Annotated in this window: 51 protein-coding genes; 35 read left to right on the top strand and 16 right to left on the bottom strand. The window is 70.9% G+C overall.

The window, feature by feature from the left end:
- Positions 1-388 precede the first annotated feature (388 nt).
- The 8 genes from EOINJALH_RS29175 to EOINJALH_RS29210 all read left to right on the top strand — a co-directional run bounded on the left by EOINJALH_RS29175 (position 389) and on the right by EOINJALH_RS29210 (position 8,124).
- The gene (locus EOINJALH_RS29175; RefSeq protein ID WP_088286985.1) at positions 389-616 is read left to right on the top strand and encodes a sulfurtransferase TusA family protein; all 228 of its coding nucleotides are present in this window, start codon (positions 389-391) and stop codon (positions 614-616) included.
- Positions 617-625: 9 nt separating this feature from the next.
- Positions 626-1,093: a sulfur carrier protein DsrE2 gene (gene dsrE2 / locus EOINJALH_RS29180; protein ID WP_088286895.1), complete on the top strand. Its 468-nt coding sequence runs from the start codon at positions 626-628 to the stop codon at positions 1,091-1,093.
- A gap of 72 nt (positions 1,094-1,165) precedes the next feature.
- Positions 1,166-2,287 carry a YeeE/YedE family protein gene (locus tag EOINJALH_RS29185; RefSeq protein ID WP_088286896.1) on the top strand — a complete coding sequence of 374 codons (1,122 nt, stop codon included), beginning with the start codon at positions 1,166-1,168 and terminating at the stop codon, positions 2,285-2,287.
- Positions 2,284-2,868, top strand: coding sequence for a DUF3365 domain-containing protein (locus EOINJALH_RS29190; protein ID WP_088286898.1), 585 nt, complete (start codon positions 2,284-2,286; stop codon positions 2,866-2,868). The genes EOINJALH_RS29185 and EOINJALH_RS29190 overlap by 4 nt, the downstream gene beginning before the upstream one ends.
- A gap of 87 nt (positions 2,869-2,955) precedes the next feature.
- Complete coding sequence (locus tag EOINJALH_RS29195) at positions 2,956-3,522, top strand: RNA polymerase sigma factor (RefSeq protein ID WP_158219943.1); 567 nt, start codon at positions 2,956-2,958, stop codon at positions 3,520-3,522.
- 66 nt (positions 3,523-3,588) lie between these two features.
- Complete coding sequence (locus tag EOINJALH_RS29200) at positions 3,589-4,071, top strand: hypothetical protein (RefSeq protein WP_088286902.1); 483 nt, start codon at positions 3,589-3,591, stop codon at positions 4,069-4,071.
- The gene (locus EOINJALH_RS29205; RefSeq protein WP_088286904.1) at positions 4,068-6,758 is read left to right on the top strand and encodes a CHAT domain-containing protein; all 2,691 of its coding nucleotides are present in this window, start codon (positions 4,068-4,070) and stop codon (positions 6,756-6,758) included. The genes EOINJALH_RS29200 and EOINJALH_RS29205 overlap by 4 nt, the downstream gene beginning before the upstream one ends.
- 61 nt (positions 6,759-6,819) lie before the next feature.
- Entirely contained in the window at positions 6,820-8,124 is a 1,305-nt protein-coding gene (locus EOINJALH_RS29210) for a S8 family serine peptidase (RefSeq protein ID WP_144290219.1), read from the top strand.
- Positions 8,125-8,175: 51 nt separating this feature from the next.
- On the opposite strand, the gene EOINJALH_RS29215 is transcribed toward EOINJALH_RS29210, so the two are convergent.
- From EOINJALH_RS29215 to EOINJALH_RS29265, 11 genes are all read right to left on the bottom strand, one after another.
- The gene (locus EOINJALH_RS29215) at positions 8,176-8,718 is read right to left on the bottom strand and encodes a hypothetical protein (protein WP_088286908.1); all 543 of its coding nucleotides are present in this window, start codon (positions 8,716-8,718) and stop codon (positions 8,176-8,178) included.
- Positions 8,719-9,445: 727 nt separating this feature from the next.
- Complete coding sequence (locus EOINJALH_RS29220) at positions 9,446-10,531, bottom strand: Sfum_1244 family protein (RefSeq protein WP_144290220.1); 1,086 nt, start codon at positions 10,529-10,531, stop codon at positions 9,446-9,448.
- Positions 10,532-10,533: 2 nt separating this feature from the next.
- The gene (locus EOINJALH_RS29225) at positions 10,534-10,947 is read right to left on the bottom strand and encodes a hypothetical protein (protein WP_088286912.1); all 414 of its coding nucleotides are present in this window, start codon (positions 10,945-10,947) and stop codon (positions 10,534-10,536) included.
- 62 nt (positions 10,948-11,009) lie between these two features.
- Entirely contained in the window at positions 11,010-11,225 is a 216-nt protein-coding gene (locus EOINJALH_RS29230; protein ID WP_088286914.1) for a hypothetical protein, read from the bottom strand.
- Between the two features lie 11 nt (positions 11,226-11,236).
- Positions 11,237-11,644, bottom strand: a complete 408-nt coding sequence (locus EOINJALH_RS32445) for a S24 family peptidase (protein ID WP_199873508.1) — start codon at positions 11,642-11,644, stop codon at positions 11,237-11,239.
- A complete protein-coding gene (locus tag EOINJALH_RS29240) occupies positions 11,641-13,104 on the bottom strand; it encodes a 2Fe-2S iron-sulfur cluster-binding protein (protein ID WP_088286918.1) in 1,464 nt (487 codons plus the stop codon). The genes EOINJALH_RS32445 and EOINJALH_RS29240 overlap by 4 nt, the downstream gene beginning before the upstream one ends.
- A 36-nt stretch (positions 13,105-13,140) precedes the next feature.
- On the bottom strand, positions 13,141-14,070 hold the full coding sequence (locus EOINJALH_RS29245) for a TauD/TfdA family dioxygenase (RefSeq protein WP_088286920.1): 930 nt from the start codon (positions 14,068-14,070) through the stop codon (positions 13,141-13,143).
- An 18-nt stretch (positions 14,071-14,088) separates the two neighbouring features.
- Positions 14,089-14,718, bottom strand: coding sequence for a hypothetical protein (locus tag EOINJALH_RS29250; RefSeq protein ID WP_088286923.1), 630 nt, complete (start codon positions 14,716-14,718; stop codon positions 14,089-14,091).
- Positions 14,719-14,750: 32 nt separating this feature from the next.
- Positions 14,751-15,080, bottom strand: a complete 330-nt coding sequence (locus EOINJALH_RS29255; protein ID WP_088286925.1) for a TusE/DsrC/DsvC family sulfur relay protein — start codon at positions 15,078-15,080, stop codon at positions 14,751-14,753.
- 37 nt (positions 15,081-15,117) lie between these two features.
- Positions 15,118-15,738 (bottom strand): type I-MYXAN CRISPR-associated protein Cas6/Cmx6, encoded by a 621-nt coding sequence (gene cas6 / locus EOINJALH_RS29260; protein ID WP_158219944.1) that lies wholly within the window; start codon positions 15,736-15,738, stop codon positions 15,118-15,120.
- 5 nt (positions 15,739-15,743) lie between these two features.
- A complete protein-coding gene (locus EOINJALH_RS29265; RefSeq protein ID WP_088286929.1) occupies positions 15,744-15,959 on the bottom strand; it encodes a DUF6967 family protein in 216 nt (71 codons plus the stop codon).
- A 218-nt stretch (positions 15,960-16,177) separates the two neighbouring features.
- On the opposite strand from EOINJALH_RS29265, the gene dsrA reads away from it, so the two are divergent.
- The 16 genes from dsrA (at position 16,178) to cobA (ending at position 30,581) form a co-directional block, all read left to right on the top strand.
- Positions 16,178-17,476: a dissimilatory-type sulfite reductase subunit alpha gene (gene dsrA / locus EOINJALH_RS29270; protein ID WP_088286931.1), complete on the top strand. Its 1,299-nt coding sequence runs from the start codon at positions 16,178-16,180 to the stop codon at positions 17,474-17,476.
- A gap of 15 nt (positions 17,477-17,491) precedes the next feature.
- Positions 17,492-18,559 carry a dissimilatory-type sulfite reductase subunit beta gene (gene dsrB / locus EOINJALH_RS29275; RefSeq protein ID WP_088286932.1) on the top strand — a complete coding sequence of 356 codons (1,068 nt, stop codon included), beginning with the start codon at positions 17,492-17,494 and terminating at the stop codon, positions 18,557-18,559.
- A 15-nt stretch (positions 18,560-18,574) separates the two neighbouring features.
- Positions 18,575-18,934: a sulfurtransferase complex subunit TusD gene (tusD, locus tag EOINJALH_RS29280; RefSeq protein ID WP_088286934.1), complete on the top strand. Its 360-nt coding sequence runs from the start codon at positions 18,575-18,577 to the stop codon at positions 18,932-18,934.
- Between the two features lies 1 nt (position 18,935).
- Positions 18,936-19,298 (top strand): sulfurtransferase complex subunit TusC, encoded by a 363-nt coding sequence (gene tusC / locus EOINJALH_RS29285; protein WP_234414098.1) that lies wholly within the window; start codon positions 18,936-18,938, stop codon positions 19,296-19,298.
- An 8-nt stretch (positions 19,299-19,306) separates the two neighbouring features.
- Positions 19,307-19,606, top strand: a complete 300-nt coding sequence (tusB, locus tag EOINJALH_RS29290) for a sulfurtransferase complex subunit TusB (RefSeq protein ID WP_088286936.1) — start codon at positions 19,307-19,309, stop codon at positions 19,604-19,606.
- Between the two features lie 29 nt (positions 19,607-19,635).
- A complete protein-coding gene (locus EOINJALH_RS29295) occupies positions 19,636-19,968 on the top strand; it encodes a TusE/DsrC/DsvC family sulfur relay protein (protein ID WP_088286938.1) in 333 nt (110 codons plus the stop codon).
- A 70-nt stretch (positions 19,969-20,038) separates the two neighbouring features.
- The gene (locus EOINJALH_RS29300) at positions 20,039-20,767 is read left to right on the top strand and encodes a respiratory nitrate reductase subunit gamma (protein ID WP_088286940.1); all 729 of its coding nucleotides are present in this window, start codon (positions 20,039-20,041) and stop codon (positions 20,765-20,767) included.
- Positions 20,768-20,780: 13 nt separating this feature from the next.
- Positions 20,781-22,277, top strand: coding sequence for a sulfate reduction electron transfer complex DsrMKJOP subunit DsrK (dsrK, locus tag EOINJALH_RS29305; RefSeq protein ID WP_088286942.1), 1,497 nt, complete (start codon positions 20,781-20,783; stop codon positions 22,275-22,277).
- 17 nt (positions 22,278-22,294) lie between these two features.
- Positions 22,295-23,584: an NAD(P)/FAD-dependent oxidoreductase gene (locus tag EOINJALH_RS29310; protein WP_088286944.1), complete on the top strand. Its 1,290-nt coding sequence runs from the start codon at positions 22,295-22,297 to the stop codon at positions 23,582-23,584.
- A gap of 23 nt (positions 23,585-23,607) precedes the next feature.
- Complete coding sequence (locus tag EOINJALH_RS29315) at positions 23,608-25,566, top strand: NAD(P)-binding protein (protein WP_088286946.1); 1,959 nt, start codon at positions 23,608-23,610, stop codon at positions 25,564-25,566.
- Between the two features lie 2 nt (positions 25,567-25,568).
- A complete protein-coding gene (locus EOINJALH_RS29320; RefSeq protein WP_088286948.1) occupies positions 25,569-25,964 on the top strand; it encodes an Hdr-like menaquinol oxidoreductase cytochrome c subunit in 396 nt (131 codons plus the stop codon).
- A complete protein-coding gene (gene dsrO, locus EOINJALH_RS29325) occupies positions 25,961-26,692 on the top strand; it encodes a sulfate reduction electron transfer complex DsrMKJOP subunit DsrO (protein ID WP_234414099.1) in 732 nt (243 codons plus the stop codon). The genes EOINJALH_RS29320 and dsrO overlap by 4 nt, the downstream gene beginning before the upstream one ends.
- Positions 26,693-26,716: 24 nt before the next feature.
- Entirely contained in the window at positions 26,717-27,895 is a 1,179-nt protein-coding gene (gene nrfD, locus EOINJALH_RS29330) for an NrfD/PsrC family molybdoenzyme membrane anchor subunit (RefSeq protein WP_088286950.1), read from the top strand.
- A gap of 12 nt (positions 27,896-27,907) precedes the next feature.
- A complete protein-coding gene (locus EOINJALH_RS29335) occupies positions 27,908-29,332 on the top strand; it encodes a cobyrinate a,c-diamide synthase (protein ID WP_088286952.1) in 1,425 nt (474 codons plus the stop codon).
- Positions 29,333-29,335: 3 nt separating this feature from the next.
- Entirely contained in the window at positions 29,336-29,701 is a 366-nt protein-coding gene (locus tag EOINJALH_RS29340; protein WP_088286954.1) for a TusE/DsrC/DsvC family sulfur relay protein, read from the top strand.
- A 28-nt stretch (positions 29,702-29,729) separates the two neighbouring features.
- On the top strand, positions 29,730-30,581 hold the full coding sequence (gene cobA, locus EOINJALH_RS29345; RefSeq protein ID WP_088286956.1) for a uroporphyrinogen-III C-methyltransferase: 852 nt from the start codon (positions 29,730-29,732) through the stop codon (positions 30,579-30,581).
- Here cobA and EOINJALH_RS29350 read toward each other — a convergent pair.
- Positions 30,571-31,296 (bottom strand): response regulator, encoded by a 726-nt coding sequence (locus EOINJALH_RS29350; protein ID WP_234414100.1) that lies wholly within the window; start codon positions 31,294-31,296, stop codon positions 30,571-30,573. The two genes, cobA and EOINJALH_RS29350, sit on opposite strands and share 11 nt — an antisense overlap.
- Positions 31,293-32,474 carry an ATP-binding protein gene (locus EOINJALH_RS29355; protein WP_158219945.1) on the bottom strand — a complete coding sequence of 394 codons (1,182 nt, stop codon included), beginning with the start codon at positions 32,472-32,474 and terminating at the stop codon, positions 31,293-31,295. Before EOINJALH_RS29355 ends, EOINJALH_RS29350 begins: the two co-directional genes overlap by 4 nt.
- 436 nt (positions 32,475-32,910) lie before the next feature.
- On the opposite strand from EOINJALH_RS29355, the gene EOINJALH_RS29360 reads away from it, so the two are divergent.
- From EOINJALH_RS29360 to EOINJALH_RS29380, 5 genes are read left to right on the top strand one after another with little or no spacing between them, the layout of a single operon-like run.
- Entirely contained in the window at positions 32,911-33,846 is a 936-nt protein-coding gene (locus EOINJALH_RS29360) for a sulfite exporter TauE/SafE family protein (RefSeq protein WP_088286960.1), read from the top strand.
- 10 nt (positions 33,847-33,856) lie between these two features.
- Positions 33,857-34,279: a hypothetical protein gene (locus EOINJALH_RS29365; RefSeq protein ID WP_088286962.1), complete on the top strand. Its 423-nt coding sequence runs from the start codon at positions 33,857-33,859 to the stop codon at positions 34,277-34,279.
- Positions 34,280-34,310: 31 nt separating this feature from the next.
- On the top strand, positions 34,311-35,150 hold the full coding sequence (locus EOINJALH_RS29370) for a universal stress protein (RefSeq protein WP_088286964.1): 840 nt from the start codon (positions 34,311-34,313) through the stop codon (positions 35,148-35,150).
- The gene (locus tag EOINJALH_RS29375; RefSeq protein ID WP_088286966.1) at positions 35,147-35,776 is read left to right on the top strand and encodes a Rieske 2Fe-2S domain-containing protein; all 630 of its coding nucleotides are present in this window, start codon (positions 35,147-35,149) and stop codon (positions 35,774-35,776) included. Before EOINJALH_RS29370 ends, EOINJALH_RS29375 begins: the two co-directional genes overlap by 4 nt.
- Before the next feature lie 40 nt (positions 35,777-35,816).
- The gene (locus EOINJALH_RS29380; RefSeq protein ID WP_088286968.1) at positions 35,817-37,139 is read left to right on the top strand and encodes an OmpP1/FadL family transporter; all 1,323 of its coding nucleotides are present in this window, start codon (positions 35,817-35,819) and stop codon (positions 37,137-37,139) included.
- 91 nt (positions 37,140-37,230) lie between these two features.
- On the opposite strand, the gene EOINJALH_RS29385 is transcribed toward EOINJALH_RS29380, so the two are convergent.
- Positions 37,231-38,157: a LysR substrate-binding domain-containing protein gene (locus tag EOINJALH_RS29385; protein ID WP_088286970.1), complete on the bottom strand. Its 927-nt coding sequence runs from the start codon at positions 38,155-38,157 to the stop codon at positions 37,231-37,233.
- Positions 38,158-38,284: 127 nt separating this feature from the next.
- Here EOINJALH_RS29385 and EOINJALH_RS29390 point away from each other — a divergent pair, with 127 nt between their 5' ends.
- The 4 genes from EOINJALH_RS29390 (at position 38,285) to EOINJALH_RS29405 (ending at position 42,355) form a co-directional block, all read left to right on the top strand.
- Positions 38,285-39,373, top strand: coding sequence for a tartrate dehydrogenase (locus EOINJALH_RS29390; protein WP_088286972.1), 1,089 nt, complete (start codon positions 38,285-38,287; stop codon positions 39,371-39,373).
- A gap of 131 nt (positions 39,374-39,504) precedes the next feature.
- Complete coding sequence (locus tag EOINJALH_RS29395; RefSeq protein ID WP_088286973.1) at positions 39,505-40,491, top strand: tripartite tricarboxylate transporter substrate binding protein; 987 nt, start codon at positions 39,505-39,507, stop codon at positions 40,489-40,491.
- 111 nt (positions 40,492-40,602) lie between these two features.
- On the top strand, positions 40,603-41,799 hold the full coding sequence (locus EOINJALH_RS29400) for a M20 aminoacylase family protein (protein WP_088286975.1): 1,197 nt from the start codon (positions 40,603-40,605) through the stop codon (positions 41,797-41,799).
- 223 nt (positions 41,800-42,022) lie between these two features.
- Positions 42,023-42,355 carry a DUF2834 domain-containing protein gene (locus EOINJALH_RS29405; RefSeq protein WP_088286977.1) on the top strand — a complete coding sequence of 111 codons (333 nt, stop codon included), beginning with the start codon at positions 42,023-42,025 and terminating at the stop codon, positions 42,353-42,355.
- On the opposite strand, the gene EOINJALH_RS29410 is transcribed toward EOINJALH_RS29405, so the two are convergent.
- Positions 42,344-43,186 (bottom strand): helix-turn-helix domain-containing protein, encoded by an 843-nt coding sequence (locus tag EOINJALH_RS29410; RefSeq protein WP_158219946.1) that lies wholly within the window; start codon positions 43,184-43,186, stop codon positions 42,344-42,346. The two genes, EOINJALH_RS29405 and EOINJALH_RS29410, sit on opposite strands and share 12 nt — an antisense overlap.
- A gap of 345 nt (positions 43,187-43,531) precedes the next feature.
- Between EOINJALH_RS29410 and EOINJALH_RS29415 the strand changes: the two genes are divergently transcribed.
- Positions 43,532-44,257 (top strand): GntR family transcriptional regulator, encoded by a 726-nt coding sequence (locus tag EOINJALH_RS29415; RefSeq protein ID WP_088286981.1) that lies wholly within the window; start codon positions 43,532-43,534, stop codon positions 44,255-44,257.
- Between the two features lie 12 nt (positions 44,258-44,269).
- Here the strand turns inward: EOINJALH_RS29415 and EOINJALH_RS29420 are convergent, their stop codons facing one another.
- The gene (locus EOINJALH_RS29420; RefSeq protein WP_199873506.1) at positions 44,270-45,694 is read right to left on the bottom strand and encodes an amidase; all 1,425 of its coding nucleotides are present in this window, start codon (positions 45,692-45,694) and stop codon (positions 44,270-44,272) included.
- A 214-nt stretch (positions 45,695-45,908) separates the two neighbouring features.
- Between EOINJALH_RS29420 and EOINJALH_RS29425 the strand changes: the two genes are divergently transcribed.
- On the top strand, positions 45,909-46,991 hold the full coding sequence (locus EOINJALH_RS29425; protein ID WP_088286983.1) for an ABC transporter ATP-binding protein: 1,083 nt from the start codon (positions 45,909-45,911) through the stop codon (positions 46,989-46,991).
- Positions 46,992-47,015 lie beyond the last annotated feature (24 nt).

Here is a 47,015-nt window from a genome sequence, read left to right on the forward strand (position 1 = left end):
CTGGCGCCCAGCGCCTTGATCGCCTCGGCCATGGTCTTGGCCTCGAAGGCCGGCGCGCTCCACGCGGCCTGCGCCGTGGCAGGCAACAGCCCGAAGCCGCCCATCAGGGCCGCCAGCCCCGCGCTGCGTTCGAGCAGCTGTCGTCTTGTGTGCATGAACCCGGTCTCCTTGTGCAGCAATGGCCAACACCTCACGGCGCGCGCCGTCGGGTCAGCTCAGGTGCCGAACCCCCTGGCCCGACACCGGGCGGAGCGTGACCGAAAAGCGGCCTCGCTCGTACTACCCATATGGGCTATGACTCATCCCCCATCGCGGGAATAGACGCTCCGGCGTGGCAGCGACGCTAATGTGGAGCAAAGATGGCACCATCGCCATCAAGGAGAAGAGCATGAAATTCGACAAGGAGTTCGACGCCTCCGGACTCGCCTGCCCGCTGCCCATCGTCAAGACCAAGAAGTCGCTGGCCGACATGACGCCGGGCCAGGTGCTGCGCGTGGTGGCCACCGACCCCGGCTCGGTGTGCGACATGGCCGCGTTTGCCGAGCAGACCGGGCACGCCCTGCTCGAATCGGGTGAGGAAGGCGGCAAGTACGTCTTCTTCCTGAAGAAGGGCTGAGGACGCGCCATGGCCAAGAAGATGGCGATCATCGCCACGAAGGGCGCACTGGACATGGCCTACCCGCCATTGATCCTGGCGTCCACCGCAGCGGCGCTGGGCTGGGAGGTGCAGATCTTCTTCACCTTCTACGGCCTGCAGTTGCTGCGCAAGGACCTGAGCGGCATCGCCATCAGCCCGATCGGCAACCCAGCCATGCCCATGCCGGTGCCGATGCCGGTGGTGGTGGCGATGCTGCCGGGCATGGAGGCCATGGCCACGTCGATGATGAAGGCCAAGATGAAGAAGAAGGGCGTGGCCTCGCTGACCGAACTGCGCGACCTGTGCCAGGAGGCCGAAGTCAAGTTCATCGCCTGCCAGATGACGGTGGACCTGTTCGACTTCTCGAAGGCCGACTTCATCGACGGCATCGAGTACGGTGGCGCGGCCACCTTCATGAAGTTCGCCGGCGAAACCGACGTCTGCCTCTTCATCTGAGCGGCTGCTCGTCTGAGCAGCTGATCCCCCTCACGGCCCGCCCACGCGGCGCGGCGGACCTGGAGACGACGCATGACTGCAGCCGCACCCGATCTCGCCAGCTGGGTGGTGTGGGGTGGCTTCGCCCTCGCCTTCCTGTTTGGCGCGATCGCCCACCGAAGCAACTTCTGCACGATGGGCGCGCTGTCCGACATCGTCAACATGGACCACTGGGGCCGCATGCGCATGTGGCTGCTGGCCATTGCCGTGGCCGTGGCGGCCAGCGCGGCCTTGTCGCTGACCGGCCAGGTCGACCTGGGCAAGTCGGTTGTCCAGCGGCCGGTGCTGCCCTGGCTGTCGCTGGTCGTCGGCGGGCTCGCCTTCGGCGTCGGCATGACCATGTCCGGCGGCTGTGCCAACAAGAATCTGGTGCGGCTGGGCGGCGGCAGCGTGCGATCTCTGGTGGTGCTGGTGTTCATGGCCATTGCTGCCTACATGACGCTGAAGGGCCTGTTCGGCCAATGGCGGGCCGCGCTGCTCGACCCGGTGGCCATCGACCTGGCCGCCAGCGGATGGAAGGACCAGTCCCTGGGCACGGCTCTGGCCCGCGTGGGCGGCCTGGAGGCCCGCGCGGCACAGATCGGCGTGGCCTCGGCCGTGGTGCTGGCGCTGCTGGCCTTCAGCCTCAAGGACCGGCGCTTCCGCGCCAACCGCGTGCAAGTGGCCAGTGGCATCGCGCTCGGCCTGCTGGTGGCGGCCGGCTGGTACGTCAGCGGCCACCTGGGCTATGGCGAGAACCCCGAGACGCTCGAAACCGTGTTCCACGGCACCAACAGCCGCACGCTCGAATCGCTGAGCTTCGTCGGGCCGACCGCCTACACGCTGGAACTGCTGATGCTGTGGACCGACAAGTCGCTGCACGCGACCATGGGCATCGCCTCGGTGCTGGGCGTGGTGGCCGGCTCGGCGATGGTGGCGCTGGCCACGCGCAGTTTCCGCTGGGAAGGCTTCGCGTCGCTGGCCGACCTGCGCAACCAATTGATCGGCGCCGGGCTGATGGGCTTCGGCGGCGTCACGGCGCTGGGCTGTACGGTGGGCCAGGGCCTGTCGGGGATCTCGACCCTGGCCATCGGTTCGTTCATCGCCTTGGCCGGCATCGTGGCAGGATCGGTGCTCACTCTGAAAGTCATGCTGTGGAAAATGGAACAGGAATGACGCGTCCAGTCTGCTGGGCCGCGACGGTGGCCGCGAGCCTCGCCCTGCTGGGCTGCACTGCGCCAACGCCAGCAGAACCACCCTGGGTCGCGCAGGCCCGCGGTGTCGCGGCCGCGGTGCCGCCCAAGCTCTTGAACGTGCTGCGCGACGAGATCGACCGTGGTGGCCCGGAAGGCGCCATCGAGGTCTGCCGCGAACAGGCTCCGAAGATGGCCAAGGCCGCCTCCGAGCAGTCGGGCTGGTCGGTGCGCCGGGTGAGCCTGCGCAACCGCAACCCGAAGGCCGTGCCCGACGCCTGGGAGCGTGCGGCACTGGAATCCTTCGACCGGCGTGCCGCGGCTCGAGAGCCGGCCACGCAACTCGAGCTGGCCGACACCGTGCAGGAGAACGGCCAACGCGTGCAGCGCTACATCCGCGCGCTGCCGGTGGCCGAGCTGTGCGTCAGTTGCCACGGCCAGCCGCAAGACCTGAAGCCGGCGGTCAGCGCCAAGCTGAAGGCCTTGTACCCCGACGACCACGGCGTGGGTTACCGCGTCGGCGACATCCGCGGCGCGATCACGCTGAGGCGGCCAGTGCCGTAGCGGGGCGCGGCGCATGCGGCCGCTGCGGTCGCGACGCCCCCAAGACCTTGTTCCGATCGTTGCCACCCTGCATGCTAGATTGGTGGCGTGCCGGACCTGGACTGCGACACCTCCGATGCTGACCTGGTGCAGCGCTGCCGCGATGGCGACGAGCGATCCTGGCGAGCGCTGGTCCGCCGCTATGAGCGACTGGTCTACACCGTGCCCCGCCGCGCCGGGCTGAGCCCCGAACAGGCGGCCGACGTCTTCCAGTCCACGTTCTCGCGCCTGTTCGAACACCTCGACGGCGTGCTGGACGGCGCACGCGTCCGGGCCTGGCTGGTCACCACCGCGCGCCGCGAGACCCTGCGACTGCTGGAACGCCTGCCGCCTGCGTCGCGCGCCGACCCCGACGACGCTGCCGTCGAGCGGCTGGTCGACGGGTCGCCGCTGCCCGACGACGTGCTGGACGCGCTGCAGCAGCAGCACCGGGTGCGCCGTGCGGTGGCGCAACTGGACGATCGGTCGCGGCGTTTCGTCGAGCTGGTGTTCCTGCGCGACGAGCCACCGTCCTATGAAGAAATCGCCGCCGAACTCGGCATGCCGATTGGCAGCATCGGACCCACCCGCGCACGCTGCCTGGCCAAACTGCGCGAGCTGCTGGCGAAAGAGTAGGCCAATGTATTTTTTCGTATCAGCGGCGGTCTGTGCCGGCGTGCGCACCCCAGGAAGGCCGAGACCATGAACCCCGACGACGATCTCGAATCCCTGCTGCGCGCCAGCCGTGCGCTGGAGGCGCCGCCCGAGCACGTGGTGCACCAGGCCTTTGCGATCTGGCGGCCGCGCCGCCAGCAGGCACCGTCGCCGCTGCGCCGACTGCTGCTGGCCGCGCTGTCGTTCGACAGCGGCTGGACGCCGCTGGGCGCCGCGGGTGTGCGCGCCACGGGCGGACGCACGCGCCAGATGCTGTTCACCGCCGAGGGCCTGGACATCGACCTGCGCATCGCGCCACAGCCCGACGGCCGCTTCGTGCTGAGCGGCCAGGTGCTGGGGCCCGATGGCGGCGTGGCGCTGTCACTGCATGTCGGCGACACCGAGCAGCGCCTGGCGCTCGACCGGCAGTCCGAGTTCCGTTTCGAGCCGGCGCCTGCGGGCGACTGTCGCCTCGTGCTGCACCTGGCGGACGCCGAGGTCGAGCTGCCGCCGGTGGTTCTGGAGACGTGAGCGCCCTCGAACATGCCTGGGCGCTGAAGGACGCGTGCTATGCCGCCTGGGCGCGAGATCCTGCGGCCGCACGCGCCGCGGCCGACGAACTGGCCACGCTGGCCGCCACGGTGCCGCACGAGCCGGCCGTGCAGGCGCTGGCGGCGTGGACGCGCGGCATCGCCGAGCTGGCCGCCGGCGCACTGGCCGCCGCCCTGGGCAACCTGCAGCGCGCGGCAGGCGCCTTCGCCGCCAGCGGCGACCGCCGCCGCGAAGCCGAGGCCCAGGTGCCGCAGCTGATGGCGCTGGCGCTGCTGGGCCGGCACGACGAGGCGGTGGTCCTGGGAGAGCACACGCGCGCCGTCTTCGCCGCGGAGGGTGACGAGGCTGCGGCGGGCCGGGTGGAGCTGAACCTGGCATCGATGCTGATGCAGCGCGACCGCTATGCCGAGGCCGCTGCGATGTACCGCGCTGCGGCGCTGCGATTTGCGCGCAGTGGCGATCGGCAGCACTCGGTGATGGCCGACGTCGGCCTGGCCGACGCGCTGGCCTGGCAATTCGAGTTCGACGAGGCCGAGCGCATCCACGAACGTGCCGCGCAGCGCGCCGCCGCGCACGGGCTGCTGGCGCTGCGACCACTGATCGACGCCAGCCGCGGCCGCATGGCGCTGCACCGCGGTCAGCACGCGCAGGCCTTGGCGCACCTGGTGGCGGCCCTGTCGGCCACGCAGGCCCAGGGGCAGCGCCAGCTCCAGGGCGAAGCCGAACGCCAGCTTGCCGACGCCTATGCCGCCTTGCACCTGTGGCCCGAGGCTCAGGCCTTGTACGACCGTGCCGTCGACACGGCGCAGGCGCTGGACACGCCGATCGAACGCGCCTGGGCCTTGGTGCAGCGGGCCGATGTGCTGGCAGCCCGCGGCGTGGCCGAGGCGGCCGCGGCCGATCTGGCCGCTGCGCGTGCCCTCTTCGATGGCCAGGGCAACGCGGTGGGCAGCGCCCGCGTCGCGCTGCAGGCGGCCGCGGTGGCGCTGGGCCGCGGAGACGCCATCGCTGCGCTCGCCGATGCCAGCCGTGCCGCAGCCGTCTTCGCCGGCGCCGGCGTGCGCAGCTGGCATGGCGAGGCCGAAGTGCTGGCGGGCGAATCCCTGCAGGCTCTGGCCCGCCCGGCCGAAGCCGCCGCGCGTTTCGTGGCCGCGCTGACGGCCGCCGACGGTGTGCCGGAGATCGAAGCGGCCTGCCACACCGGCCTCGGCCGCAGCGAGGCCGACCCGGCAGCCGCCCGGGCGCGGTTCCAGCAAGCGGTGGCCTGCATCGAGCGGCAGCGCGCGGCACTGGCCGGCGACGAGTTCCGCATCGCCTACGGCAGCGGTCGACGCACGGCGCATGAGGCCCTGGTGCAACTGGCGCTGGACGAAGGTGATCCCGAGGCCTTGTTCGCGGCCATGGAAGGCGCGCGCGCCCAGGCCATGCGCCACAGCGCGGCGGCCGACGAGGCGCCGGCTGCGGCAGCCGAACGAGAGCGCTGGCGCTGGCTGCACGGCCAGTGGCGCCAGGCGCTGGCCGGCAGCCCGGCGGCACGCGCCGCCGACCTGCAGCAACGCATGCAAGCCGCCGAGCACGACTGGCTGGAAGCCGAACGCCGCGCACGCGCCACGGGGCCCGGAGGCACGGCGGCCGCATCGCTGCCGACACTGGACAGGCTGCAGGCCGCGCTGCCGCGCGACGGGGCGCTGGTCGAATACGTGCAAGCCGGCGATCGACTGGCCGCCTGCGTCGTCACGCCCGGTCGGGTCGAGATCGTCGCGCTCGACGGCAGCGGTCTGGCCGAGCAGATCGAACGCCTGCGCCTGCAGCTGGACACCTTGCGCCACGGCACCCACCGCCTGCAGCGCCACGCCGGGCAACTGGCGGTGCGCGCGCGCGCCCACCTGACGGCGCTGCATGCCCGGCTGTGGGCGCCGCTGTTGTCGGCGCTGGGTGCGGCATGGCGCGTCATCGTCGTGCCGCACCGCAACCTGCACTACGTCCCGTTCGCCGCGCTGCACGACGGACGCTCCTACCTCGTGGAGCGCGCTGCACCCAGCCTGGCCCCGAGCGCCGCCCTGTGGTTGGCGGCGCAGCCGCGGCAGGCGATGGCAACAGCATCGCGTGTGCTCGCACTCGGGCACGGCGGCACCGCGCTGCCGCACGTGTACGCCGAGCTGGACGCGGTCGCCGATGCCTTCGGGCCAAGGGCCCGGGTGCTGCGTGACGGCGATGCCACCCTGACGGCGCTGCGCCAGCACCTGCCCGACACCGACGTGCTGCACCTGGCCTGCCATGGCGAGTTCCGCGCCGACAGCCCGTACTTTTCGGCCCTGCACCTGGCCGATGGCCCGTTGACGCTGCGCGATGCCGCCGAGTTGCCACTGGCTGGTACCCGCCTGGTCACGCTGTCGGCCTGCGAAACTGGGCTGAGCCGCATCGCCCCGGGCGACGAACTGCTGGGGCTGGTGCGCGGCTTCCTGCTCGCCGGCGCGTCGGCGGTGCTGGCCTCGCAATGGACCGTGGAGGACGAGGCCACCGCAGACCTCATGGGGGCCTTCTATCGCCGGCTGTGCGCCGGCACCGGGGCCGCCGAGGCGCTGCAGGCGGCTCAATGCGAGATGCTGGCGCGCCACCCGAACCCGTGGCACTGGTCGGCCTTCTCACTGAACGGTCTTCGCTGATCGGGTATTTTCACGGCGGCCGAGCGGGTCTGTGAGGCCCGCAGTGGACTTGGAGTTCCCGATGAAAGCATTCTCTGCCGCCCTGGGCAGCCTCGCGCTGGCCGCCAGCGCCGTCGCACAGACCCCGGCGCCCGACGGCGCACTGCCCGGTGAAATCGTCGTCATGCTGCAGACCGGCGCGTCGGTGCACGACATCGCGCGCCGCCATCGCCTGACGGTGCTGGACCAGTTCGGCCAGCGGCCGATCTGGCGCCTGAAGCAGACGCTGGACAACGACACGACGCGCACGCTGGCCTCGTTGCGGCGCGACTCGCGCATCCGCTTCGCCGAGCCCAACGTCATCGGCCAGACGCCGGAACGTCGCCACCTGCTGGTGTGGGCCATCGGCAGCGGCTCGGGCAGCTGGGCCGCCCAATGGGCGCCGCAGGCGCTGGCGCTGCCCCAGGCGCATCAGCTGAGCACCGGGACCGGCGTGCGCGTGGCTGTGCTGGACAGCGGCGCCGACCTGGCCCACCCGCAACTGGCCGGGCGCTGGGCACGCGACGCTGCCGGGCGCCTGCTGGGCCGCGACTTCGTCGATGCCGATGCCGACCCGTCGGAAGGCGGCAGCGCGGGCGACGCCGGCTGGGGCCACGGCACCCACGTCGCCGGACTGGTGGCGCTGGCCGCACCGGGCGCCACACTGTTGCCCGCGCGCGTGCTCGACGCGTCCGGCCGCGGCAACCTCTGGGTGGTGGCCGAGGCGCTGATGTGGGCGCTGGACCCCGACGGCAATCCGGCCACCGACGACGGTGCCCACGTCGTCAACCTGAGCCTGGGCACGACCCGGCCGACGCGGCTGCTGAACACCGCGATCGAGCTGGCCACCTGCAGCGACGACGACGACAACGAGGACGACGACGACTATTCCGACCCCGGCTTCGACGCCGACCGTGCGCGCTGCGACCTGCGCGGCGGCGCGGTGGTGGTGGCCGCCGCCGGCAATGGCGGCAGCGGCACCGAGCTGCAGTACCCCGCGGCCGAAGGCGCCGAAGGCCAGCTCGCGATCGCCGCCACGCAGGCCGATGGCCGCCTGGCGCCATTTGCCAACCGTGGCACTTGGGTGCAGTTGTCCGCGCCGGGCGACCAGATCGTCAGCACCCTGCCCGGCGGCGGCTGGGCCACCTGGAGCGGCACCTCGATGGCCGCGCCGCTGGCCGCCGGGGTGGCCGCCCTGGTGCGCGCGCGTCAGCCCGACTGGAAGGCCGTCGACGTGACCAAGCGACTGCAGGACCGCAGCGTGGCCGGTTGCGGCACGTCGATCCGCGCGCTGCATGCGCATGGCGCGGTGGCCGACTTCGTGCCGCCCGACCCGGCCTGCCGCTGAACGAGCGAACGGGGCGCCGAAGCGCCCCGTTCGTTCATGTAGCCGCGATGGTCACAGGCGCGCGCACTGGTCTTCCTTGCTCGGCGACACATTGCCCGCACCGGTGGGCGCCGGCATGTTCGCCTTGCACTGCAGGTTGCCGTTCATGCGGTTGCCCTCCAGCCGCACGCCACCGGTGTTATTGAAGGCCTGCAGGTTGCCGCCGACGATGTTGCGGCTGGCGGCGACCGGGGCGCGGTTCTCGTCGAAGTACAGGTCGCCGTTGATGCGTGCGCGGTCGACCGTCGCGCTGCCGCCCTGCACGATCTGCACCGAGCCGCCGATGATCGACGCGCCACCCACGGTGACCGCGTTGGCGCCCTCGGCCTGGATATTGCCGTTGACCGTGACACTGGTGGCCAGCAGCGTGGCACCGGTGCCGACGACGATGCTGCCGGTGAGCCGGGTGCGCTGAAGCAGGCAGGTGGCGCCGTCGGGCACGAAGACGTTGTCGAGCGCCACGGCGCCCACCGTGCCGCGGCAGGTGAACTCTTCGGCCCAGGCAGGGGACGAGACGGCCGCCAGCAAGGTGGCGGTGATGATGGCATTGCGCATGGGAAACTCCTGTCGAAGTCTGTCGGTTGCGGTCCGGGCAAGATGGCCCGACCGTGCGCACAGACCCGCCAGGGGCCTCGGCTGATACCTTCATCGTGAATCGGCCATCGCGATGCCAGAGCGGGCGGCCTTGTGGCCGGGGCCAGCCCGCAGGACCCTGGACCTGCGCTTTGCCCATCTGCCCCGGAGACACCGGACACCCTGCCGCGCTGACCGGGTGAGAACCCAGCATCGGCCCGGCAGGCCCGTGGCTCGACCCGACGCCGACCGGCAGCACCCGGCCCGTTGCGCGAACCACCGGCGCCGGCCCCAAATGCAATGCCCCGCACGGTGGCGGGGCATTGGGTGGAAACCTGATCAGGCTTCCAACGTCACATTGCTGTGGCGCATTCCGGCAGGCTGTGCCGGCGTTGGGTGGAGTGCATGGTGGTCGGTGCGATAGGTCAACCCTCCTCACGAGACTCTGGCCGATTCACCTCTTGAAGTTGCCTTCGCGTCGGTGTCTCAGTGCCTTTAGTAAACGCCATTCCGGGCGCGCCGTCAAGCCCTCTTCGGTGCCCCGGCCGCGGAAACTGCCACGTGGCGCACGGCCGCTTCTGGCGATCGCGCCGGCGCCTTCCGTGGCAGGTCGACTGCGCCGCCTTGCAGGCGACCGCTGCGTCGGCAGGGGCCATCGGCGCCTCGCTGCGCCGCAGGGAACGGTGTGGGCCCGCGCCTCGCAATCGCCTCATCCGCGGCACACGGCCTGCGGCGACGTGAGCAGCGCGTCGATGGCGGCTCCGGCGCGTTCGCAGCCGCGGTCGTGCAGGTCCAGCACCTGCTGCGCCAGCGACCAGAAGTGCGCCTCGCCCGCCACCGCGGCATGGCGCAATGCAACACCGCCATCACCCTGCTGCCACGCATGGTACGCGTGCTTCAAATCCGGGAACAGTGACTCTCGCACGCCATCGAAGCCGGCGAACCAGACATGGATCGAAGGCGACGCGCCACGGTCCAGCAGCGTCGGCAGCGTGACGCCGAGGTCGGCCAGGTGGTCGCGCAGCGCCCGTGCGTGCAGGTCGGCGCGCCGGCCCGGCAGCGACAGGCGCATGTCGGCCCAGCGCGTGCCCAGGCGCTGGCCGGCGCGATGCTCGCCGAGCTCGTGCAGGATCACGGCCTCGCTGAAGTCGTCGAGCCAGCGCGGCAGCGCGGCGTCGAAACCGTCGTCCAGCGCATAGGCCTGCACCACCGCATGGAACGGGCTGCCCGGGCTGCGCCGCAGCGTGAAGGCCTCGAACTTCTCCCAGCACCACCGTGCCAGCGATTCGCGGCGCAGCACGATGGCCGCGCGACCTGCGGCGTTGTCCAGCGCGGCCGGCGGCGCCACCAGGCCGCGCGCCAGTTCGCGCCCGGCCACCTGCACCTCCAGGCCGTCGCGCCACAGCACGGCGTGGCGCTCGGCCAGGAAGAACACCGGCCGCTGTGCTCCGACCAGGCCCGCGCCATAGTGCAGGCCCGCGGGCGCCAGGCGGGCATTGACGGCGGCGACGTCGAACGGGTCCAGCGACAGACCATCCGGCAGGGGCAGCGGCCGAAAGGCCTGCTCCTCCAGCGTCGTCCACAGCGCCTCGCGCTCGGCCAGCCAGGCGCCGACCGCGCCGCGGTCCAGTGCGGCACCGAAGCCCAGGCCGCGCTCCCAGCGGTGGAACTCGCGCATCTGCAGCAGGTAGGTGCACAGCGTCATGTCGGCCGCGTGGCGGGCGTCGGCGATGTGGCAGTTGGTCTGCACCGCCTCGACGAGGTCGGCGCAGCCGGGCGGCACGGTGCCAGCCATCGTCAGCCGGCGCGGCGCGGGCGCGGTCGCCAGGCCACCACCGTGGCCACGATGCCCGGCCACGGCAGATCGGCCAGGCTGCCGTGCCGCTGCTGGGCCAGGCCGACCAGGCGATGGACGTCGGACACCGGTTCGTCCAGCGCCTGCTGCACGCCGGCCAGGCCACCGCAGTGCAGGCGCAGTGCCTGCGCGTGGATCAGCGGCTGCCCGGGCCGGGGCAGCTTGAGCGCGAAGCGCGCGCGCTCGTGCAGCAGCGCGGCCAGCGTGGTGCAGTTGATGCGGGCCACCGGCGACGGGCACTCGACGACGTCGCGCTCGCCGAGCGTCCGGCGCGTGGCCAGCGCGCAGCCGGCCGATCGCGCCAGCAAGGCGCGCGAGAACACGCAGGCGGTGGCGCTGTCGCAGCAGCAATCCATGGCGTCGTGGGCCGGTGGAGTTGGTTCTGGACCAGTGCGCCGATGTCTCGACCGGATGCCGATCAGTCGTCACCGGCCGGGGCCGGGTCGCGGATCTGGCACAGCAGGTCTTCGGCAAGTTGTTCGTTGTTGGCGAACATCACGCGGATGCGGCTGGTCGAGTCGGTCTGCGCCGCGCGCGCCGCCTTGGCGTGCGCCGACGCGTCGCGGAAGGCGGCAAACTCAGCCAGCTTCTCGAGCTGTGCGAACGGCTTCACCTGGTACACGAAATAGGGCATGGCAAACGCTCTCAGACGTAGTGTCGGGTCAGGCGGCGGCGGCCGGGCACGGCGGCCTGGATGACCACACCGTGCACGGCAGAAAGATCGTCCAGCGGCTGGTCGGGCCAGGCCGGGTTCAACGGGTGCAGCCACCAGCGCTCGCCGCGCCGCACCAGCTGGCGGAAGGTCCACTCGCCCTCGGCCTGCGCCAGCACGTAGGCGCCGTCGCGCAGCGCGCCCTCGGGCTCGATCAGCAGGATCTCGCCTTCGCTGAACTCGGGCGCCATGCTGTGGCCGATGACGCGCAGTGCGAAGGCCTCGCCACCGCTGCAGGCGGCCGCAGTGGCGTCGTCGCCGCCGCGGGCCGAGGCCTGCACGTCGTGCGCGCCGCACCCTCCGGCCGCCACGCCGGGCCCCTTGCATGCACAACCGCTCACGACAGCGTCTCCTGGAAGACCTGTGCCGCGGGCACGCCTGCGGCGCGCAGTTCGTCGCGCACCCTGTCGACGAAGGCCTCGGGGCCGGCCAGGTAGAAGTCGCAGTCGATGTCGAAGAGGTCGGCGCGGATGGCCTCGGCCACCTGTCGCGCGCCGGCCGCGGCGTCGGCCTCGCTGAACAGCGTGTACTCGAACAGGTCCAGCGCCTCCGACCAGGCCCGGCATTGGTTGGCCATGAAGTGCCCGTCGGCGCGCGTGGCCAGCCAGTACAGCGACAGCGATGGCGCCGCGTCCAGCGACAGCGCATGCTCGATCAGGCTCTTCACCGGTGCGAAGCCGGTGTCGCAGGCCACGAACACCAGCGGCCGCTGGCCATCGGCCAGCACGAACTCGCCCACCGGGCCCCACAGCGTGACGGCGTCGCCGGGCCGCAGCGCGCCCGAGAACACCTGGGCGGCAAAGGCATCGTCGGGCTCGCGGGGCACGAAGAAGTGCAGGTTGCGGTCGTCGCAGGGGCAGCTGGCGATGGGCAGCGTGCGGCGCACGCCCGCGCCCAGCGCCAGGCCCAGCGTGACCGATTGGCCAGCCAGGAAGCGCAGCCGCTGGCTGCGCGGCGTCTGCAGGTGCAGCAGGCGGGTGTCGGGCGCCAGCTCGCGCACCGCGCGCACCTGGGTGACGAGCTGCTGCACCGGGATGTCGGCCGGACCGGCGGCCTCGAGCGACTCGAGCGTCAGCGTGCCGCTGGCGGCAGTGTGCGCACAGGCGAGCACGTAGCCCTGCGCCTTCTCGGGCTCGGACAACGGGTAGTCGGTGGCCATGGTGCGCGTGACCTGCCCGTCGATCACCCTCACCTTGCACATGCCGCAGGTGCCGTTGCCGCAACCGTAGTTGAGCTTGAGCCCGGCGCGCATGCCGGCCTGCAGCAGCGTGTCGTGGCCCTCCACGGTGAACTGGTGGCCGCTCGGCCGCAGCGTCACCTGCGCCGACACCATCTTGAGCACATCGTCCATGACATCCAGCATGTCGACCGGTTCGGTGGCCAAGGCACGCGCCAACCCGTCGGTCAGCTGGCGGTGCAGCGCCGCGAGGCGCGGGTCTTCGGCGGCGCCCGCCGCCAGTTGCTCGCGCAGCGCGATCACCAGCGCGTGGTAGCGCTGCAGGTGGCGTTGCACGTCGGCCAGCTCCTGGCCCTGGCTGAACAGCCGCTGCGCCAGCACCTCCTGGCTGGGCAGCAGGCGCTCGCGCACGCGGCGGCCGAAGGCCTCGTCGCGGATCTGCGCCACGCGCTCCATCAGGCCCGAGGCCTCGAGCTCGGTCTGCGGGTACAGGCGCAGCAGTGTCTCGGTGGACACCAGCCCATCGGCCAGCTCGATCTCGCCGGCGCGCACGCGCTGCTGCAGGACGCCACGCGGCACGCCCACCAGCTGTGCGGCACGCCAGACGGTCAGCCACTGGGCCATGGGCGGGTCTCGATCAGTGCCAGCGCGCCCGGCCGATCAACGCCACGGCAGCTCGGGCGCGGCGCTGCGGTCGAGGTAGCGCGCGCGGTACAGCAGGCGCGGCTGACGCGAGTCGTCGTGGAAGGCGCTGCGGTCGTGCAGCACGTTGTGCGACACCAGCCCCATGCCGGCCTCCATGCGCACGTGCAGCACCTGCGGCGACTCACTGGACAGGATCGCCTGCAGGCAGTCGACCGCCGCCCGGGTGGCCGCGTCGTCCTTCCACTGGATGCTGCGGGTGCGGGCGGTGTAGCGCATGTGCAGCGCGCCATCCGCCGTGTCGACCGAGAAGACCGGGCCGGTCGTCGCCGCCCGGGCCACGCCGTCGTCGTCTCGGCGCTCGGGGATGGTCATGGCGTCGGGCGCCATCAGGGCGCGCACGTGGTCCGGCGACGCGTCGCGCAGCGCGATGTAGGCCAGCTCGTGGTCCATCAGCCCGTTGACGCCGCCCTCGCACGCCGGCCGCACGCAGTGCAGCACCATGCCGCGGATGCGGCGCTCGGTGCCCTGGTAGTAGCCGTCGGTGTGCCAGCGGATCGGGTTGTCGGTGTAGGGGATGTAGCCGCCGCGGCCGTCGGACTGCGCCGACACCGCGATGCGCGAGACGCCGTCCTCCTCGGCCAGCCAGTGGCCGTCGAGCTGGCACAGGCCGAGCTGCCGGCCCAGGCCGGTGACGACGTCGCGGTCGCATGCCCGCGCCGGCCCACGGTACAGCGCCATGTTGGCGCGCGACAGGCGCTGCAGCAGCGCCTCGCGCTCGGCCACGGTCAGCGCCAGCGGATCGGCGATGTCGACCAGCAGGTCGTCGATGCCGGCCGGGCGGGCCGCCAGCTTGGCGTCGCGCCAGCGGCGGTAGCTGGCCTCGTCGTCGAGGTCGAAGGGGCTGGCCTGACGGGCCAGGGTGGTCGATCGCAGGGGGGCGTTCATGGTGGGTTCCGTTCGTGTTCAATCGCCGCTGACCGACGAGTGGCGCATGCGCCGCGGCGCGGTCGAGCACAGGTCGCGCAATGTGCGCTGCACCAGCGCCACCGCGTCGGGCGCCTCGACCGCCATCACCTGGTCGAGCACCCAGCGCTGGTCCTTGGGCGGCAGCGTCGGCTCCAGGCGGCGACCGAGGTAGCGCAGGAAGCCGAAGTCGGGCGTGAACTCGGCCGCGCCGGGCTCGCCACCGAACTCGGCATAGTGGTCGTGCAGTTCGTTGAAGAGGTCGATGAAGCGGTCGCGCGGCATGGGCTGCCCGGCTGGCGGCGCGCCCAGCAGGTCGAGCTCGTTGCCCTGCAGCGTGTCGGCCACGTGCAGCACCAGCGCGGTGGTGAAGGCCACGCGCGTGGAGCCGTCGAAGCGCTCGTGGGCCAGCCGGTCGGCCACGGCCACCAGGAACACCAGCATCTCGCGCATGAAGGCGAAGTAAGGCTCGCCGGCGTCGATGTCGTACTCGGCGCCGCGCATGCGCTTGAGCGTCTGCTGCGCCACGCGCCAGATCGTGAAGCCCATCGCCCCGGCCTGCTGCTCGGGCGTCTTGGGCGCACCGGGCCGGAACCAGTGGGTCTTGAGGCGGATGGGGGCGGTGCTCATCGCTGGCGATCAGCCGGGGCGCGGGGCCGACATCAGTAGCCGCCCTTGCCCAGCGGCTGCGGCAAGCCAGCCACCTTGCAGCCCTGCTTGGCCGGCCCGATCGGGAACAGGTCGTACAGGCCCTTGCTGTCGATGCCCGGCATCAGCTCGGCCAGGCCCTTGAGCATGTTGCGGAAGTTGGGCGTGTGGCCATGCTCGCGGTACTCGTCGCGCAGGTAGTTCACCACCGTCCAGTGGGCGGGGGACAGCGTCAGGCCCTCGGCCGCGGCGACGACCTCGACGATCTCGTCGCTGAAGTCGGGGTCGAGCAGGTAGCCCTGATCGTCGGTGTCGAGTTCGGTGCCGTTGACGACGTAAGGCATCGGTCGGGTCTCCTGGGTTGGGGTGGTGGGATGTGGATCAGCGCTCGCCGCCCACGGCGGCAGCAGACTTGTGCGGGACGAAGAGGCCGCAGCCCCACAGCCGGTGCGGGCCCACGCCAAGGTCGAGCAGGCGCAAGGCGTGCGCGGTGGTCAGGCCGTCGACCATCAGGCTGAAGCCGGGCTGCGGCTGCGCGCCGTAGTCGAACTGCTGCAGGCGGCCGCAGATGCAGCGTCCGGCGATGCCCAGGCGCTGCAGTTCGCCGCCGACCGCGGCCAGGAAGGCGGCCTCGTCGTCGCTGGCGGCGGCCACCAGGTGGGCGTAGAGCGTGCCGTGCGGCAGCAGGTCGCGCGGCCGCGGCGGGCCATCGAGCTGAAGTGTCTGCCCGCCGATGTCGAGCGTCTCGCCAGTGAGCACCGACAGGGCATCGACCTGGGTCCGCGGCACGCGAAGCGTCAGGCGCGAGCGGCCGGACAGCAGCGCCTCACGGCCGGCGCCGGCCGATACATTGATGCGGTGCACACCGGCGCCGGGCCAGTCGGCCAGACCGGGCACGCGGGCTTCGAGCGCGTCGGACAGCGCGCGGCGGTACTCGCGGGGCACGGCCTTGCCTGCCAGGGCGAACGCCACGTCGACCATCTCGGAGCGGGGATCGGCCATGGCCATCAGCCGCGCGGCTGGGCCTGCGCCCAATCGAGCAGGGCGCGGCCCCAGGCCTCGGCCGTGATCGGGTCGATGTCGAAAATGGTGAAGCGGCTCTTCTCGCGGATGCGGGTGCGCAAAAGACTCATGCCTTCGCCGTCGAAGTCGATCTGCTGCAGTTCGATCTCCTGCCCGCCCAGAGGCGCGCGCAGAGAGGCCAGTGACGTGAGTCGGGTCATCCGGGCATTGAGCCTGCGACGGCGGCACGGCGTCCATACCCGGTACGGGTGACCGGCCCATACCCCTTTCGGGTAGTGCCGGCACTGCCCGCAAGGTCTATCGTGACCTACCCCTCCCGAGGGATGGCGCGGCGCAGACCGTGGCCCCAACATTCGCCGCCATGCCACCCAACCGCCTGGGTTGTGGTGCAGGTGCCCCGAACACAGGAGACAAGCTTATGGCCAAGAAGCCGCACGACACGCCGATGCTCGACGAGCTGGAGAGCGGCCCCTGGCCGAGCTTCGTCACCGGCCTGAAGCGCCTGGCCCAGGACAAGGACTACATGGTCGACCTGATGGGTCAGCTGGAGACGTCCTACCGCACCAAGAAGGGTTACTGGAAGGGCGGCACGGTGGGCGTGTTCGGCTACGGCGGCGGCGTGATCCCGCGCTTCACCGAGCTGAAGAACGAGGACAACACGCCGGTGTACCCCGACGCGGCCGAGTTCCACACGCTGCGCGTGCAGCCGCCGGCCGGCATGCACTACACCACCGACGTGCTGCGCAAGATGTGCGACATCTGGGAGAAGCACGGCTCGGGCCTGATCGCCTTCCACGGCCAGAGCGGCGACATCATGTTCCAGGGCGCCAAGACCGACAAGGTGCAGGACGCCTTCGACGAGCTGAACGAGCTGGGCTTCGACCTCGGCGGCGCCGGCCCGGCGGTGCGCACCAGCATGAGCTGCGTGGGCGCGGCGCGCTGCGAACAGAGCTGCTACGACGAGGCGCGTGCGCACCGGCAGGTCATCAACACCTTCCTCGACGACATCCACCGCCCGGCCCTGCCCTACAAGTTCAAGTTCAAGTTCAGCGGCTGCGGCAACGACTGCATGAACTCCATCCAGCGCTCGGACATGGCCGTCATCGGCACCTGGCGCGACAACATGCGCACTGACGAGGCGCTGGCCCGCAAGTGGTTCGACGCGCACGGCATGAACGAACTGGTGAACAACGTGATCACACGCTGCCCCACCAAGACGATCCTGCTGAAGGAGATCAAGGATGTCGACACGGGTGATCGCATCTCGAGCGTGAAGCTCAGCGACACCCATGCGCTGGAGATCGACAACAGCAACTGCGTGCGCTGCATGCACTGCATCAACGTGATGACCGGCGCACTGGCGCACGGCACCGACACCGGCGCCACCATCCTCATCGGCGGCAAGCGCACGCTGAAGATCGGCGACCTGATGGGCACGGTGGTGGTGCCCTTCATGCCGCTGAAGACCGACGAGGACTACGAGGCGCTGGTCGAACTGGGCCAGAAGGTGATCGACTTCTTCGCCGAGAACGCACTCGAGCACGAGCGCACCGGCGAGATGATCGAGCGCATCGGCCTGGTCAACTTCCTCGAAGGCATCGGGGTGGAGATCGACGCCAACATGGTGTCCACACCGCGCACCAACCCCTACGTGAACACCGCCGGCTGGGACGACGAAGTCGCCCGCATCAACGCCAAGAAGCAATCGGCAGCCTGACCAGGAGACCACGACATGGCCATGCGTCCCCCCATCGAAAGCGGCGTGCCGGACAACAAGCAGTACCTGCACCCCACCCTGCTGAAGAACTACGGCAACTGGAAATGGCATGACCGGCCCCGGCCGGGCGTGCTGCACCACGTCTCGCACACTGGCGACGAGGTGTGGAGCGTGCGCGCCGGCACGCAGCGGCAGATGGACGTCTACACCATCCGCAAGCTCTGCGACATCGCCGACACCTATGCCGAAGGGCATGTGCGCTTCACCATCCGCTCGAACATCGAGTTCATGGTCAGCGACCCGAACAAGGTGGCGCCGCTGATCGAGGCCCTGACGAGCAACGGCTTCCCGGTGGGTGGCACCGGCAACTCGGTGTCGATGATCGCCCACACCCAGGGCTGGCTGCACTGCGACATCCCCGGCACCGACGCCTCCGGCGCGGTGAAGGCGCTGATGGACGACCTGTACGCCGAGTTCATCCGCGAGGACATGCCCAACCGCGTGCACCTCTCGACCAGCTGCTGCGAGATCAACTGCGGCGGCCAGGCCGACATCGCCATCATCGTGCAGCACACCAAGCCGCCGAAGATCAACCACGACCTGGTGGCCAACGTCTGCGAGCGGCCCGCGGTGGTGGCGCGCTGCCCGGTGGCGGCCATCCGCCCGGCTCTGGTCAACGGCAAGCCCTCGCTCGAGGTGGACGAGAAGAAATGCATCTGCTGCGGCGCCTGCTACCCCCCGTGCCCGCCGATGCAGATCAACGACCCCGAGCACAGCAAGCTGGCCATCTGGGTGGGCGGCAAGAACAGCAATGCCCGCGGCAAGCCCACCTTCATGAAGATGGTGGCCTCGGGCCTGCCCAACAACCCGCCGCGCTGGCCCGAGGTGTCGGCCATGGTGAAGAAGATCCTCTACACCTACAAGGAAGACGCCCGCTCGTGGGAGCGCCTGTCCGACTGGGTGGAGCGCATCGGCTGGCCGCGCTTCTTCGAGAAGTGCGACCTGCCCTTCACCAAGTACCTGATCGACGACTGGCGGGGCTCACGTGCGAACCTCAACGCGTCGACGCACATCCGCTTCTGACCAGGACGCGTCGACATGAAGCTAGGTTTGCTCGTCAGCGAAGGCCCGTACACGCACCAGGCCAGCGACACCGCGTACCAGTTCGCCAAGGCCGCGATCGAGAAGGGCCACGAGATCCAGCGCGTGTTCTTCTATCACGATGGCGTCTACAACGCGACGCGCCTCACCGAGCCGCCGCAGGACGACCGCCACGTAGTCAACCGCTGGTCGGCGCTGAAGGCCGAGCACGGCGTCGACTTGGTGGTGTGCGTGGCCGCAGCGCTGCGCCGCGGCATCAAGGACGAGGTGCTGGCGCCCGGCTTCCGCATCTCGGGCCTGGGGCAACTGGTCGACAGTGGCATCAAGGCCGACCGCATGGTCACTTTCGGGGACTGACGTGAGCACCAAGAAATTCATGTTCGTCAACCGCAAGGCCCCCTACGGCACGATCTACGCGCTGGAGAGCCTGGAGGTGGTGCTGATCACCGCCACCTTCGACCAGGACGTGAGCCTGGTGTTCCTCGACGACGGCGTCTACGAGCTGGTCAAGGGCCAGGACACCAAGGGCATCGGCATCAAGAACCACTCGAAAACCTACCGCGCGCTCGACGGCTACGACGTCGAGAAGCTGTACGTCGAGCGCGAGTCGATGGACGCACGCGGCCTGACCGAGGACGACCTGCTGGTCGACGTGCAGGTGCTGTCGTCGGCCGAGATGGCCGACCTGATGGCCGAGCAGGACGTGGTCCTTTCCTTCTGAGGCGCGCCATGCTGCACATCGTCAACAAATCCCACCTGCAGACCCACTCGCTGGGCAGCTGCCTTCGGCTGGCCAAGCCCGGATCGGCCCTGCTGCTGATCGAGGACGCGGTCTACGCCGCCACCACCCAGGGTGCCAGCGCCTCCGGCATCGCCGGGGCCCTGGCGCAGCTGAAGGTCTACGCCCTGCAGCCCGACGTCGATGCGCGCGGCATGGCCGGCAAGCTGGTCGACGGCGTCACGCCGGTCGACTACGCCGGCTTCGTCGACCTGGTCACCGAGCACCCGAACAACCAGTCCTGGCTGTAGCCAGGATCATTCCCCGAAGGAGAGACCCCATGGGCATCGAAGTCAACGGCACCACCTACGAGACCGACGAAGAAGGCTATCTGCTGAACCTGGCCGACTGGAACGAGGACATCGGCAAGGTGCTGGCACAGGGCGAGAACGTCGAGATGACGCCCAGCCATTGGGAAGTGGTGAACTTCCTGCGCGACTACTACAACGAGTACCAGATCGCTCCGGCGGTGCGCGTGCTCACCAAGGCCATCGGCAAGCAGCTCGGACCGGACAAGGGCAACAGCAAGTACCTGTACGAACTGTTCCCCTACGGCCCGGCCAAGCAGGCCTGCAAGATCGCCGGCCTGCCCAAGCCGACGGGCTGCGTCTAGTCCTCCAGTCCCCGCAAGGCACGCGCGTCGAGCCCCCACGCGCAGCGCGAGCCTGCCCGAACACCCCACCATGTCCGCCCTGTCGATCGCCTACGCCGCGCTCTTCTATGCCGCCACCGCGATGCTCGTCATCGGCGTGGCGCTGAAGATCCGCAGCTACGCCGGTGCGCCAGCGCCATTGAAGATCCCGACCACGCCGGCACCCACGACGACCGGCGGGGTGGCGCTGAGGATGACGCGCGAGGTGGTGTTCTTCGAGAGCCTGTTCAAGGGCAGCAAGTGGACCTGGCTGTTCGGCTGGATGTTCCACGCGGCGCTGCTGCTGGTGCTGCTGCGCCACGCCCGCTACTTCCAGCAGCCGGTGTGGGACGTGATCGCCTTCGTGCAGCCCTTCGGCACCTACGCCGGCTTCGCGATGGTGGCGGGCCTGGGGGGGCTGTGGGCGCGCCGCGTGCTGGTGGACCGCGTGCGCTACATCTCCACCCCCTCCGACCACCTGCACCTGGCGCTGCTCGTCGCCATCGGCCTCACCGGCCTGGGGATGCGCTTCGTCTCGCACACCGACATCGTCGCGGTCAAGGCTTTCATGCTGGGCCTGATGCGGCTGGACGTGCAACCCCTGCCAGCCGACCCGTTGCTGCTGGTGCACCTGGCCCTGGTTGCGCTGCTGATGATCGTCTTCCCCATCAGCAAGCTGCTGCACGCGCCGGGCCTGTTCTTCAGCCCCACCCGCAACCAGGCCGACACCTCGCGCGAGGCACGGCACGTGTCCGCCTGGGCTGCCGCCCTCGACAAGTAAGGCGCCGAACGCCATGGCCACCGCCGCCTTCGACACGCCGAAGCTCAAGCCCTACCCGGTCATCCCGCTGGTGGCCGAGGGCTCGATGGCGCACCTCAAGCCCTATGTCGCGTCGCCCAAGATCCAGGAGGCCGTGGGCTTCCCGGGCGAGCTGACCGAGGGCTGGGAGCAGCGTGCCATCGCCCGCATGGGCGAACTGCTGGGCAAGTACCGCAGCCTGCGCGTCTACATGGACGCCTGCGTGCACTGCGGCGCCTGCTCGGACAAGTGCCACTACTTCCTGGGCACCGGCGACCCGAAGAACATGCCGGTGGCGCGGCAGGACCTGATGCGCGCGGTGTACCGCCGCTACTTCACCTTCGCCGGCAAGCACTTCCCCAAGCTGGTGGGCGCGGTGGACATGAGCAAGGACGTGCTCGACCAGTGGTGGAGCTACTACAACCAATGCTCCGAGTGCCGGCGCTGCAGCGTGTTCTGCCCCTACGGCATCGACACCGCCGAGATCACCATGGCCGCGCGCGAGATCATGGATTCGGTGGGCCTGGGCCAGAAGTACGCCAACGAGATCATCGGCAAGGTGCACCGCATCGGCAACAACCTGGGCATCCCCGGCCCCGCGCTGGAAGACACCCTGCTGGGGCTGGAGGAAGACACCAAGGAAGAGACCGGCCTGGACGTGCGCTTCCCACTCGACGTCGAGGGGGCCGAGGTGCTGCTGGTCACGCCCAGCGCCGACTTCTTCTCCGAGCCGCACGTCGAAAGCCTGATCGGCTACGCCAAGGTCTTCCACGCCGCCGGCATCAGCTGGACGCTCTCCTCGAAAGCCAGCGAAGCCGGCAACTTCGGCCTGTTCATCGGCAACTACGAGCAGATGCGCAGCATCTCGATGCGCGTGAAGGAAGCCGCGCAAGAGCTGGGCGTCAAGCGCATCGTGGTCGGCGAATGCGGCCACGCCTGGCGCGTCGCCTACAGCTTCTGGAACACGCTGATCGGCCCCTTCGACTGGCTGGACCCGCGCTACCCGGTGCCGCAGCACATCTGCGAGTTCACCTACGACCTGATCCAGCGCGGCGCGCTGAGGTTCGACAAAGAGAAGAACGACGACCGCATCATCACCTTCCACGACTCGTGCAACGTGGCCCGCGCCTCGCGCATGGGCAGCATGCCGGGCGGCCAGTTCGTGATCCCGCGCGAGATCATCAAGGCGGTGGCCAACCGCTTCCACGACATGGCGCCGGGCACGATCCACGAATCCACCTTCTGCTGCGGCGGTGGCGGCGGACTGCTCACCGACGACCTGCTCGAGCTGCGCGTCAAGGGGGCGCTGCCGCGCATGGAGGCGCTCAAGAGCGTCGTCGACGAGCACGGGGTGAACTTCATGGCCACCATCTGTGCCATCTGCAAGGCGCAGTTCAGCAAGGTGCTGCCGTACTACGGCTTCAACATGAGCATGGTCGGCGGCGTGCACCAGTTGGTCAGCAAGGCGATCCGCCTTGGTGACCCCCAATAGGCCACCAGGAGACACTCATGGCCCACATCGTCATCATGGGCGCCGGCATCGGCGGCATGCCCGCGGCCTACGAGATTCGAGAGAAGCTGCCCAAGGAACACAAGGTCACCGTGATCAACGCGGTGGACTTCTTCCAGTTCGTACCCTCGAACCCCTGGCTGGCGGTGGGCTGGCGCAAGGCCGACGAGCTGATGCTGAAGGTGGGCCCGCTGCTGGCGCGCAAAGGCATCGACTTCATTGCCAAGTTGGTGACCAAGATCGACCCCGAGGCCAATCGCCTGGAATTGGCCGACGGTCAGAGCGTGGGCTACGACTACCTGGTGATCACCACCGGCCCCAAGCTCAGCTTCGCCGAAGTGCCCGGCGCAGGGCCGACGCATTCCGGCGGCGGCGGCCACACCCACTCGGTGTGCACGGTGTCGCACGCCGAGGCCTTCTGGGCCGACTACCAGAAGTTCCTCGAGAACCCCGGCCCGGTGGTCATCGGCGCGATGCCGATGGCCAGCTGCTTCGGCCCGGCCTACGAGTTCGCCTTCATCCTCGACACCGACCTGCGCCGCCGCAAGCTGCGCAACAAGGTGCCCATCACCTTCGTCACCAGCGAGCCCTACATCGGCCACCTGGGCCTGGGCGGCGTGGGCGACTCGAAGAGCATGCTCGAGTCGGAGATGCGCAACCGCGACATGAAGTGGATCACCAACGCCAAGACCACCAAGGTGGAGGAAGGCAAGCTGTTCACGACCCAGCTCGACGACCTCGGCAACGTGTTCAAGGAGCACGAGGTGCCGTTCAAGCTGGCGATGATGCTGCCGGCCTTCAAGGGCGTGGACGCCGTGGCCGCCGTGCCCAACCTGTGCAATCCGCGCGGCTTCGTCCTCATCGACGACTACCAGCGCAGCAAGGCCTACAAGAACATCTTCTCGGCCGGCGTGTGCGTGGCCATCCCTCCGGTGGAGGTGACACCGGTGCCCACCGGCGCGCCCAAGACCGGCTACATGATCGAGACCATGGTCACGGCGATCGTGCACAACATCGCCGACGAGCTGAACGGCAGCACCGCCAGCACCAAGGGCACCTGGAACGCGATCTGTCTGGCCGACATGGGCGACACCGGCGCGGCCTTTGTCGCGCTGCCGCAGATCCCGCCGCGCAACGTCAACTGGTTCAAGAAAGGCAAGTGGGTGCACCTGGCCAAGATTGCCTACGAGAAGTACTTCATGCGCAAGATGAAGACCGGCAACTCCGAACCGATCTACGAGAAGTACATCCTCAAGGCGCTCGGCATCATGCGCCTGACAGGCAAGTGACGCGTCCCACGCTGGAGAATCCCATGTCCAACCCGGTAGACCACGCCCCGGCCCAGCCGCTGACCTTCCGCCGCTACAAGGACGGTGATCACAAGCCCCTGGCCTGGCAGCAGGAGATCTTCGACGCCGACCACTCGCACAAGTGCCCCACCTACATCCAGAGCACGCCGCCCTGCCAGGGTGCGTGCCCGTCGGGCGAGGACATTCGCGGCTGGCTGAACATCGTGCGCGGCGTCGAGAAGCCGCCCGCGGGCGTGCCCTGGCAGGAGTACGCCTGGCGCCGCCTGACCGAGGCCAACCCGCTGCCGTCGGTGATGGGCCGCGTGTGCCCGGCCCCCTGCGAATCGGGCTGCAACCGCAACCAGGTGGAAGACTTCGTTGGCATCAACTCGGTCGAGCACTTCCTGGGCGAATGGGCCATCGAGCACCAACTGGCCTTCCCGAAACCCACCGAATCCACCGGCAAGAAGGTGGCCGTGATCGGTGCCGGCCCGGCCGGTCTGTCGGCGGCCTACCAGCTGGCGCGCAAGGGCCATGCGGTGACGATCTTCGACGAGCGCGCCGAACTCGGCGGCATGATGCGCTACGGCATCCCGGGCTTCCGCACGCCGCGCACGGTGTTGGATGCCGAGATCCAGCGCATCCTCGACCTGGGCGTGGTCACGCGCATGAACTGCCGCATCGGCACCGACGTGACGCTCGAGCAGATCCAGGCCGAGTTCGACGCCGTGTTCCTGGGCCTGGGCGCGCAGAGCGGCCGGCCGCTGCCGGTGGATGGCAGCGAGGCGCCGAACTGCGTCACCGCCACCGCCTTCCTGAAGGCCTTCAACGACGGCCGCATGCAACATGTGGGCAAGCGCGTGGTGGTCGTCGGCGGCGGCGACACCTCGATCGACGTGGCCACGGTGGCGCGCCGCCTGGGCCACATCGACCAGATCCATGAATCCGACCGGCCCGAGAACGCCATCGCCGGCTTTGCCGCGCACGACGCCGCGCTGCTGTCCAGGCGCCAGGGCGCCGAGGTCACGCTGACCTCGATCTTCGCGATCGAGAAGATGCAGGCCAGCAAGCACGAGGTCGAGCACGCGCTGGCCGAGGGCATCGCCATCCGCGGCGGCATGGCGCCGGTGGCGGTGATCCGCGACGCCGGTGGCCGCGCCACCGCACTGCGGGTGATCCGCTGCGAGGCGAAGATCGTCGGCGGCAGGCTCGACGTGAAGCAGATCCCCGGCACCGAGGAAGACATCGAGGCCGACCTCATCGTCTCGGCCATCGGCCAGGCGGTGGACTTCACCGGGCTGGAGGTGCTGAACAACGGCAAGGGCGGCATCGCCAGCGACAAGAACTACCAGGTGCAGGGCCAGGCGGGCATGTTCGTCGGCGGCGACGTGGTGCGCCCTCACCTGCTGACAACCGCCATCGGCCACGGCGCGATCGCCGCCGACGGCATCGACCGGCACCTGCGCAGCGAGCCGCTGGACAAGCGCCCGAAGATCGACGTGCACGGCTTCGACCTCACCCGCAAGATGGTCGAGAAGGGCCTGAAGATCGGCACGATCGACCAGCCCACCTGGGGCACCGATGCCAGCCCCGGCGCGATCCACAACTACGACAACCGCTCCGACCGCTACGTCATCCCACACAGCGAGTTGTTCCTCGGCCACTTCCAGTACACCGCGCGGCAGCGCCGCAAGATCGTCACGCTCAGTGCCGAAGAGGCGCTCTCCAACTTCGAGGAGCGCATGCTGCCGCTGCTGGAGGCGCAGGCGCAGGCCGAGGCCAAGCGCTGCATGAGCTGCGGCCAGTGCTTCGAGTGCGACAACTGCGTGGTCTATTGCCCGCAGACCGCGGTGTTCAAGGTGCCGAAAGCCAAGTCGACCACCGGCCGCTACGTCGACACCGACTACAGCAAGTGCATCGGCTGCCACATCTGCAAGGACGTGTGCCCCACGGGCTACATCCAGATGGGGTTGGGAGAGTAGGCATGCTGCGCCGTGCCGCGCGAATCGTCGGCGCGCTGCTCCTGTGCAGCGCGGCGGCGCCGCTGTTGGCCGCCGGCGATGCCGGCCGCACGCCCCAGCCGGTGATCGAGCCGGCGCGCGCCGGCACGCAGTGCGTGGCCGACCCGGCCGTCATGCGCCGCAACCACATGGACCTGCTGAAGCACCAGCGCGACGACACCGTGCGCGGCGGCATCCGCGGTGCGAAGCACAGCCTGAAGGACTGCATCGACTGCCACGCCAGCCAGGCCACCGGCAGCGTGGCCAAGGCCGAGACCAACTTCTGCGTCAGCTGCCACAGCTACGCGGCGGTGAAGATCGACTGCTTCGAGTGCCACACCAGCAAGCCGCGCGCACTGGCGGTGGGAGCCGCCAAGTGAGCCGCCGCGGCTTCCTCGGCGTCGCCGCCGCGGCCGTCGGTGGCGTGATGCTGGCACCGGGCATCCAGTTGATCGAGGTCGCCAGGGCTGCCGCATCGGGCACGCCTTCGGCCGGCGCCAGCGCCACGGTGCGCTGGGGCATGCTGATCGACACCACCAAGTGCGCCAGCGGCTGCACCGACTGCGTCACCGCCTGCAACACCGAGAACGGGCTCGACCCCAAGCCTTCGCCCACCTCGGCGCAGTGGATCCGCAAGGTCGAGATCAAGGAGATCAAGACCGGCCGGGCGGCATCGGTGCCGGTGATGTGCCAGCATTGCGCCGAGCCGCCCTGCGTCGACGTGTGCCCCACCGGTGCCTCGTTCAAGCGCGCCGACGGCATCGTGCTGGTCGACCGCCACAGCTGCATCGGCTGCCGCTACTGCATGATGGCCTGCCCGTACAAGGCGCGCTCCTTCGTGCACGAGGCACTCGACGCGCAGACACCCGACGTGCCGCGCGGCAAGGGCTGCGTCGAAAGCTGCACACTGTGCGTGCACCGCCTAGACCAGGGCGCCAAGACCACCGCTTGCGCCGAGGCCTGCACCAAGGCCGGCCACGGCGCCATCGTGTTCGGCGATCTCAACGATCCCGGCAGCGAGATCGCCCGCCGCGTGCGCGAGATCCAGACCACGCAGTTGCGCGCCGACCTGAAGCTCGATCCCGGCGTGCGCTACCACGGCATCTGACAGGCTGAGCGAGCCAGACCCACCATGCGCACCCCGCAAGACACCCGCAACTTCTGGACGCTCGTCGCGATCGGCGGCCTGGTCACGGCGCTCGGCCTGGGCGCGGCGCACTACATGGAACTGCACGGCCACATCGTCACCGGCATGAACAACCAGGTGGTCTGGGGGCTGCCGCACGTGTTCGCGATCTTCATGATCGTGGCCGCCTCGGGCGTGCTCAACGTGGCCTCCATCGGCTCGGTCTTCGGCCAGCCGGCCTACAAGCCGCGCGCGCCGCTGTCGGGCCTGCTGTGCATCGCGCTGCTGGCCGGCGGCCTGATGGTGCTGATGCTCGACCTGGGCCGGCCCGACCGCGTGATCGTGGCCGCCACGCACTACAACTTCAAGTCCGTCTTCGCGTGGAACGTGTTCCTGTACTCGGGCATGGTGGGCATCGTCGCGGTGTACCTGTGGACCATGTTCGAGCGCCGCTTCAACGCCTGGTCCAAGCCGGCGGGCCTGGCCGCGCTGGTGTGGCGCTTCGTGCTCACCACCGGCACCGGCTCCATCTTCGGCTTCCTGGTGGCGCGACAGGCCTACCAGTCGGCGCTGCTGGCGCCGCTGTTCATCGTGCTGTCCTTCGGCTGGGGGCTGGCGGTGTTCCTGATCGTGCAATCGACGATGTACGCCTGGAACGGCCAGCACCTCGACGAGGCGGTGCGGCGGCGCATGGCGCGGCTGCTGGGCATCTTCATCGCCGCGTCGCTGTACCTGGTGGCGGTGCAGCACCTCACCCACCTGTACTTCGCGCGCCAGGGGGCCTTCGAGGCCTTCATCCTTCGCGACGGCGGCCTGTACACGCTGCTGTTCTGGCTGGGCTACGTGCTGGTGGGCACGCTGCTGCCGCTGCTGCTGCTGTTCCACCCGAAGCTGGGCAGCGAGCGCGACATGCTCACCGCCGCGGCCATGGTGGTGGCCGGCGCGTTCGCCTGGCTGTTCGTCTTCATCGTCGGCGGGCAGGCCTTCCCGCTCGACATCTTCCCGGGGCACGAGGTGAGCAGTTCGTTCGGCGACGGCGTGTTGGCCGGCTACGTGCCGTCCTGGCCCGAGTTCCTGCTGGGCGTTGGCGGCCTGGGCGCGGCCTTCCTGCTGACGACCATCGGCGTGCGCATGCTCGACTTCATGCCGCAGGACGACTTCGCCGCCACCGCCGGCAAGCACTGAGGACACCGCCCCATGGACCGCCTGCTCGTCTCCGCCGCGCACAAGTCATCGGGCAAGACCACGGTGACGCTGGGCCTGGCGGCCGCGCTCACCGCGCGCGGCTGCACCGTGCAGCCGTACAAGAAGGGCCCCGACTACATCGATCCGATGTGGCTGGGCCGCGCTGCCGGCCGCCCCTGCCTGAACCTCGACCCCTACCTGATGGAGGACGCCGCGCTCGAACGCACTTTCGTGCAGGCCACGCGCGGCGCCGACCTGGCCCTGGTGGAAGGCAACAAGGGCCTGTACGACGGGCTGGCACTGGACGGCAGCAACAGCAATGCGGCGCTGGCGCGGCGGCTCGACCTGCCGGTGCTGCTGGTGATCGACGCGCGGGGCATGACGCGCGGCATCGCCCCGCTGATCCTCGGCTACCAGGCCTTCGACCGCCAGGTGCGCATCGGCGGCGTGGTGCTCAACCGACTGGGCGGCTCGCGCCACGAGGCCAAGCTGCGCGCGGTGATCGAGCACTACACCGATGTGCCGGTGCTGGGCGCCGTGGCCGAGGACCCGCGCCTGGCGATGACCGAGCGGCACCTCGGCCTGATGCCCTGCGCCGAGGTCGACGACGCGCAGCTGCGCGTGCAGTCCATCGGCCGCGTCATCGGCGCGCAGGTCGATCTCGACCGCATCCGCTCGCTGGCCGCGTCGGCCGGGCCCTGGCCCGAGGCGGCGTGCGCCCCATCGCCGGCCCGCGCCCGCCGCCCCGACCTGCGCATCGGCATCGCCCGCGACCGCGCCTTCGGCTTCTACTACCCCGATGACCTGGCCGCGCTCGAGGCCGCCGGCGCCGAACTGGTGCCCATCGACACGCTGCGCGACGCGCACCTGCCGGCACTCGACGGCCTGTTCATCGGCGGCGGCTTTCCCGAGGCCTGCATGGACGCGCTGGAGGCCAACGCGGCGCTGCGCGGGGCGCTGCGCGATGCCATCGCCGGCGGCCTGCCCACCTATGCCGAGTGTGGCGGGCTGATGGTGCTGTCGCGCAGCATCACCTGGCGCGGCCGCACGGCGCGCATGGTCGGTGCCATCCCGGGCGACACGGTGATGCACGAGCGCCCGGTGGGCCGCGGCTACGTGCACCTGCAGGAGACCGGCGCCATGCCGTGGGGCGGCGGCGACGGCGCCCTGGTGCGCGGCCACGAGTTCCACCATTCCAGCCTCGACAACCTCGACCCCAGTGTCGGCTTCGCCTACCGCGTGCGGCGCGGCCATGGCATCGACGGCCAGCACGACGGCGTGCTGGTGCACAACCTGCTCGCGTCCTACGCCCACCTGCGCACCGGCGCCGGGGCGCACTGGGCGCCGCGCTTTGTCGACTTCGTGCGCTCGCAGCGCGACCGGCGCGCGCCGGCCGCCATGCAGACGGCCCAGGCGATGGTGGCATGCGGGGCCTGAGCCATGGCGATCGACATGGCCCCGCTGGCCCACCGCATCGTGATGGTCGACGGCCGCGCCGTGGCCACCGACAGCGAAGGCTACCTGCTGCACCGGGACGACTGGTCCGAGGCCTTCGCGGTGGCGCTGGCGCGCGAGGAAGGCCTGACGCTGACGTCGGCGCACTGGGAATTGATCCGATTCCTGCGCGAGCACTTCCAGTCGCACGGCGTGCAGGCCCAGGTGCGGGTGATGGTCAAGCACTTCACCCAGGCCTGGGGACCGGAGCGCGGCAGCAACCACGCCCTGCACGACATGTTCCCGATCGGCGGGCCGCAGAAGCAGGGCAACCGCCTGGCCGGACTGCTGCGCACCAAGGGCGAACACTGAACCCCACCATCCCACGTCGGAGCCACCCATGAACTCGTTCGTCGACATGCCCGCGATGATGGCCGCCTGCCGCGCCAGCTGCGGCACCGTGCACCTGGTGGGCGCCGGCCCCGGCGACCCCGAACTGCTGACGCTGCGCGCCGCGCGCCTGCTGGCCCAGGCCGACGTGGTGGTGTACGACCACCTGGTCGGCCCCGAGGTGCTGGCGCTGATCGGCGCGCAGGCCGAGCGCCGCTACGTCGGCAAGGAGCGCAGCCACCACAGCCTGGCGCAGGACCAGATCAACACGCTGCTGGTGCGGCTGGCGCGCGAAGGCCGGCGGGTGGTGCGGCTGAAGGGCGGCGACCCCTTCGTCTTCGGCCGCGGCGGCGAAGAACTGCAGGTGCTGGCCGCCGAGGGCGTGCCCTTCGAGGTGGTGCCCGGTGTCACCGCAGCCTGCGGCGTGGCCAGCTACGCCGGCATCCCGCTGACGCACCGCGACTTCGCCCAGAGCTGCACCTTCGTCACCGGCCACCTGAAGGACGGCAGCTGCGACCTCGACTGGCCGATGCTGTCGCGCCCGCGGCAGACGGTGGTGATCTACATGGGCCTCGGCGGCCTGGCCGAGATCTGCGCGCAACTGGTGGCGCACGGCGCGCCGGCCACCCTGCCGGCGGCGGTGGTGCAGCAGGGCACCCTGGCGCAGCAGCGCGTGGTGGCCGCCACGCTGGACGACCTGCCGGAGCGCGTGCTCGAGGCCGGGCTGAAGTCGCCCTGCCTGGTGATCGTGGGCGAGGTGGTGCGCCTGCGCGAGCAACTGGCGTGGTTCGAGCCGGCCGGCGCGGTCGCACCCGCGGAGGCGACCGCGGACATGACCGCGGACGCGTCCTTCAGCGGCTAGGCCGGGCGTTGTGGCTGGAGGCGTCGCCCGCCACCCGCGCTTCCACCGCAAACACCGCGGCTTCGACCCGGCTGCTCAGGTGCAGCTTGCCCAGGATGTGGCGCACGTGCAGCTTCACGGTGTCGTGGCTGATGTCGAGCGTGCGCGCGATGGCCTTGTTGCTCTCGCCGCGGGCCAGGTGCTCGAGGATCTCGCGCTCGCGCTCGGTCAGCGTGCTGATCAGGCCGCGCCGGTCGGGGCTGCGGCTGTCGGGTTGCAGCAGCTGCGCCAGCTTCAGCGTCATCTGCGGCGCCACCACCAGCTCGCCGCGTGCGGCGCGCGCGATGGCGCCCATGATCTCCACCGGGTCCATGTCCTTCAGCAGGTAGCCGCGCACCCCGGCGCGCAGCGCGGCCGACAGGTCGGCCTCGGCATCGCTCATCGTCAGGATGAGCGCCGGCGTGGCGATGCCTTCGGTGCGCACGCGGCGCAGCAGGCTCAGGCCGTCGGTGGTGGGCATGCGCAGGTCGAGCACCAGCAGGTCGGGCTCGTGCTCGCGCAGCACAGGCACCAGTTGCTCCGGGTCGCCCAGCGCGGCCACCACGTTCATGTGGCCGCGGTGCTGCAGCAGGTCGGACAGGCCGCTGCGGCACAGCGCGTGGTCGTCCACCAGCACCACCTTGATCGGCGGCTCCTGGCCCGTCAGGCCGGCCATGCCGGGCAGGCTGTTGCTCATGGCGCCCCCGGGGCAGGAAAGCCGACCGCGACCACCGTGCCGCCGCCCTCGCGGGGCCGCACCGCGAGCGCGCCACCCAGCCGTCGCGCGCGCCCGGCCATGATCTCGAGCCCATGGTGGCCGGGCTCGGCCGGCAGCGGGCCGAGGCCGATGCCGTCGTCCTCGATGCGCAGTGTCACCTGGCCGGCCTCGGCCGACAGCCGCAGCCAGGCCTGCCGCGCCCGGGCGTGTCGGGCGATGTTGGACAGCGCCTCGCCAACGATGTGCAGCACCTGCGCCTCGTGCGCGGCCGGCAGCGCCAACGCCGGCAGGTCGTTGGTCAGCGCCACCGCGATGCCGCTGCGGCGGCTGAACTCGTCGGCGCGTTCGGCCAGGGCGTGGGCCAGCCCGCGCGGATCGGGCGGGGTGCGGAAGTCGGTGATGATCTCGCGCAGGCTGCCGTGGGCATGGCCCAGCGCCTGCTTCAGGTCAACCAGGTAACGGGTCGTCAGCGCGCCGTTGTGTTCGCCGATGGCCTGCTCCAGCAGGGGCAGGCGCATGCGCAGGAAGGCCAGGTCTTGTGCCACGGCGTCGTGCACCTCGGCGGCCATGCGCTGCCGCTCTTGCAGCACGGTGGCGCGCAGGTTCTCGGCCTCGAGGCGGGCGTTGTGCAGCGCCAGGCCCAGCAGCGTGCCGATCGAGCGCAGCACCGCGCGCACCTCGGCCGACGGGCCGGTGGCGGCATCGAAGAACAGGTTGTACACGCCCAGCACCTGGCCACGGTGGTCCAGCGGCACGGCCAGCATGTGGGCCCAGCCCAGAGGCACCAGCACGTCGCGGGCCGCGCCGTCGCAACCGCTCAGGCCGGTGTCCCAGGCCAGCCGGTCGCTGTCGACGGCCTGGCCGCAGCCGCCGCAGTGCCGGTGCACCGACGGCCCGGCGCAGCCCAGTTGCGCCGGCAGGCCGAGCTGGCTGACCAGGCGCAAGCGGTCGTCGTCGCACAGCATGCGCACCGCGCCGGCGCGGGCATGGGCCAGCTGCACGATGGGCTCGAGGAAGTGGCCCAGCAGCGCCCGGATGTCGGCGCCGGTGGAGAGGTCGGCCGTGATCTCGGCCAGCAGTCCGGCCGCGACGCCGCCGGCCGTAGGCAGGGCGGCCGTGGACGGGGCAGGCAGGGCGATGGTGGCGGTGTCGGGCATGGGATGGCAGGCGGGGCGAAGGCGCCCAGGCAAATTGAAACCGACATCGGCCGCGAGCGCCATCGGTTTTCTCCCTTGGTACCCCTGATGGTATCCCGGTTTCGGCGATCGAGGTGATCATGATCAATTCGCCGGCGCGCCGGCCGGTCCGCCGGCGCCGTGGCGGCGGGCGCGGCATGGCGATGAAGCCCGAATGGTCGCGCGCGTGGCAGGGCACGCCGGCCGAGCCGGGGTGGCACGGACATCCCCCATTTGGGCTACAGGGGCATCACCCGTCACGGGAATGGACGCTGGCCTCGGCGGCTGCGCCTAATGCAGACCATGCAAGCGGTCCACTCGCCAGCACGGCGGCCGCACGGACCACCTCCCCGAGACGATCCACGATGCCGCCCGCCACGCCGCACCTCCATGCCCCGAACCGACGGGCGCCCCGCTGATGCGCCGATGGCATGCCACGGTTCTCGGGCTCGGCCTGGCGCTGATCGCGGCGTCGGCGCAGGCCGCCGGGCCAGCGCTCGGCGACGGCCCGCCGTGGTGGGTGTGGCCATTGGGCCTGTTCGTGGCCTGCTTCCTGATGGGCATCGTGGCGGTGCCCGCCGGCATCGGCGGCGGCACGCTGTTCGTGCCCATCGTCGGCAGCTTCTTTCCCTTCCACCTCGACTTCGTGCGCGGCGCCGGCCTGCTGGTGGCGCTGGCCAGTGCGCTGTCGGCCGGGCCCACGCTGCTGCGCGGCGGCCTCGGCAGCCTGCGGCTGGCGCTGCCGCTGGCGGTGCTGGCCTCGGCCTCGTCGATCGGTGGGGCCCTGCTCGGCCTGGCGATGCCGGCCCACGTGGTGCAGACGCTGCTGGGCGCCGTCGTGCTGGGCATCGTGGTGCTGATGGCGGTGTCGAAGAAATCCGAGTTCCCGCAGGTGGACCGCCCCGACGCGCTGGCCCAGGCGCTGGCGCTCAACGGCGTGTTCATCGACGGCGCCTCGCGCCGCATCGTGCACTGGCAGGTGCACCGCACGCTGCCGGGCTTGCTCACCTTCCTGGCCATCGGCGTGCTGGCCGGCATGTTCGGCATCGGTGCGGGCTGGGCCAACGTGCCGGCCCTCAACCTGCTGATGGGTGCGCCGCTGAAGGTCTCGGCCGGCACCTCGGGGCTGGTGCTGTCGCTGGTCGATTCATCGGCGGCCTGGGTCTACATCAACAAGGGCGCGGTGCTGCCGATGATCGCCGTGCCCTCGGTGGTGGGCATGATGCTGGGCGCGCGCATCGGTGCGCGGCTGCTCGACGTGCTGAAGGGCTCGGTGATCCGCCGCATGGTCATCGGCGTGCTGCTGTTCGCCGGGCTGCGCGCGCTGCTCAAGGGCACCGGGGTGTGGCTGTGAGGCAAGGCCCATGAAGGCACCGGCCGACCGCAGCATGCAGCCTGCCGAACAATCGCGCTATGCCCTGTGGCTGGACTGGGGCACGCGCCTGGGCCTGGCCATGCTGGTGCTGGGCTTCGCGGCCTATGTCAGCGGCGTGCTGCCACCGCACGTGCCGGTGGACCGGCTGCCGCAGCTGTGGTCGTTGCCGGTGGGCCAGTTCCTCGCCGAGACGAACACCCCCACCGGCTGGGGCTGGCTGGCCCTGCTGCACCGCGGCGACATCCTGGGGATGGCCGGCATCGCCGTGCTGTCGGGCTGCTCGGTGGCCTGCCTGCTGGCGCTGCTGCCCTTGTACGCAGCGCGGGGCGACAAGGCCTACGTGGCCATCTGCCTGGCCGAGGTGGCCGTGGTGATGCTGGCCGCGTCGGGCTGGCTGGCCGGGGGGCACTGACATCGCCTCGCCGACCACCCCGTTCCGCCGCGTGTTGCTGGCCACCGAGCGCAGCGAGCACGATGCCGGCAGCGAACGCATCGCGTTGGCCATGGCCAGCCGCTGCGGCCTGCCGCTGGCCGGTGTGCTGCCCTTGCTGAGCAACCCGGAATACGAAGCCGTGGCACCGCAACTGGCCGCGCGCGCCGAGGCCGCCGCAGCCACCCGGCTGGCCGGCCTGGCGGCCGAGGCCGCCGCCGCCGGCGTCGACTGGCGGCCTGTGGTGCGCCGAGGCCCGGCCCTGTTCCGCGAGATCGTCGACGAGGCGATCGAGTGCCAGGCCGACCTGATCGTCATCCGCCGCCGGGGACGGCTCGGCCGCCTGGCCAATCTGCTGGTCGGCGAGATGGTCGGCCAGGTGCTGGCGCAGGCGCCGTGCAGCGTGTTGGTGGTGCCGCGCGAATCGGCCATGTGGTCGCGCCACGTCATGGTGGCGGTGGACCCGACGGCCCCCGATGCCGCCGCACTGCTGCAGGGCAGCGCCGTGGCCGCCGAATGTGCGATGCCGCTGACGCTGGTGGCCGTGACCGACGGCGCCGACGAGACGCGGGCGCGCCAGGCGCTGGACGAGGCGCTGGTGCAGGTGCACCGCCGCGTACCGCAGGCGCGCGCGCTGTGCCTGCGCGGCAGGGCCCACGCCGTGCTCACCGACACCGCCGCGCGCTTGGGCGCAGACCTCGTGGTCGTCGGCCGCCACGGCGACGGCGGCTTCGCCCGCGCCTGGGTTGGCGGCGTGGCGCAGAAAGTGATCGGCCTGTCGGCCTGCCCGGTGCTGGTGGCCATTGCACCGGCACCCGTATCCCCATCCATGCCATCAGGGACATCATCATGAGCGACGCACTCAACTACCTGCTGAAGGCCCGCCCCGACGCGGTGGGCCACTACTTCGCCTTCCTCAAGGACTGCGGCAAGCACCTCGACCCGAAGACGCGCAACCTGATCTCGGTGATCACCAAGGTGGACGCGCAGACCGAGCGCGGCTTCCGCCAGTACCTGGGCCGCGCGCTGCGCGAGGGCTGCTCGCCGATGGAGGTGCTGGACGCGCTGCTGATGGCCTTCCCCACCCTCGGCCTGGCCAAGATCGTGTGGGCGGTGGACATCATCCTGGCGATGGACCTGCCGGAGTTCCAGCCCGGCGCGCTCGGCGCCAAGGGCGACTGGCACGACGTGATGGCCACCCGCGACCTCAAGGTCGGCGAGATCCGGCGCACGGACTGCGACGGCCGCGGCCTGTTCGTCTACCGCGAGGCCGCGCGCACCTGGCAGGTCTACGACAGCCGCTGCCCGCACCAGAGCACCGACATCCCGCACCTGGCCCTGGAGGGCACCACCCTCACCTGCCCGAAGCACGGCTGGGCCTTCGACGCGCACAGCGGCGAATGCATCCGCACCGGCAACAGCCCGCTCAAGCGCTGGCCCAGCAAGGTGGCCGACGGCCGCCTGCTCGCGCACTGGTGAGCCCACGAATCCCGATCCGCACAACGATGGAGACCACCACATGACCCCCCAACGCTTCTCGCTTCGCCTCGCCCCGCTGCCACTGTTGCTGTGTGCGGCCACGCAGGTGCACGCCACCAACGGCATGAACATGGAAGGCTACGGCCCCATTTCCACCGGCATGGGGGGCGCCTCGCAGGCCATCGAGCACGGCACCGCGGCCATGGCGCAGAACCCGGCCACGCTGGCGCTGATGGCCCCTGGCGCACGCCTCGACGCCGCGCTGGGCCTGCTCGGTCCCAAGGTGGCCAGCACCCTGCCCGGCTTCGGCACGGCCGACTCGCAGGGCACGGCCTACGTGATGCCGGCCTTCGGCTACGCCCGCCGCACCGGGGCGCTGACGTTCGGCATCGGTGTCTTCGCGCAGGGCGGCATGGGCACCGACTACGAGCCCAACACCTTCATGGGTGCCGGCTCGGGCCTGCACACGCGCTCTGAACTGGGCGTGGGCCGCGTCCTGTTGCCGGTGGCCTGGCAGGTGACGCCACAGTTCGCCATCGGCGCCACGCTCGATTTCATGTGGGCGGGCCTGGACATGCGCATGGCGGCCAGCGGCGCGCAACTGGGCGGCCTGGTCACCGGAGTGTCGGGCAACCTGGGCCAGGCCATGCCGGCGCTGGCCGGCGCACCGTGGGCGCGCATCGACTTCTCGAACTCCAGCGACTTCTCCGGTGCGGCCTCGTCCACCGGCTGGGCCGGCAAGCTGGGCGCGGTGTACAAGCCCGATGCGGCGTGGACGGTGGGTGCGTCCTACCAGCTGAAGTCAGCGCTCAAGGACATGAAGACCTCGTCCACCGGCGCCACCATGAGCGCGGCCGGCGGCTTCGCCGACACCGGCCGCATCACGGTGATCGACTTCCAGTGGCCGACCACCACCGCCATCGGCGCGGCCTGGCAGGCCACGCCGTCGCTGCTGCTGGCGGCCGACGTGAAGCGCATCGACTGGTCCGGCGTGATGAAGGACTTCCGCCTGCGCTACGACAGCGCCGGCATGGGCGGCTCGGTGAGCTTCGCGCTGCCGCAGCGCTGGGAGGACCAGACCGTCACCAACCTGGGCCTGGCCTGGGCGATGAACGGCCAGCTCACGCTGCGCGCCGGCGTCAACCTGGCCGACAACCCGATCCCCGCGGCGCTGGTCAACCCGCTGTTCCCGGCCACGGTGGAGAAGCACTACACGCTGGGCGCGGGCTACCGGTTCTCGCCCACGGCCGAGTTCAACGGCTCGCTCACGGTGGCACCCACCAGCACCGTGACCAACGGCCAGGGCGTGGTCGTCACGCACAAGCAGACCAACGTGCAGCTGATGTACACGCAGCGGTTCTGACGCGGCGCCGGCCGGTCGGTGGGGTGCCGGGCGCCCCATCGATGCACCGGCCGGCCGCGCGGGCGGGCCATCGCCGGCCGCACCGCCCGCGTCAGGGCGCGGCCACGGCCTGCCGGCCGAGCGCCAGCGCCACGAAGTCGACGAAGGCCCGCACCCGGGCCGCCAGCTGGTGCCGCTGCGGATAGACGGCATGGATGTCGGCATCCGGCGTGTGGCACTGCGGCAGCACCTGCACCAACCGGCCGCTCTTCAGGTGGCGTTCGATGTCCCATTCGGCGCGCATCAGGATGCCGTGGCCGTCGAGGGCCCAGCGCACCGCGATCTCGCCGTCGTTCGTGGTCAGGTTGCCCCGGGTCTTGACGGCCTCGGTCGTCGCGCCCTTGCCGCGGCCGCTGGTCAACCGCCACACCCCGTAGGCCTCTTCGCCCTGCCGGATGCCGATGCAGTTGTGGCGGGTCAGGTCGTTCGGCACCTTGGGCGTGCCGTGCCTGGCCAGGTAGGCCGGTGCCGCGCACAGCAGGCGGCGGTTCGGCGCGATGTGCCTGGCGATGACCCGGGCGTCCGGCGGCGCGCCGAAGCGGATGCAGACATCGAACGAGTCGTCGGTCAGCGGCGGTGGGTTGACCGACAGCTGCAACTGCGCCTGCACCTGCGGGTGCTGGCGCACGAAGCGCGAGATCAGCGGCGCCACGTGGCTGCGGCCGAAGCCCAGGGTGGCGTTCACCCGCAGCAGGCCCTGCGGCGTGGCCTTGGACGCGCCCAGCAGCTGCGCGATGTCGTCGATCTCGCCCAGGATGCGGCGCGCGTGCTGCAGCACCAGCTCGCCCTCGGGCGTCAAGCTCATGCGCCGGGTGGTGCGGTTCACCAGCGACAGGCCGACGCGCGCCTCCATCAGCGCCAGCCGCTTGCTGACGGCGGGGGTGGTGATGCCCAGCTCGCGCGCCGCGGCGCTCAGGCTGCCGGCGCCGGCCAGCGCCGAGAAGAAGCCCAGGTCGGCCGGTTGGATGCCAAGTGTCATCGGTGCTCCGCTCGGGCTCGATTGTGAAATCCAGGTGAACAATGGATTCACTTTATCGGCGAGCGCCGGGGCTGTCCATTTCCTACAGTCGGGTCACCGTCCACGCACAGGCCCCAGGAGACCCGCCATGAAGACCTATTCCATCGCCACCATCCCCGGTGACGGCATCGGCAAGGAGGTGGTGCCCGCCGGCCAGCAGGTGCTGGAGGCGCTGGCCCGGGCGAGCAACCGCTTCCGCTTCGAGTTCGAGAACTTCGGCTGGGGCGGCGACTGGTACCGCGCGCACGGCGAGATGATGCCGGCCGACGGCCTGGACGCGCTGCGCCACAAGGACGCGATCCTGTTCGGCTCGGCCGGCGACCCGCACATCCCCGACCACGTCACGCTGTGGGGCCTGCGCCTGAAGATCTGCCAGGGCTTCGACCAATACGCCAACGTGCGCCCGACGCGCATCCTGCCCGGCATCGACGCGCCGCTGAAGCGCTGCCAGCCCGACGACCTGAACTGGGTCATCGTGCGCGAGAACTCCGAGGGCGAGTACTCCGGCGTCGGCGGCCGCGTGCACCAGGGCCACCCGATCGAGGCCGCCACCGACGTGTCGATCATGACCCGCGCCGGCGTCGAACGCATCATGCGCTTCGCCTTCAGGCTGGCCGCGTCGCGGCCACGCAAGCGACTCACCGTCGTCACCAAGAGCAACGCCCAGCGCCATGCGATGGTGATGTGGGACGAGATCGCGCTGCAGGTGTCGAAGGAGTTCCCTGACGTCGGCTGGGACAAGGAACTGGTCGACGCCGCCACCGCCCGCATGGTCAACCGCCCGGCCACGCTGGACACGATCGTCGCCACCAACCTGCACGCCGACATCCTGAGCGACCTGGCCGCCGCGCTGGCCGGCAGCCTGGGCATCGCACCCACCGGCAACATCGATCCGGAGCGGCGCTACCCGAGCATGTTCGAGCCGATCCACGGCTCGGCCTTCGACATCATGGGCAAGGGCCTCGCGAACCCCGTGGGCACCTTCTGGTCCGTGGTGATGCTGCTCGAGCACCTTGGCGAGGCCGAAGCCGCCCGGCAGGTGATGGATGCCATCGAGCAGGTCACCGCCGACCCGCGGCTGCACACCGGCGACCTCGGCGGCACGGCCACGACGGTGCAGGTGACGCAGGCGGTGTGCGAGCTGCTGGCCGCCAGCGCACGGCACCCGGCCGCCTGATCGCCAGGCCGCCTGACCACCTGATCGCCTGATCGCCTGCTGAAGGCAAGCATCCCGGCCGGCCTCGCGCAGGCCGCCGGGCTGGCCGTGCCCTGCGCGTCGAAGCCCATCGCCCTCTACCGGAGAACCGCATGAACCCAACCCACCGCCTCCGGCGCCGCCACCTGCTCGGCGCGATCGCACTGGCCACGGCCCTGGCCGCCGGCAACGCCGGGGCCCAGGCCTGGCCGACCAAGCCGATCAGCCTGATCGTGCCGTTCCCGGCTGGTGGCACCACCGACGTGCTGGCGCGCGCGCTGGCCGAGAAGCTGACGGTGAGCCTCGGCCAGACCGTGATCGTCGAGAGCAAGCCAGGCGCCGGCGCCACGCTCGGCGCCGACTTCGTGGCCAAGGCCCGGCCCGACGGCCACACGCTGCTGGTCGGTGCCGTGCACCACACCATCGCCTCCAGCGTCTACAAAAAGCTGCCCTACGACTTCCAGAAGGACCTGGCGCCGATCACCCAGATCGCGCTGGTGCCCAACGTGCTGGTCGTGAATGCCGGCACGCCCGCCAGGACCGTCGCCGAACTGGTCGCCCTGCTGAAGTCGCAGCCCGGCAGGCACAACTACGGTTCCAACGGCAACGGCACGGCGCAGCACCTGATCGGCACGCAGTTCGAGAACATGACGGGCACCGACTTCAGCCACATCCCGTACAAGGGCAGCGGGCCCCTGGCGACCGACCTGCTCGGCGGTCAGATCACGATGTCGTTCGACACCGTGACACCGGTGCTGCAGCACATCAGGGCGGGCAAGCTGCGGGCGCTGGCCGTCACCACGGCCCGGCGCTCGTCGGCCCTGCCCGACGTGCCGACCCTCGACGAGGCCGGGCTGAAGGGCTTCGACATCGGCACCTGGTTCGGCGTGCTCGCGCCGGCCGCCACGCCCCGGGACATCCTGAGCCGCCTGAACACCGAGATGGTCAAGGTCATCCAGTCGCCCGAGTTCCGCCAGCGCATGGCCGAGATCGGCGCCGAGCCGATCGGCAACAGCGCGGAACAGATGGCCGCGCAGATCCGGAGCGAGACCGAGAAGTTCGGCAGGCTGGTCAAGGCGGCGAAGGTGACGATCGAGTAGCACGTGGCGCGTGCGGCGCGGCGCCTACCCGCGCCGCCACGGTCGCGCCGGATGGCCGCCCCGGCCCGGCAGCCGATACGATGCAGCCCTGCCCCCTCACCAGGACCTGCCATGTCCACCGCCGAACTGCTCGCCCCCCTGCACGCCGAGATGACCGCCTGGCGGCAGGACATCCATGCCCACCCGGAACTCGGCTTCGAGGAGAACCGCACCGCCGACCTGGTGGCGGCCAAGCTCGAGGCCTTCGGTTTCGACGAGGTGCACCGCGGCGTCGGGCGCACCGGGGTGGTGGGCGTGCTGCGGGCAGGCACCGGGCGCCGGGCCATCGGCCTGCGCGCCGACATGGACGCGCTGCCCATCCTGGAGGTGAACCGCTTCGCGCACTGCTCGGTACACAAGGGCGTGATGCACGCCTGCGGCCACGATGGCCACACCGCGATGCTGCTGGGCGCCGCGCGCTACCTCGCGGCCACGCGGCGCTTCGACGGCGTCGTGAACTTCATCTTCCAGCCCGCCGAAGAGGGCCTGGGCGGCGCGAAGGCGATGATCGACGACGGGCTCTTCCAGCGCTTCCCGTGCGAGGCCGTCTTCGGCATGCACAACCGGCCCAGCCTGGACGTCGGCCGCTTCGCGGTGCGTTCGGGGCCGATGATGGCCGGTGGCGCCTTCTTCGACATCCGCGTCACCGGCAAGGGCGCGCATGGCGCGCGGCCCGAGACCGGCATCGACGCCGCGCTGGCCGCGGCGCAGATCGCGGTGACGCTGCAGAGCATCGTCTCGCGCAACGTGGCGCCGGTGGACACGGCCGTGCTCTCGGTGACGCGCCTGCACGCCGGCGATGCCTACAACGTGATCCCGCAGACGGCCGAGCTCGGCGGCACCGTGCGCGCCTTCTCGCGCGAGGTGATGCAGTTGGTGGAGGCGGCCATGCGCCGCGTCGCCGAGAGCACCGCGGCAGCCTTCGGGGCCACGGCCGAGCTCGACTTCCGCGTGCTCTTCGCCCCCACCGTGAACGATCCCGCCGAGGCCGACTTCGCCGCGCAGATCTGCGCCGAGCTCGTGGGCGCGGACAAGGTCGATCGCCAGCCGCCGCTGGTGATGGCCTCGGAGGATTTCTCCTTCATGCTCGAGCAGGTGCCCGGCTGCTACCTCAACATCGGCAACGGTGAAGGCGCCGGCGCCTGCGAGGTGCACAACCCGGCCTACGACTTCAACGACCGCGCGCTGCCGCTCGGCGCGGCCTTCTTTGCGCGCGCGGTGGAAACGCGCCTGGCTGCGGCATCGCCTGCTCGCACCGAACCCGCCTGAAGTCGACGCGGCCCTCGGCATCCGACGACCCACCCGCGTGGGCAGCCACCCACCCCGGACGATCGCACCCAGGCCACCGCGCTCGAACCCTGCAGGGGCCGGTGCCGGCAAGGCCGATGGCCCGATGACCGGGCTGCGGCGGGGCCGCGCCTGTCCCCGTCATCGCCCTGGATGACGCGTTTTTCCTATCCACCAGGGCGTTGGGCCGCTAGCCTGCTGCGCCATGACCTCGAACCGACAAGCCAAGCGCCTCCTGTTCGTCCTGGCCGTCATCGGCCTGCTGGTGCCGTGGCACCACAACCTGCAGTACTTTGCCGGCGGTGGCAGCGTCTTGCCCCAGGTCTTCTTCCGCGACGCCTTTGCCAATGCGCTGACCACCGCCATCACGCTCGACGTTTACCTGGCCGCGGTGGCGTTCAGCGTCGGCGTGGCGGTGGACCAAGCGGCTGGGCGCCTGCGCTGGTGGGCGGTAGCGGCGGCCTTCCTGCTCGGCCTGTCTTTCGCACTGCCAGGCTACCTGTGGTGGCGCCTCGGCGCGCAACGCTCAGCCCCCTGACGGCCCGCCGCGCCCAGCGGGCAGCACCAGACCGGTCGAACGACCGAGGCGTGTGGCCAAGGGCCACCACGCGGCATCGGGCCGCGCCCCCTCGAGCAGGCGGCCCAGGGGCGCACCGGCCAGCGCCCGCACCTCGCGGGCCAGGTGCGACTGGTCGAAGAAGCCCGTGTCGTGCGCCAGCGCCGCCCCTGGCAGGGCACCGCCCGCCACCGCCATCGACAGCACGCGGTGGAACCGCACCAGGCGCTGGAACTGCTTCGGCCCCAGGCCCAGGACCGCCTGGCAGCGCCGTTCCAGCTGTCGGCGGCCGAGCCCCAGGTCGTCACCGGCCTGTGCGCCACGGTCGCCGACGGCGGCGCACAGGCGCGCGCAGGCCGCGTCGCGCCCCCGCGACACGGCCGCCATGGTGCGGCGGAAGCTGTCCGCCAGGGCACGGAGCCGTGCGATGTCGGTGCGTGCGCCCTCCACCGCGTCGTCGAGACGGGCCGCTTCGGCCGCCCCCGACAGGGTGTGCCAGGCCAAGACCTGGTTGACGACCGCACCGGTGGCCGCGCCCAGCAGGCACGCTGCAGCCTCGGGGCGCACCAGCAAACCCATCGCCACGGTGTCGCCGACATGCGCGTGCACCATGGGTTCGGTGCTGAGCGTGTGGAAGGTGATGGGCGGGCACAGCGCCCAGGGCGCCCCGGCCGGCCGGGCCAGGCGCAAGGTGAGCATGGCGTGCGGCACCGCGGGAAAGCACGACACCCCGGGGGTGGGTCCCAGGCGGATGACCACGGCCCCGTCGACCCAGTGCGACAGGTCGGCAGGCGCCCGAAAGACCTGGAACATGCGGCCATTGTCCGCCGCGCCCGCGTGCCGCCACTGCGCCCGGGCCAGGGGGTGCGCAACGCGCTGCAACGGCCAGATTCGTTTCATGTGCCGCTGGCTCGCCATCCTCCTGCCCGCCCGGCGGCCGCTCCAGTTCAGCCGGGCGGCCGTGGCGGCCAGTTGCGGGCACGAAAGTGGCGCCCTCCGCGATCTGCGGCAGCCCCGGGGCGACGACGCACGACCGGCATGCCGCCGTGCCCCATTGGATGCGATGCGTCGACGGATCGCATCCAAGTCGCAGGGGCCATGTGCCCGGCTGGCCGCACAATTGCATGCGTCGCACCGCCGTCCCATCACCCATCGTCCATGGCCGCCACTTCCAGATCTTCCGGGCCCCGCCCCATCGCCGAGCCGGCCACCAAGGAGGACATCCACGGTCGCATCTACAACGCCATCGTGGAGCACCGCCTGCAGCCCGGCACCAAGCTGACCGAGGAGCGCATCGCCGAGCTGTTCTCCGTCAGCCGCACGCAGGTGCGCGGCGTGCTGCAACGCCTCGCGGTGGAGCAGCTCGTCACGCTGGTGCCCAACCGCGGTGCGTTCGTGGCCAAGCCGACGGCCGCCCAGGCGCACGACGTGCTGGACGTGCGGCGCACGCTGGAGCCGGGCGTGGTGGCGCGCCTGATCGAGCGGCTGGGCACCGGCGAGCCCCGGGACGCCATCAAGCGCCTGCGTCAGCTGGTTCATCGCGAGCAGCAGGCGCATCGCAACGGCGATCGCCGCAGCGCCGTGCGGCTGTCGGGCGAGTTCCATGTGCTGCTGGCCGAGCTGTCGGGCAGCAGCATCTACCTGCGCATGATGCGAGAGCTGACCCCGCTGACCTGCCTGGCGATCCTCAGCTTCGAGGCGCCGACCGCGGCGGCCTGCCCCAACGACGAGCACGCGCGGCTGATCGATGCCATCGAGGCCCGCGACGTGGCGGGGGCCGCCGCCTTGATGACCGAGCACCTGCTGCACATCGAGCGCGCGCTCGACCTCGACCGTTCCGGCGAAGAGCCCGAGGTCGACCTGGCCGAACTGCTGCTGGGCTGACGCCGCCGTGCATCAGCCCAGCAACAGCGGCGAGGGCGCAGACCGGCCCAGCACCTGCTCGGCGTGCCAGGCCAGTTGCAGCACGCGTGCATCGGCAAAGCGCGGCCCGGCGATCTGCAGGCCCACCGGCAGGCCATGGCGACCGGTGCCGCAGGGCAAGGACACGGCAGGCACCGAGCCGTAGTTGAACAGCGGCGTGAATGCCGCATGCCCACGCGGGCCGGCGGGCAGGCCGCCGATCTCGGCCGGGCCCAGGCTGCCCAGCGGCCAGGCCTCGACCGGCGAGACCGGGCACAGCAACGCGTCGAAGCGCGTGAACAAGGCGGTGAAGCTGGCGTGCAGCTGCTCGCGCAGGCGCAACAGCTCGGCGATGCGCGGCCCGCTGATCTGCAGGCCCAGCTCGATCTGTGCGCCGATGTCCGGATCGAACATCCCCGGCTCGCGCCGCCAGGCCTCGCCGAAGAGCTGCGCCAGGCTGGCCTGCTGGAGCGCGATCAGCGGGTACTCCCGCGCCTGCGCCGGCCAGACCGGATCGGCCTCCTCGATCGACCAGCCGGCCGCCTGAAGGCGCTGCGCCGCGCGCTCGAGCGTGTCGCGCACGTCGGCGTCGACCGCCAGGCCACAGCCGAGCCGAGGCGACCACGCCAGCCGGCCGACCGGCAGCGGCTGCCGCAGCTGCGCCATCGCGTCGGGCTGCCCGAACACCGGGCTCGACAACGGGTCGGCGGGTTCCCAGGCCGTCAGCAGGTCCAGCATCCAGGCCACGTCCTCGACATCGCGGCCGATCTGGCCGACCACCGACAACAGGTGGTTCGGGTCGTCGAAACCCCAGGGGTTGGGCACGCGACCCAGCGTGGGCTTCATGCCGACCAGCCCGGTGTGGGCCGCCGGGCGGCGGGTGGAGCCGCCGGCGTCGGTGGCCAGCGCCAGCGGCCCCAGGCCCGCCGCCACCGCCGCCACCGCACCGCCCGACGACCCGCCCGGCGTGCGTCCCAGGTCCCAGGGATTGCGGGTTTCGCCGTGCAGCGGTGTCGCGGTGATGCCCTTGCAGGCGAACTCGGAGCAGTTCGTCATGCCCAGCGGCACGGCGCCCAGGGCGCGCAGCCGCGCCACGCACCACGAGTCGCGCGGGGCGACGAAATCGGCAAAGCGGCGCGAGCCGAAGGTGGCCGGGCGACCGGCCAGCCAGAGGTTGTCCTTCACCGTGAAGGGCACGCCGGCCAGCGGCAGCACCTGGCCCGCGGCCAGGCGACGATCGACCTCGGCCGCGGCCGCCAGCGGCACCGCCGGGTCGAAATCGGCGAAGGCGTTGAGCAGCGGCTCCAGCCGCACCACACGCTGGCACATGGCTTGCGCCACCTCCACCGCCGACCGCTCGCGCGCCTGCACCTGCGCCGCCAGCGAGCGGGCGCTTTGCCGGTGGATCTCTTGCGACATGGCTTGTCTCCCGTTGGGCTGGATTGAGCACCAAAGTTGATATTTTTGTATCCAATCTGGTGCGGCCGCAATTCACTGTTGTGCATGAAGGGGCCGGAGCCAGGTCCCTTGCAAGCTTGATTCCTGCCAGCCCGTGAAGACCCTCGCCGAGGTGTACGCAGATCGCAATCGCTTTGGATACAAAGATGGCACACCAGTTGCTTGACAGCCCGACATGACAGCCGCCGGTCAAAGCCTGACGCTCGAGAACATCGTCCACCGCTACGGCGCTTCGCTGGCGGTCGACCATGTGTCGCTCGACATCGAGGCCGGCGAACTGGTGGCCCTGCTCGGCCCCAGCGGCTGCGGCAAGACCACGCTGCTGCGCATCATTGCCGGCTTCATCGCGCAGACCTCGGGCCAGGTGACGGTGGGCGGCAAGCGCATCGATGCCTTGCCGCCCAACCGCCGCAACATCGGCATCGTGTTCCAGAACTACGCCCTGTTCCCGCACATGACGGTGGCCGAGAACGTGGGCTACGGCCTGGCGGCGCGTGGCACCGACCGCGCCGCGGCCGCCCGGCGCACGGCCGAGATGCTCGACCTCGTGAAGCTCGGTCACCTGGCCGACCGGCTCACCCGGCAGTTGTCCGGCGGCCAGCAGCAGCGGGTGGCGCTGGCCCGCGCCCTGGCCATCGAGCCTCGCGTGCTGCTGCTCGACGAGCCGTTCTCGGCGCTCGACAAGAGCCTGCGCCTGGACATGCAGATCGAGATCAAGCGCATCCAGCGCGCGGCAGGCACCACTGCCATCATCGTCACCCACGACCAGGAAGAAGCCCTGGGCATGGCCGACCGCGTGGCCGTGCTCAGCCACGGCCGGCTCGAGCAGTTTGCGCCGCCGTCGGCGGTGTACGACGCACCGGCCACGTACTTCGTCAACCAGTTCGTCGGCACGGCCAACGTCTTTGCCGGCACGCTGGAATCCCAGGACACGGCGCAGGCCTGTGTGCGCCTGGACGACGGCAGCGCGCTCGCCACTCGCGCGCCGGCCCAGTCGCTGCCGCTCGGTGCTGGCGTGGTCGCCTGCGTGAGGCCGGAGAACCTGCAGCTCTGCGCGGCCGGCGAAGGCGTGCCCGCCACGGTGGAACTGGGCATGCCGCTGGGCGCCACCATCGTGCACGAACTGGTCACCCCCGGCGGCCAGCGCCTGAAGCTGGCCGAACCTCGCTCACCCGGCATGCAACCCAGGCCGGCCGGCACGGCGGTCTGGGTCAGGCCGCTGTCGGCGGCCAGTGTCAGCGTGTTCGCGACGCCCTGAATCCACCGCGCTCCCGCCCGACCC

Origin of the sequence: Ideonella sp. A 288 (assembly GCF_002198735.1) — a bacterium.
Lineage (GTDB): Bacteria > Pseudomonadota > Gammaproteobacteria > Burkholderiales > Burkholderiaceae_C > Pseudaquabacterium.

Coding starts and splice junctions, on each gene's coding strand:
- EOINJALH_RS29375 (WP_088286966.1), top strand. CDS start 35,147: ATGAGCGACGCACTCAACTACCTGCTGAAGGCCCGCCCCGACGCGGTG.
- EOINJALH_RS29225 (WP_088286912.1), bottom strand. CDS start 10,947: ATGGATTGCTGCTGCGACAGCGCCACCGCCTGCGTGTTCTCGCGCGCC.
- EOINJALH_RS29230 (WP_088286914.1), bottom strand. CDS start 11,225: ATGCCCTATTTCGTGTACCAGGTGAAGCCGTTCGCACAGCTCGAGAAG.
- dsrB (WP_088286932.1), top strand. CDS start 17,492: ATGGCCATGCGTCCCCCCATCGAAAGCGGCGTGCCGGACAACAAGCAG.
- EOINJALH_RS29320 (WP_088286948.1), top strand. CDS start 25,569: ATGCTGCGCCGTGCCGCGCGAATCGTCGGCGCGCTGCTCCTGTGCAGC.
- EOINJALH_RS29355 (WP_158219945.1), bottom strand. CDS start 32,474: ATGCCCGACACCGCCACCATCGCCCTGCCTGCCCCGTCCACGGCCGCC.
- EOINJALH_RS29255 (WP_088286925.1), bottom strand. CDS start 15,080: ATGCCTTACGTCGTCAACGGCACCGAACTCGACACCGACGATCAGGGC.
- EOINJALH_RS29400 (WP_088286975.1), top strand. CDS start 40,603: ATGTCCACCGCCGAACTGCTCGCCCCCCTGCACGCCGAGATGACCGCC.
- EOINJALH_RS29395 (WP_088286973.1), top strand. CDS start 39,505: ATGAACCCAACCCACCGCCTCCGGCGCCGCCACCTGCTCGGCGCGATC.
- dsrK (WP_088286942.1), top strand. CDS start 20,781: ATGGCCACCGCCGCCTTCGACACGCCGAAGCTCAAGCCCTACCCGGTC.
- EOINJALH_RS29190 (WP_088286898.1), top strand. CDS start 2,284: ATGACGCGTCCAGTCTGCTGGGCCGCGACGGTGGCCGCGAGCCTCGCC.
- EOINJALH_RS29380 (WP_088286968.1), top strand. CDS start 35,817: ATGACCCCCCAACGCTTCTCGCTTCGCCTCGCCCCGCTGCCACTGTTG.
- EOINJALH_RS29295 (WP_088286938.1), top strand. CDS start 19,636: ATGGGCATCGAAGTCAACGGCACCACCTACGAGACCGACGAAGAAGGC.
- cas6 (WP_158219944.1), bottom strand. CDS start 15,738: ATGGCCGATCCCCGCTCCGAGATGGTCGACGTGGCGTTCGCCCTGGCA.
- EOINJALH_RS29220 (WP_144290220.1), bottom strand. CDS start 10,531: ATGGCTGGCACCGTGCCGCCCGGCTGCGCCGACCTCGTCGAGGCGGTG.
- tusB (WP_088286936.1), top strand. CDS start 19,307: ATGCTGCACATCGTCAACAAATCCCACCTGCAGACCCACTCGCTGGGC.
- EOINJALH_RS29340 (WP_088286954.1), top strand. CDS start 29,336: ATGGCGATCGACATGGCCCCGCTGGCCCACCGCATCGTGATGGTCGAC.
- EOINJALH_RS29175 (WP_088286985.1), top strand. CDS start 389: ATGAAATTCGACAAGGAGTTCGACGCCTCCGGACTCGCCTGCCCGCTG.
- EOINJALH_RS29335 (WP_088286952.1), top strand. CDS start 27,908: ATGGACCGCCTGCTCGTCTCCGCCGCGCACAAGTCATCGGGCAAGACC.
- EOINJALH_RS29210 (WP_144290219.1), top strand. CDS start 6,820: ATGAAAGCATTCTCTGCCGCCCTGGGCAGCCTCGCGCTGGCCGCCAGC.
- EOINJALH_RS29215 (WP_088286908.1), bottom strand. CDS start 8,718: ATGCGCAATGCCATCATCACCGCCACCTTGCTGGCGGCCGTCTCGTCC.
- EOINJALH_RS29350 (WP_234414100.1), bottom strand. CDS start 31,296: ATGAGCAACAGCCTGCCCGGCATGGCCGGCCTGACGGGCCAGGAGCCG.
- tusD (WP_088286934.1), top strand. CDS start 18,575: ATGAAGCTAGGTTTGCTCGTCAGCGAAGGCCCGTACACGCACCAGGCC.
- EOINJALH_RS29420 (WP_199873506.1), bottom strand. CDS start 45,694: ATGTCGCAAGAGATCCACCGGCAAAGCGCCCGCTCGCTGGCGGCGCAG.
- dsrA (WP_088286931.1), top strand. CDS start 16,178: ATGGCCAAGAAGCCGCACGACACGCCGATGCTCGACGAGCTGGAGAGC.
- EOINJALH_RS29185 (WP_088286896.1), top strand. CDS start 1,166: ATGACTGCAGCCGCACCCGATCTCGCCAGCTGGGTGGTGTGGGGTGGC.
- EOINJALH_RS29360 (WP_088286960.1), top strand. CDS start 32,911: ATGCGCCGATGGCATGCCACGGTTCTCGGGCTCGGCCTGGCGCTGATC.
- EOINJALH_RS29365 (WP_088286962.1), top strand. CDS start 33,857: ATGAAGGCACCGGCCGACCGCAGCATGCAGCCTGCCGAACAATCGCGC.
- EOINJALH_RS29265 (WP_088286929.1), bottom strand. CDS start 15,959: ATGACCCGACTCACGTCACTGGCCTCTCTGCGCGCGCCTCTGGGCGGG.
- cobA (WP_088286956.1), top strand. CDS start 29,730: ATGAACTCGTTCGTCGACATGCCCGCGATGATGGCCGCCTGCCGCGCC.
- EOINJALH_RS29390 (WP_088286972.1), top strand. CDS start 38,285: ATGAAGACCTATTCCATCGCCACCATCCCCGGTGACGGCATCGGCAAG.
- EOINJALH_RS29405 (WP_088286977.1), top strand. CDS start 42,023: ATGACCTCGAACCGACAAGCCAAGCGCCTCCTGTTCGTCCTGGCCGTC.
- nrfD (WP_088286950.1), top strand. CDS start 26,717: ATGCGCACCCCGCAAGACACCCGCAACTTCTGGACGCTCGTCGCGATC.
- EOINJALH_RS29415 (WP_088286981.1), top strand. CDS start 43,532: ATGGCCGCCACTTCCAGATCTTCCGGGCCCCGCCCCATCGCCGAGCCG.
- EOINJALH_RS29385 (WP_088286970.1), bottom strand. CDS start 38,157: ATGACACTTGGCATCCAACCGGCCGACCTGGGCTTCTTCTCGGCGCTG.
- EOINJALH_RS29425 (WP_088286983.1), top strand. CDS start 45,909: ATGACAGCCGCCGGTCAAAGCCTGACGCTCGAGAACATCGTCCACCGC.
- EOINJALH_RS29315 (WP_088286946.1), top strand. CDS start 23,608: ATGTCCAACCCGGTAGACCACGCCCCGGCCCAGCCGCTGACCTTCCGC.
- dsrE2 (WP_088286895.1), top strand. CDS start 626: ATGGCCAAGAAGATGGCGATCATCGCCACGAAGGGCGCACTGGACATG.
- EOINJALH_RS29410 (WP_158219946.1), bottom strand. CDS start 43,186: ATGTTCCAGGTCTTTCGGGCGCCTGCCGACCTGTCGCACTGGGTCGAC.
- EOINJALH_RS29245 (WP_088286920.1), bottom strand. CDS start 14,070: ATGAACGCCCCCCTGCGATCGACCACCCTGGCCCGTCAGGCCAGCCCC.
- EOINJALH_RS29310 (WP_088286944.1), top strand. CDS start 22,295: ATGGCCCACATCGTCATCATGGGCGCCGGCATCGGCGGCATGCCCGCG.
- EOINJALH_RS29250 (WP_088286923.1), bottom strand. CDS start 14,718: ATGAGCACCGCCCCCATCCGCCTCAAGACCCACTGGTTCCGGCCCGGT.
- EOINJALH_RS29300 (WP_088286940.1), top strand. CDS start 20,039: ATGTCCGCCCTGTCGATCGCCTACGCCGCGCTCTTCTATGCCGCCACC.
- EOINJALH_RS29240 (WP_088286918.1), bottom strand. CDS start 13,104: ATGGCCCAGTGGCTGACCGTCTGGCGTGCCGCACAGCTGGTGGGCGTG.
- EOINJALH_RS29200 (WP_088286902.1), top strand. CDS start 3,589: ATGAACCCCGACGACGATCTCGAATCCCTGCTGCGCGCCAGCCGTGCG.